The sequence below is a fragment of the Paenalicyclobacillus cellulosilyticus genome, assembly GCF_014647315.1.
GTDB classification, from domain to species: Bacteria; Bacillota; Bacilli; order Alicyclobacillales; family Alicyclobacillaceae; genus Alicyclobacillus_J; species Alicyclobacillus_J cellulosilyticus.
This window is the reverse complement of record NZ_BMOY01000018.1, coordinates 1-55,380: the sequence shown is the minus strand read 5'-3', so window position 1 is coordinate 55,380 and position 55,380 is coordinate 1. Positions and strand designations below refer to the sequence as shown.

The following is a 55,380-nucleotide window of genomic DNA, read 5'->3' as shown; positions in this document are numbered from 1 at the left end:
TGCCAGGCGAGCGAGGAAGGCGAAGGGGAGAGCGAGGCTTGGCAAACGCCAACCGCTCTCCCCTTTCGCATCTCGGCGGCACGACCTGCTTCAACGGCCCGTATCCCCGCGTGCGCTCCGGCCACGCCTTGTGCGTGCGCCGTGCGCCGTGCGCTTGGGGATACGGGGCCCAAGGCGGGTGGCAGCTTACCCGGACCAGTACATATCCAAAGTGTCCCTGTATCCCCGGCCGAGGGACCCGTGCCACCAGGCGCGGGATGGCGCGCGGAGGGAACGGACACACCGGGTGGCAGCTTGCCCGCACACTGATACATACGAAAAGTGTCCTGTATCCCCGGCCGAGGGACCCGTGCCGACAGGCGCGGGATGGCGCGCGGAGGGAACGGACACACCGGGTGGCAGCTTTCCCGCGCACACTTACACATATGAAAAGTGTCCCTGTATCCCCGGCCGAACGACTCGCGCCGTAAGGCGCGGTTGGAGTGAGGCCGGGGATACAGGGACACCCCATCAATACATCATCCGCTCGTCGTGGTAATACTTGAACTCGAGCAGGTTGTTCGATGGGTCGATGAGGAAGAACGTCAGGTGCTCTTCCACCATGCCTTCGAAGCGTACCATGAGGTCTTGGAAGAACGGCAATTCCCGTTGTTTGGCCAGCTTGTACAAATTGTCGAACTGCCGACGCTCGCGGAACGTGATGCCGAAGTGGCGCGGGTACATCTTCGGATTCGGATCGATCTCGTTCGACAAATGGCAGACCAACTGGTCACCGAAGAAGTCGAGCGTGATCCGGTCTGAATAGCGGCGCGCCAGCTTGCAGCCTAAACCCTTGACGTAGAAATTGTACGCTTCGTCGAGATCGCGCGCGGGAATCGCCAGGTGAAACACGTTGTACATGTCGCGCATCCGCATCGTCCCCCTCTTGGTTTGTCACCGTCGGTGGTGGTGTGTTCCCGTGTCTGGCACGGTGCCAAAACTCACTTGGATGCAGCAGGATCGAACAAGGTCAGGGTGTCGGAACGCAGCCCCAACCGCAACGTTTCGAGGGCGATCGCGTCATCGAACGGCACGTTGGCCAGATTGACCTGCGGCCCGACCCGCTTGATGAAATAGGTCTGCAACGTCTTGTTCGGCGCTTCAAACACAATCTGATCCAGCGGAATCCCGGACTCGATGATCTCCTCAATCAATCCGTACCGAACCTCGCCGTCCGCGCGGCAGATGCCACTGGTCCCGCTCTCACGTGCTTCCGTGATCACTTTCGCCGCGCCGGCGGCCAGGTCCTGCCGCATGTATTCAATCCACCGTGCAGGATGCAGGTTGAGGGACCGCTCGCTGTCCTTGTAGCCCACTTCGCTGAACACGGTAAAATGATGGGCCAGGCGGGCGATGTATTCCGCTTTTTGGGTGTTGTCCAGATCGATGGTGCCGTTGGAGACCTCGACGTAGCGGCAGTCGTGCGCGCGGCAGAAGTCGATGTAGGCTTCCACGCGGTCTTGCAACAGAAACTTTTCGAACAGCGTCCCGCCAAAAAAGAACTCGACGCCGTGATCGCGCAAACAGCGGATTTTGTCCGCCAATTGCAGGGTCACGATGGCTGTGCCCCACCCGAACTTGACAAAGTCGATGTACGGATGGTGGCTCTGGATGACATCGGTGAAGTGAGAAGTCGGCACGCCGTTGTCGATGAGGATGGTGATGCCGCGCGTCCTTGGCTTCGCATCGCGCGGCGGCAACTGCAAAGGATGCGTGGGGACAGGTTGCGCAGTCATGCCGCTCGGACCTCCCTGGATGGGATTACCCATTTATTATACCGAAACGCCGGGACAAACATCGGCGCCACACACCGCATCCCGGCGAAAGGCTATAATGAAGGGAGCAGGACGGCAAGGCGCAGCGCCTGTGTGCAGAGGCGAAAGGAGGCGGACTGTGCGGATTGTCGCCGCGGTTTTCCGCCGTGTCGTGGTGCCGTTCCAAGACGTGTTTGCCACTTCTTACGGGCGGCAAGCGCAAAAGGACGTCGCCATCGTCGAACTCATCACGGACGAAGGGGTTTCAGGTTTCGGCGAGTGCGCGGCAGGTCCCGCACCTTTGTATACAGAGGAGACCATCGCGACGGCGTGGCACATGTGGGCAGAACACATGCTGCCCAGGTTGATGCGGGAGGCGTGGCACAGCGCGGCGGATCTCGCACGGGTGCACGAGGTGTTGGCTCCGTTGCGCGGAAACCCGATGGCCAAAGCGGCGCTCGAAACCGCGGTCTGGGATGCGTTCGCGGCGCTCACCGGCCGGCCGCTCGTTCAGTTGCTGGGCGGCGTGCGGACGGAGACCCGCTCCGGCATCAGCATCGGGCTGCAGCCGGATATTCCGACGCTGCTCGGCAAGGTGGAGCAAGCGCTCCAGCAAGGGTACGCGCGGGTCAAGGTCAAGATCCAGCCCGGGTGGGACGTCGAGCCGCTCGCCGCCATCCGGCGGGCGTTTGGCGACATTTCGCTCGCGGCCGACGCCAACGGTGCGTACCGCCTGGCGGACCTCGAACACTTGCGGCGCCTCGACGATCTCGGCCTGGCGATGTTGGAGCAGCCTTTCGCGCCCGGCGACCTGATTCATCATGCGCGCCTGCAGCAGGCTGTCCGCACGCCGGTGTGCCTCGATGAAAGCATTCGCGACGCGCACGACGTCGAGCAGGCGGCCGCCGTGGGGGCGTGCCGGGTGGTCAATGTGAAGATCGGGCGCGTCGGCGGGTTTGCCGAAGCCCGGCGTGTCCACGACGCCTGCCGCGAGCACGGGATCGAGGTGTGGTGCGGCGGCATGATGGAGACAGGCATCGGCCGCCTGCATGCGCTCGCCCTGGCGAGCTTGCCTGGATTCACCATGCCCGGGGACATCGGGCCAAGCGACCGCTATTTTGCCCAGGACGTGATTGACCCACCGGTCGCGTTCGCCCGCCCCGGGGTGTTGCCCATCGAGCCGGTGACGGGGGTGGCCGCACGGGTACGGCGCGATCGGCTGGAGGCGTGGACGGTTGAACGTGCCGCGTTTCCGTGACGGGCGGCTGGGCGTGTGCGCGGGCGGGACAAGGCAGCGCGTAACCAGGTTCCGAGGGGGTTCCCCCGGGAAGGGAGAGGCAGAACATGCCTTGGTGGGTGTGGTTGTTGGCCGCCTTGGCCTTGGGCGGGGCGGAGTTGTTGAGCGGAACGTTCGTGCTGATGTGGATTGGTCTCGCCGCGCTCGTCACCACCGTGGTGGCGTTGGCGACAGATGTCCTGTGGGTGCAGGCGGTGTGCTTTGTGGTCGTGTCGGTCGTGCTGTTGTGGTTCACCCGCGGGCCGTCCCGGCGGCTGCGCCAGCGCCGCACCTACGCCGGGCAGGTGGAGAGCCTGGTCGGCGCCACGGCGACGGTGGTGACGCCGGCCGAGCCGGAAGGGTTGGCCACCGTCCGCGTCCGCGGGCAGGTGTGGAGCGCCCGTTCCCGCCATCCGCTCGTGCCCGGGCAGACGGTCGTGGTCGTCGCCGCGGCAGGCCCGGTGCTTGAGGTGGCGGCCGTCGACGGGCAAGGGCGAACGCCGGGCGACGCCCGCCCAGACGGGCGGCCCGGGGAGAGGGGGAATGAGGCGTGATCACGTCCGTCATCGTCCTGGTCTTGATTCTGTTGGCGATTTTGGTGGTTTTGCGCGGCATTCGCATCATCCCGCAGCAGCGGGTGGCCATCGTGGAGCGGCTCGGCAAGTACCATGCCACGCTGCACCCGGGGGTCAACCTGGTGGTGCCGTTCATCGATCGCGTCGTGCGCGTGCTCGATCTGCGCACGCAGCAGGTGGTGGTGCCGCCGCAGATGGTCATCACGAAGGACAACGTGCAGATCCAAATCGACACGGTGTTCTTCTACACCATCGTCGATCCGAAGATGGCGACCTACAACATCGCCAACGTGGTCCAGGGCATCCAGAACATCACGGCGGCCAACATCCGCCAGGTGGTCGGCAAGATGGAGCTCGACGAGACCCTGGCCGGCCGGGAGAAGATCAGCCTGGCGCTGCGCACCGCGCTGGACGAAGTGACCGAGTCGTGGGGCGTGCGGATCGACCGGGTGGAAATCGTGGACATCCAGCCGCCGAAAGAGATTCAGGAAGCGATGGAGAAGCAGATGAAGGCGGAGCGGGAGAAGCGGGCCAACATCCTGCAGGCGGAGGGTGAGCGCCAGGCGGCCATCCTCCTCGCGGAGGGCGAGAAACAAAGCCTCATCTTGCGCGCGGAAGGTGAGCGGGAGTCGCGGATCCGCCAGGCGGAAGGCCTGCGCCAGGCGCAACAGCTCGAAGCGGAGGGACGCGCTCAGGCCATCCGGATGGTGGCCGAGGCGGAGCGGGCGCGGATTGAGATGTTGAAAGCGGCCGGGCTCGATCCGAACGTGTTGACGTACCAGTCGCTGGAGGCCCTGCAGGGCATCGCCAATGGCCAGGCGACGACCCTGTTCGTGCCGACGGAAGCGCTGGCGGTGCTGGGCGCGCTGGGCGCGATGAAGCTCGGGATCGACCGGGTTGGCGGCGGCCATCGCCATGCGCCGGACGCGGGCACCGGGCTGCATCCGGGCGGCGCAGGCCGTGGGACGCAGGACGGCCATCCGGAAGGGATGCAGGCATGAAGCCAGGCGGTTGGTTGGCCTGGCAGACTTTTTCCGACGGGCTTCAACAGGATTTTGCCGATGGGCGTCGAACCTAGCGAATACGGGCAGGTTTGGCGCTTTTTCATTTTGGCGCTGGTTCCGAAGGGGAGTTTGCTGATGATTGAGATGCAGGACGTGTGGAAGGAGTACCGCAACGGGACCAAGGCCATCAACGGGATTTCCGTGAAAATCGACCAGGGCGAATTCGTGTACGTCGTCGGGCCGAGCGGTGCGGGCAAGTCGACCTTCATCAAGCTGATGTACCGCGAGGAGCGCCCGACGCGCGGGCACATCTTCGTCAACGGGTTCAACATTGGACGGCTGAAAGACCGCAAGGTGCCGCTGTTGCGCCGCAACATCGGCGTGGTGTTTCAGGATTTCAAGCTGTTGCCGAAGCTGACGGCGTACGAGAACGTGGCATTTGCGCTGGAAGTCATCAACACGCCGCGGCGGGTCATTCGCAAACGCGTGATGGACGTGCTGGACTGGGTGGGGTTGGCCGACAAGGCGCACATGTTGCCGAGCCAGCTCTCGGGCGGGGAACAGCAGCGCGTGGCCATCGCCCGCGCCATCGCGAACAACCCGTCGGTCATCATCGCCGATGAGCCGACGGGCAATCTGGACCCGGACACGTCCTGGGGGATTATGAAGCTGTTTCAACGCATCAACGACCGAGGCACCACCATCGTCATGGCGACGCACAACAAGGAGATCGTCAACACGATGCGCAAGCGCGTCATCGCCATCGAGCGCGGCGTCATTGTCCGGGACGAGCCCAAAGGGTTGTACGGGTATGAGGATTAGGACCATGGCGCGCCACGTACGCGAAGGATTCAAGAACCTGTGGCGCAACGGCTGGATGACCTTCGCCTCGGTCAGCGCCGTCGCCATCACGCTGCTCATCCTGGGTGTGTTTCTCACGGTCGCGCTCAACGCGCAGCAGATGGCGAATTATGTCACGCGTCAACTGGAGATTGAGGTGTTCCTCAAGCCGAGCATCAGCGACGCGCAAGGAGAGCAGGTCGCCCAGGCGGTGCGGCAGCTGCCGGGCGTGGCATCGGTCCAGTACTTTTCCAAAGAAGACGGGTTCGCCCAGTTACGCCGCGACATCTCACCTCAGTACCGCGCTTTGATGGACGGCTTGTCTGCCAAGAACACGTTGCCGGTGAAGCTGGTCGTCAAAGCCACGTCACCGGACGAGTTGTTGCCGCTCGGGCAGGAGCTGCGGCGATTGCCGAGCGTGTACCAGGTGAACGACGGGCGGTCGGTCGTCGACAAGCTCCTCCATTTGTTCAACGTGCTGCGCAATCTCGGCCTGGTCTTCGTGGTGGGGCTGACCGTCACCGCGATGTTCCTCATCGCCAACACCATCAAAATCACCATCTTTTCCCGGCGACGGGAGATTGAGATCATGAAGCTCGTCGGGGCGACCAACTGGTTCATCCGTTGGCCGTTCTTGATGGAAGGCATGATGATTGGCGTGTTGGGGGCCGCGCTGCCGTACGCCCTTCTGGTCTGGGGTTACGCCTCCATCTATCAACGGATGAGCGGGACGTTCTTCATCCTGCCGTTCCCGCTCGTCCCGGCGTCCGATTTGGCCATCCGCCTGGCCGAGGTGATGTTCGGCCTCGGCATCGCCATCGGGGTCTGGGGCGGCGCGATGTCCATCCGCCGCTTCTTACGCGTTTGAGAGAAGGGACGGGGCGGACATGGGGACGTGGTGGAGCCTGGTCGGACAGGCGGCATGGCAAGGCCTGATCCGGCTGTTCGCAAACCCGGTCTGGTACGCCGGTTGGTTGCTCGTCATCTGGGAACTCGCCCGCAACGTGCGGCGCGAGCGCCGGCTGTTCGGCGTGCGGGTCACCCGGCCGTGGCGGGCTGTGCGCCAGCGTTTCTTGCAAGCCGCGGTAACCGGGATCATCGTCTCCGTTCTTGCCGCCGCCGCGGGCGTCGTTGTGCCGGCAAGGGTGGCTGTCGCGGTCACGGCGGTGACGGTGGTGCTCGGTTTGCTGCGGTTGCGCTTTGCTGCGACCCTGTACAGCGCCTCCGTGGTCGCCCTGGCGGCAACCGTCGCGTCGGCATTCGCTGCCGGCTTGCCGGCTCCTTGGGCGGGCATGGCGCGGGCGGTCGCCGCGTGCAATCCGGGAACGTGCCTTGCGGTGGCTGCGGCCGCCAGCTTGGCGGAATTCATCCTGTTGGTGTGGAACCGGCGCCACCCGGGAACGCCCGCCATGGTCTGGGGCCGCCGCGGGAAAGGCATCGGTTGCGCCGTCTCCCAGTTGTGCTTCGCCGTGCCCTGGCTTGCCGTCGCTCCGGGCGGCCTGGCTTGGCCTGGCCTGCTGCCGCCCGGATGGCCGTGGTTCGGCGCGGCAAGTCTCGCCGGTGCCGCAGGTGCCGCCGGTACGGCCGGTTTCGGCGCCATGGGCGTGCCTTTACTCGTCGGGCACGCGGGTTTTTGGACCACGCGCCAGCCGGGAGAAGGGATGCGGCCGGTATGGGTGTACGACGCGGTGGCTGTGGTCTGCCTGGCCGCCGCCGCGTGGGCGGTCCGCCACGGTTGGGGGGCCGCCGGTTGGCTGGCGCCCGTCCTCGCCCTCGCCAGCCGCGAGGCGATGCTCTGGTGGATGGCGCGCGCGGAAGCCGTGGGCGATCCGCTGTTCGTCCCGGTTTCTTCCGGCGTGCGCGTCCTCGGCGTCCAGCCGGGGTCGCTGGCGGCGGAGGTGGGCATCCGGCCGGGCGAAATCATCACGCACATCAATCAGGTTCCCGTCCACACCGGGTATGACCTGTATTTCGCGTTCAACCAGAATCCCGCGTATGTCCGGCTCCAGGTCGTCGATCTGCGGGGCGAACCGCGCTGGGCCGGCAAGCCGGTCTATGAAGGCGAACGCCATCGCCTCGGGTTGGTGTTGCCGCCGGATGACGGCGTGGTGCAGGCGTTTTTGCGGCCCCCCGGGCGGGGAGGCCTGTGGCAGACGCTGTACGCGCGTTTCACCGCGCGCCATCCGTCCGCACGGGAGCACGGGCAACCAGCCGCCGCGCCGCCCGGTGCCGTCGGGCCGCACCTGCAGGGCTCTGTGGCGGAACGGGGCTGAACGGTAGAAAGGAGTGACCCGCATGGATTTTGCGACGGCCCTCGGCATCGTCCTCGCCATCGCCAGCCTGGCTGTCGGTTTCACGCTCGACGGCGGAAGCCTGGTGGCGCTGTGGCAACCGAACGCCTTGATCATCATCTTCGGCGGGACCATCGGCGCGACGCTGACGTCGGTGTCCTTTTCCCAATTCGCAGGCATCGGCGCTTACTTGCGCCATGCGTTCTTTCAACGCCCGCACGATCCGCTGGCGCTCATCGATCAGCTGGTGCGCTTGGCGCAGACCGCCCGCCGCGAAGGGATTCTCGCCTTGGAAGAACAACTGGAGGCGTTTGACGACTCGTTTTTGCGCAACGGCATCCAGTGGGTGGTCGACGGTGTCGACCCGGAATTGGTCCGGCAGATGCTGGAGACGGAACTCGCGCACATCGAGGAGCGTCACGAGGCTGCGGCGAGCATTTTTGAGACCGCCGGCGGCTTTGCGCCGACCATGGGCATCATCGGCACGGTGATGGGCTTGGTGCACGTGTTGGGGAACTTGAAAAACGTCGATGCCCTCGGGCCGCAGATTGCGACCGCGTTCACCGCCACCCTGTACGGCGTGGCCAGCGCGAACGTGCTCTGGCTCCCCCTCGCCAACAAGCTGCGCCGGCGCAACGCGGAGGAAGTGCTGCTGCGGCAGATGATGATTGAGGGCGTGCTGTCGATTCAGGCGGGAGAGAACCCGAACATCCTCAGCCAAAAGCTGAAGGCATTCCTGGCACCGTCGCAGCGGACGGCGAAACGCCCGTCGGAAGCCAGGGAGATGGGGCAGACCAATGCGTCGACCGTTTAAAACACCGCACACGCGTAAGCAAAACCATGAACGCTGGTTGATCACGTACGCCGACCTCATCACCCTGTTGATGATCTTCTTCGTCGTCATGTACGCGATGTCCCAGATCAACCAGGTGAAGTTCATCGCGCTCGAACGCTCGTTGGCCGCGGCCCTGCACAAGAGCGACGAGATCCCGCTCGACAACCTGGGCAAGACCGCGCTCATCAACGCGGCCAACCCGTCCGACACGGGCAACAAGGCGCATCCGGGCGTACAGACGCACCCGGCCAAGAGCCCGAACGACAAGGCGCTCGACAATCTGTTCCAGGAAGTGCAAAACTACATCCGCGCCCATCATCTCCAGGGCAACGTGACGGTCTACAACGAGGCGCGCGGGGTGCGGATCACGCTGCGCGACGTGGTCCTCTTCGACACCGGCAAGGCGGACATCCGGCCGCAGGCCCGGGCGCTGCTCGCCGGCCTGGTCCCGTTTTTCAAACAGGTGAACAACCCGATTCTCGTCGAAGGCTTCACCGACAACCGCCCCATCTCGACACCGCAGTTCCCGAGTAACTGGGAATTGTCGGCGGCCCGCGCCATCGGCGTCGTCCGTTTCTTTCAGAGCCAGGGCATCGCCGGCGACCGGTTGGCCGGGGTCGGTTACGGGCAGTACCACCCGGTCGCGCCGAACGACACCGACGCCCACCGCCAGTTGAACCGGCGCGTCAACGTCGTCATCCTCCGTCAACCGTAGGCGCCCGGACGCACCTGCCCGCGCCGCCAAAGCGGAGAGGCCACGGCAGCACGGCAGCCCCTGGGCTGTCGCGCGGGGGCATCCGCCGCGCCGCCCCGGAACGCGTGTTCCGTTTTGTTCGCCTGCGTGATAACATAATCCTTATGCGGTATGCTTCCACGCGTTCCGTCTGCATGGAGCGGCCGCAAGGAGGTTGCAAGGATGTTCCGAGCACGCACGGCGGAAGAGGGTGAGGCGCATGGCGCCGTTGCCGGGGCGGTTTGAACTGGTTTCGGACTACACCCCGAAAGGCGATCAACCGGAAGCCATCGCCCAGCTGGTGGACGGGGTGGAGCGCGGGTTGCGCCATCAGGTGCTGCTCGGCGTGACCGGTTCCGGGAAGACGTTCACCATGGCGAACGTGATTGCACGCTTGAACCGGCCGACGTTGGTGCTGGCGCACAACAAGACCCTGGCGGCCCAACTGGCGGCGGAGTTTAAGGAGTTTTTCCCGCATAATGCGGTTGAATATTTCGTCAGTTACTATGACTACTACCAGCCGGAGGCGTACATCCCGGCCACCGATACGTACATCGAGAAGGACGCGAAGATCAACGACGAGATCGACAAGCTGCGCCATTCGGCCACGGCCGCGCTGTTGGAGCGCAACGACGTGATTGTCGTGGCCAGCGTGTCGGCCATCTACGGCCTCGGCAGCCCGGCGGAGTACAAGGAACACGTTCTGTCGCTGCGGGTCGGGATGGAGAAGAGCCGCGACAGCATCCTGCGCCGGTTGGTCGACATGCAGTATGAGCGCAACGACATCAACTTCACGCGCGGCACGTTCCGCGTGCGCGGCGATGTCATCGAGGTGTTCCCCGCCTCCCGCGGCGAGCAGGCCATCCGCATCGAGTTGTGGGGGGACGAGATTGAGCGGATCACCGAGATCGACGTGCTTACGGGGGAGGTGTTGGGTCGGCGCGATCACGTCGCCATCTTCCCGGCCTCCCACTTCGTGACGTCGCGCGCACGCCTGGAGCGGGCGATTGACCGTATCCGGGAGGAATTGGCGGAGCGCCTGGCGGAGTTGCGCGCGCAAGGAAAGCTGCTCGAGGCACAGCGGCTCGAGCAGCGGACGAACTACGACATCGAGATGATGCTCGAGATGGGGTTCTGCTCGGGCATCGAGAACTACTCGCGCCACCTGGAAGGGCGGGCGGCGGGCGAACCGCCGCACACCCTGCTCGACTACTTCCCGGAAGGGTTTTTGACGTTCATCGACGAGTCGCACGTGACCATTCCGCAGCTCCGCGGTATGTACGGCGGGGATCGGACGCGCAAGCTGACGCTCATCGAACACGGCTTCCGGCTGCCGTCGGCCGCCGACAACCGGCCGTTGACGTTCGAGGAGTTCGAAGCGCGCATCGGCCAGGTGATCTACGTGTCGGCGACGCCGGGGCCGTACGAACTCGAAAAGCAGGAGCGGATTGTGGAACAGATCATCCGCCCGACCGGTCTCGTCGATCCGGAGATCATCGTCCGGCCCGTCCGCGGCCAGATCGACGACTTGGTCGGCGAGATCAAGGCCTGCATCCGCCGCGACGAACGGGTGCTGGTGACGACGCTCACCAAAAAGATGGCGGAAGACCTCACGGATTATTTGAAGGAACTGGGCATCAAAGTCCGCTACCTGCACTCGGACATCAAGACCATCGAGCGCATGGTCATCCTGCGCGACCTGCGCCTCGGCGTGTTCGACGTCCTGGTCGGCATCAATCTCCTGCGGGAGGGGCTCGATTTGCCCGAGGTGTCGCTCGTGGCCATCCTCGACGCCGACAAGGAGGGGTTCCTGCGGGCGGAGCGGTCGCTCATCCAGACCATCGGGCGGGCGGCGCGCAATGCCAACGGACGCGTCATCATGTACGCCGACACCATCACCGAATCGATGCGGATCGCCATCGAGGAGACGGAGCGGCGCCGCCGGAAGCAGATCGCGTACAACGAGGCGCACGGGATCACGCCCCAGACCGTGCAGAAGGCGGTGCGGGACGTGATTGAGGCGACGCGCGCGGCGGAGGAAAAGTCGGATTACGTCTCCGTCGCCGCGCAGGCACAGCAGTTGTCGCCGAAGGAGCGGCGGTCGCTCATCGCCAAGCTGGAGAAGGAGATGAAGGATGCCGCCAAGGCGCTCGAGTTCGAACGCGCGGCGCAACTGCGCGACCTCATCATCGAGCTCTCCGAGCGCGCCGGTTGACCCGGCGGACTCCGTGCATCGACGGCTCATCGCTTGTTCATCGATGCCTGCAAGCCGTCTTCGCAGCGAGTCATGCTACAAAGGACGAGCGTCCGCCCCGGGCCGCGCTGAAGTGTTCGTGTCAGCGCCGGCGCAGCCGCAGGCCGGGGCGGATGCGAGCAAAGGGGTATGACCATGCGTCACGACGCCATCGTGGTGAAAGGCGCGCGCGCCCACAACCTGAAAAACATCGACGTCACCATTCCGCGCGACAAGTTCGTCGTCATCACCGGTTTGAGCGGATCGGGCAAGTCGTCGCTGGCGTTCGATACCATCTACGCGGAGGGGCAGCGGCGGTACGTGGAGTCGCTGTCGGCGTACGCGCGCCAGTTCCTCGGCCAGATGGACAAGCCGGACGTGGACGCCATCGACGGGTTGTCGCCCGCCATCTCCATCGACCAAAAGACGACCAGCCGCAACCCGCGTTCGACGGTGGGCACGGTGACGGAGATCTACGACTACTTGCGGCTCTTGTACGCGCGGGTGGGACGCCCGCACTGCCCCAACTGCGGCATCCCCATCGCCTCGCAGACGGTGGAGCAGATGGTCGACCGGCTGCTCGAATTCGAGCCGGGGACGCGGCTGCAGGTGCTGGCGCCGGTGGTGCGCGGGCGCAAGGGCGAGCACCAGAAGCTGCTCGAAGACATCGCGAAGAACGGGTTCGTGCGGGTGCGCATCGACGGCGAGGTGCGGGACCTGTCGGAGCCCGTCAAGCTGGAGAAGAACCGCAAGCACACCATCGAGGTGGTGGTGGACCGCATCGTCCTCAAGCCGGACGTGGCCTCCCGCCTCGCCGACTCCCTGGAGACGGCGCTGTCGCTCAGCGGCGGCCTGGTCATCGCGGACGTGGTGGGGCGGGAGGAGATCTTGTTCAGCCAAAACCTGGCCTGCCCGGACTGCGGCTTCAGCGTGGAAGAGCTCTCGCCGCGGATGTTTTCCTTCAACAGCCCGTACGGTGCCTGCGAGGCGTGCTCCGGGTTGGGCGTGAACATGGAGATCGACGAGGAACTCATCATCCCCGACTGGTCGAAGAGCATCGTGGACGGGGCCATCGTGCCGTGGGCGGGGTCGACGTCCACGTATTACCCGCAGCTTTTGCTGGCGGCGTGTGAGACGTTCGGGATAGACCCCTGCACGCCGGTGGGACAGCTGCCGCGGGAGCAACTGGATCGCATCCTGTACGGCCGCGGCGAGCGCATCCGCTTCACGTTCGAGAACGACTTCGGCCAGGTGAAGACGGCGGAGGTCCTCTACGAGGGCGTCATTCCCAACCTGGAGCGGCGGTACCGGGAGACGGCGTCGGAGGGCATCCGCGAATTCATCGAGGAGTTCATGAGCAGCAAGCCGTGTCCGGCATGCGGCGGCCGGCGGCTGAAGCCGCAGAGCCTGGCGGTGCGCGTGGGCGGCAAGAACATCGCCGAGCTGACCGATTTGTCGGTCGCGGAGGCGATCCAGTTTTTCGATGCGCTGCAGTTGACACCGAAAGAGGAGGCCATCGCCCGCCTGGTGCTGAAGGAGATCCGGGCCCGTCTGGGCTTCTTGCGCGATGTGGGCCTGGAGTACCTGACCCTCTCGCGTGCCGCCGGCACCCTGTCGGGCGGCGAGGCGCAGCGCATCCGCCTCGCCACCCAACTCGGTTCGAGCCTCGTGGGGGTGCTCTACATCCTGGATGAGCCGAGCATCGGCCTGCACCAGCGGGACAACGAGCGGCTCATCCGCACCCTGGAACAGATGCGGGACAGAGGCAACACGCTCATTGTCGTCGAGCACGACGAGGACACGATGCTCGCCGCCGACTACATCATCGACATGGGACCGGGAGCCGGGGTGCACGGCGGCCAGGTGGTCGCCGCCGGGACGCCGCAGGAGATCATGGCCGATCCGCAATCCCTGACCGGCCAGTACCTGTCGGGGCGGCGCTTCATCCCGGTGCCCGCGGCGCGCCGGGGCTGCGACGGCAGGTTTCTCACGGTGCGCGGCGCGCGCGAGCACAACCTGAAGGACGTCACAGTCCGGATCCCCGTCGGCGTCTTCACCTGCGTCACCGGCGTGTCGGGATCCGGCAAGTCGACGTTGGTGAACGAGATCTTGTACAAGGCGCTGGCGCGCGACCTCAACGGCGCCCGGGTGCGGCCGGGCCAGCATGACGGCATCGACGGCCTCGAGCACTTCGACCGGGTCATCGACATCGACCAGTCGCCCATCGGGCGAACGCCGCGATCGAACCCCGCCACGTACACCGGGGTGTTTGACGACATCCGCGACCTGTTCGCCGCCACGCCGGAGGCGAAGATGCGCGGGTACAAAAAGGGCCGCTTCAGCTTCAACATCCGCGGCGGCCGCTGCGAGGCGTGCCGGGGCGACGGCATCATCAAGATTGAGATGCACTTTTTGCCGGACGTGTACGTGCCGTGCGAGGTGTGCAAGGGCACCCGCTACAACCGGGAGACGCTCGAGGTGCGGTACAAGGGCAAGAACATCGCCGAGGTGCTCGATATGACCATCGAGGACGCGCTCGCGTTCTTCGATGCCATCCCGCGTATCCAACGCAAGCTGCAGACGTTGGTCGACGTCGGCCTCGGCTACATGCGGCTCGGCCAGCCGGCGACGACGCTCTCCGGCGGCGAGGCGCAGCGGGTGAAGCTGGCTTCCGAACTGCACCGGCGCAGCAACGGCCGCACCCTGTACATCCTCGACGAACCGACTACCGGGTTGCACGTGGCCGACATCGAGCGCCTGCTCACCGTGCTGCACCGGCTGGTGGACGCCGGCGACACGGTGGTGGTCATCGAGCACAACCTGGACGTCATCAAGACGGCCGACTACATCATCGACCTCGGCCCGGAGGGCGGCGAGGGCGGCGGCCAGGTGGTCGCCGCCGGGACGCCGGAGGAGGTCTGCGCCGTGCCGGAGTCCCACACCGGCCGCTTCTTGCGGCGCATTCTGGAGCGGGATCGCGCCCGGATGGCCGCGGCGGAACGGCAGGCGGCCGCCGCCGCACAGGAAGCGGCGGCACGGCAGTCCGTTGCGGCACGGCAGACCACTGCGGAACGGCAGGAGACGACCGCATGAACGCATGGTGGCACGATCCGCTCCTGGCTTGGGCGGACATCGCCGAGGCAGCGGTGGCGGTGGAGCGGTACGCCGCTCCGCCGGCCAGGCGCAGGGTGGGGGACTGGTGGCGGCGCGGCCGCGCGTGGTGCGTGCATTTGGATGAGGTCCACTTTGCGGTGGTGGAGCCGCCCGACCTGGACCGCCGCCTGCGCGCAGCGTTGTCGTGGACGCTGCGGGCGCTGGCGGAAGCAGAGGGGCGCGGGTGGCGGGAACGGGTGCGGGCTTGGTTGGCGGAACTGGTGAACCTGCCGGATGAGGCGCTGCTGCGCCGCATCGCAGAAGGCCATGCGCCCACCGAGCCGATGCCCGGGGACGGCCCGGGTCCGGGGCGGTTTGTCGTGCTCCACATCGGGCCGGCGGGTGCGGCGGAACCGGCGTCGCGCGCCGAGTTGGCGGCGGCGGTGCGGGAGGTGGCGTTGGCGCAGCGCAGCCACGCCTGGCTGGGTTGGGTTCCCGGCGGCACGGGCGGACAAGGCCGGCACGCCCGCCGTGGCGGACAGCCGGCGGACGGTGCGCAGGCAGCGCTCTTGTTCTGGCCGCTGGATGATGTGGAGGACGCACGCGTCATGGACGGGCTGACCGCGTTCATCGAGACGTTGGCCGCCGAGGCGTTCGCCGCGTGCGCGGCGTTCGTCGGCGCGCCGGTGCTTCAGCCGCAGGATGCGTATCTCGGGCTCGCGACCGCGGTCGCGGCCTGGCGCAGCCGGTTGTGGACGGAAGGCGCGCGCAAGGTGGTGGTGTGGGGAGAAAACCCTGTGGCCCACCTGCTGCAGGCCATCCCGGCGCCGGTGGTCCGCCTTTTCCTCGACATGGTGCGCGCCCAAGCGCCGGGCGGCGACGTCCGGTTGGCACCGGAACTCGCGGAAGCGCTGCGCGGGCTGATTGCCGCCAACCTGAACGTGAGCGAGGCAGCGCGGCTCCTGTATCTCCACCGCAACACCTTGATGAACCGGATTGAACGCATTCGCGCCCAGACCGGGTATGACATCCGCGACTTCGACGCGGCACTGGCGCTGTGGCTGGCGACGCTGCTCGCGGGCGAGGAGACCGAGGCCGGCGGATTGGGCTCCGGGTCCGGGGCCAGTGCGACCTGCCTACGCCGAATGCGGTGAATTCATGCAGGTTGCCTGTCGGACGCCTGCCGTGGCTTCGGTATACTGAAACCAGACCCGAAGCGTTTTCAAGCGTGTGGATGGGAGGATGAAGCGTGGCACGCGTACTGTTGCAAAACATCTGGAAGCGGTATCCGGGTGACGTGGTGGCGGTCAAAAACTTCAACCTCGACATTCAGGACAAGGAGTTCGTGGTGTTCGTCGGTCCGTCCGGTTGCGGCAAGACGACGACCCTGCGCATGGTGGCCGGGCTGGAGGACATCACGGAAGGCGACCTGTACATCGGGGACCGGCGCGTGAACGACGTGGCGCCGAAAGACCGCGACATCGCCATGGTGTTCCAGAACTACGCGCTGTATCCGCACATGACGGTGTATCAGAACATGGCGTTCGGCCTCAAGCTGCGCAAGTTCCCGAAGGCGGAGATCGACCGGCGGGTAAGGGAAGCGGCGCGCATTCTCGACATCGAGCACCTGCTCGACCGCAAGCCGAAGGCGCTCTCGGGCGGTCAGCGGCAACGCGTGGCGCTCGGCCGTGCCATCGTCCGTGAGCCGCAGGTGTTCCTGATGGACGAGCCGTTGTCGAACCTGGATGCGAAATTGCGCGTGCAGATGCGCGCGGAGATCCGCAAGCTGCACCAACGGATCCAGACGACGACCATCTACGTCACGCACGACCAGACGGAAGCCATGACGATGGGTGACCGGATTGTCGTCATGCGCGACGGCGTCATCCAACAGGTGGCGACGCCGCAGGAGGTGTACAATCACCCGGTGAACATGTTCGTCGCCGGGTTCATCGGATCGCCGGCGATGAATTTCCTGCGCGGCGAACTGGTGGAGGAGGGCGGCAGCATCTACTTCCGGGCACCGGAGATCTCCATCCGCTTGCCGGAGGGCCGCTACCCGGCGTTGCGCCAGGCGGGCGTCATCCGCAAACCGGTCGTGCTCGGGATCCGGCCGGAGGACCTGCACGAGGACGAGGTGTTCCAAGCCACCTATCCCGAGGGGACCATCACCGGGCGCGTCGAGGTCGTGGAACACATGGGGTCCGAGCTGTACTTGCACTTTACCAAGGGTGGCCAGCCCATCGTGGCACGCGTCAGCGCGCGCTTCGATCCGCGGCCCGGCTCGGAAGTCAAGCTGACGATGGACATGAACAAGCTGCACATCTTCGACGCCGAGACGGAACAGGCGGTCGGCGTGGCCGGCACCTCGCCGGCGGCGGCCGGTGTGCGCTGACCGGATGCACGGCAAGGCAAGGCGCGGACGCGAACAAGGTGCCGCACGGTCGTGAAGTGTGGGGCGGTCTGCTCCACACTTCACGCGCATCCGGGGGAAAGCGGGGGATGGCCAGTGGCCCAGGAGAAAGCGGTGACGGTGCGGGAGTTGGTCGATGAGCTGGGCTTGAACATCTTCAATGCTGGCGCGGACCTGACGCGCCGGATCACGACCGTGGACATCAACCGGCCAGGCCTCGCGCTCGCCGGGTACTTCCGGCACCACCCCGCGGAACGGATTCAGCTTTTGGGGCGCACGGAGCTGTCGTTCCTGGCCGTCATGGACCCGCGGGAGCAAGCGCGGCGCCTGTTCGCCCTCTGTTCCTACGAACAGACGCCGTGCATCGTCGTCTCGCGCGGCCAGCAACCGCCCGACGTCCTGTTGGAGGAGGCGACGGCACGCGGGTTGCCGGTCATCGGCACGGCGATGGTGACGACCCGTGCGGCTTCGGTGATCTCCACCTTCCTCGAAGCCCGCTTGGCGCCGGAGACGCTCATCCACGGCGTGCTCGTCGACGTGTACGGCATCGGAATTCTCATCACCGGATCGAGCGGGATTGGCAAAAGCGAGACCGGGCTTGAGCTCATCAAGCGCGGGCACCGGCTGGTGGCGGACGATGCGGTCATCATCCGCCAGGTGGGAGAAGACACCTTGGTGGGCAGCGCGCCGCCGCTGTTGCGCTATTTGCTCGAGATCCGCGGGCTCGGTGTGCTCAACGCGATGACCCTGTTTGGCGCCGGGGCGGTGCGCACCCATAAGAAGGTGTCGATGGTGATCCACCTGGAAGCGTGGCGGGACGACGTGGCGTACGACCGCCTCGGCATCGACGAGCACACGCAGCGCATCCTCGGCGTCGACTTGCCTGCGGTGACCATCCCGGTCCGGCCCGGACGGAACTTGGCGGTCATCGTCGAGGTGGCGGCGATGAACTACCGGCTCAAACGCATGGGGTATCACGCCGCGCTGGAGTTCACAGAGCAATTGCGCCGCGCCATCGATGAACACGACGACCTGTGAACGCCGGTTGATGGCGTGGGGTGCAACGAGAGGAGCGCGACACGGTAAGAGATGGTAATCCGAGTTTGAAGAAGGATTTTCTCCCTGTTTGTCGAATACAGCCGGGGACAAACAGGGAGGGATCGGATGCGCATCGCCGTTCGCATCGTGTTGGCGGCTTGGACAGCCTTGGCGTTCTTCCTCGGCGCCGCAATCTTCCTCGAACACTGCCTCACGCAGCTTCCCGCATGGGAAAAAGTGTATCGCGACGGCCGCTACATCGGGATGGTGCCCGCGCGGGCGAGCGTCGTCACCGCCATGCGCAGCATTGCCGATGGGTACGGTTTGTCGATCGCGTTTGCACCGGTGCATGCGTCGGTGCCGGCCGGCTACGACTGGCGGCGCGTGGCGGAACTCCCGGTACCGGCCGCGGCCATCACGGTCGACGGGCGGCCGGTGGTATACACGCGCAATCTGCAAGCGGCGAACACGGTGCTGCAACAGGTGCGGCGCGCGCTCATCCCCGCCGGGATCCGCGTCACGTCGGTTCACTTTGTCCGCCGCGTCGGCGTGCGGCCTGCGGTCGTCGGCGCGCTGCGCGTCCAGACCGTGCGGCGGGCGGTGCACGCCATTCTCTACCCGGATGCGCGTCCGCTCGCCAGCCGCGCCGAGTTTCTCCGTATCCCCGGCGTGGCAAGGAGCCTCGGTGCGGATGCGGTGCGGCCCGCCGGGCGGCAGGCGGATGTGCACCCACTCCTCGATGTGGTCGCGACGGCGGCAGCGGTGCGCGTGGTCCGCGTGCCGTACCCAGTGCACTACGTCGCCACCGACCGCTTGCCGCGCGGCCAAGTGCGGGTCATCCGCCGCGGCACCCCGGGCCAGGTGCGGCAACGGGTGTTGATCCGCTACATCAATGGCCGGGCGGTGGGGCAGGAGGTGGTCGGCACCGCCACCATCCGCAAGGCGGAACCGGAGGTGGCGCTGCGCGGGACGAACGACGGCATCGCGCAAGGGGAGTGGGTGTGGCCCACCGACAGCCACTTCATCACGTCGCCGTTCGGCCCCCGCATCTTGGGCGGGCGGTATGAGTTCCATCCCGGGGTGGACATCGCCTGTCCTATCGGCAGTCCGGTGTACGCCACCAACGACGGGCAGGTCATCGACGCCGGGTGGAACAGCGGCGGCTACGGCAACTGGGTGTTGATCGACAACGGCCGGGGTGTGGAAACGGTGTTCGGCCATCTCTCGCGGGTGATGGTGCATGCGGGCCAGGTGGTGGCCAAAGGGCAGTTGATTGGTTACTCGGGCGAGACCGGTGAAGCCACCGGGCCGCACCTGCATTACGAGGTGCGGCTCAACGGCCGGCCTGTCTCACCGACGCCGTACATGTGAGGGTGTGCCTGCGGGTGAACGCCTGCGGGCAGGAGGGGGGACGGCCGGCCGCTGTATTGCAGCCAAAGCTGATGCAGCGCGCGGGTGCAGCCCACGAACAAGAGCTTGGCGGACAGCGGATCGGCAGTGTACGACGACTCATCCACGTCCACCATCAGCACGGCGTCGAATTCAAGGCCTTTCGCCAGGTAGACCGGCAGCACCGAGACCCCGCCCTCATAGTGCTCGTCGCCGGCGCCTATCCGGTGCGCCGGGATGCCGGATGCCGCGAGAGCCCGCGCGTATTCGTCGCACGCGGCGTCGCTGCGGCAGATGACGGCAATGGTGGTGTGCTCGGCCTGCAAGCGGGCCACCGCCGCCGCGGCGCGCTCGTAACGCTCCTCTGCGGCGACCGGTTCCACCCGGACCGGTTCCCCGCTGCGGAACACCGGGCGCGCCGGGACGAACCCGGGCGTGCCCGCCGCAATCTGGTTGGCGAATTCGATGATCTCCATGGTCGAACGGTAGCTCACGTCGAGCTTGTGGAACGTCCGGCGTTCGGCAGGGAACAACCGCAAAAATTCCTCCCAATCGTCTATCCCCTGATAGCTGTGGATGCTCTGCGACAGGTCGCCGAGGATGGTGAACGACCCCTGCGGGCAGAACTGCTGCAGCAGGATGATCTGCAGCGGCGAGAAGTCTTGCGCCTCGTCGATGACGACGTGATCGAACGTCTCGTCGCTGCGCACGCCGCGCAGGCGCACGTCCAGGTACAGGATGCCCGCCAGGTCTTCCGCGTCGACGAGCGGCCGCCTTGCCTCGCCGGCGGCGGACAAGGCCGGGCGCGACCTGTCCGCCTTATGCTGGTTCGCGCCGGTTGCGGCCGCTGCCTCCGTGTCTGCGGCGCGGCGAATGCGGCTGCCGCTTGCGCCTTGACCGCGGAGGCTGCGGTGGTATGCGGCGACCCAGTCCGGCACCGCCGCGGCAGCGTTTGGCGTCCACGCACTGTCTTTGCGCAGCAAGGCTTCATACAGCGCCCACGGTGTCACGTCCGGCCAGCGGCTGGCGTACGCGTGGTAGCGGTTGGCCGCTTGCTGCCGCCGCGCCGCCTTCTCCTCGCGGCTCCACTCGGCTTCGGCAATCCGCGTCTCATACCAACGCTTGACCCGGGCGAGCACCCTGTCTCGCCGGCGCAGGGGCGGTTCGTGCCGGTAATCGGCGTAGAACCACTCCCGGATGGTCGCCGCGGGCAGCACTTCCCCCGCCCATGGCGAGAAATCCACGTCCGGCACGGCCGACGCGGTCCACTCTACCACCGCTTGGTCGAGGACCTCGCGCAGCGCGGGCGAACCTTTGTACTTCAACACCCGGTACGCCTCGGCGAGCGCAGGATCCGGCTGCACCGCGAACCAGCGCGCCAGGCGCTCCCGCGGATCGCGGAGGCGCACCTGGTGGCCGAGTTTGGCCAACGCCCAACGGGTGAACGTGGTCTGCTGGATGCCGCCGACGCCGAGCTCGGGCAACACTTCCGAAATGTAGTCGACGAACATGGCGTTCGGCGCGAAGATGATCATCCGCTCGGGGCGCATACGGTCCGCGTACTGGTACAGCAAATAGGCCAAGCGGTGCAGGGCGACGGTCGTCTTGCCGCTCCCGGCAACGCCCTGGATGACGACCGCGAGGTTGCGGTCCGCGCGGATGATTCGGTCCTGCTCCGCCTGGATGGTGGCGACGATGTCCCGCAGCCGGTGGTCCCGGTGTTCGCTCAGGCGGTAGAGCAAAAACTCGTCGGCGACGCCGAGGTTCTCCTCGCCGCGGACGTAGCTGTCGACGACGCGCTGCAGCTTGCCCTGGCGGATCACGATGTTCCGTTTGCGGTCAATCCGGCCCTCCACCCAGCCGTCCGGTGACATGTATCCGGCGCGGTCTTGCCCTTGCTGGCCGGAGAAGGTGTAAAACATGCTCGCCACGGGGGCGCGCCAGTCGATCACGATGGGATCGCCGCTGTCGGGGTCGAGGATGCCGCGCTTGCCGATGTACAGCCGTTCGGGGATGGGTTGATCCCCTTCCGCGAAGTCGAGACGCCCGAAGTACGGCTCCTGCAGCGCGCGCTGGAGGGCGTCCGCCAGCTGGGCGCGGGTCGCCGCCACCACCTGGGCGGCGACAATATCGGCCGTCTCCGCTTCGTCCGGGTCACCGCTTGCCGCAGGCTGCTCCTTTTGGCGCAGCCGATCCAGCTGGGCGGAGATGCGGCCGGTCACCTCGTGCAGGTGCTGCAGTTCTTCTTGGAATGCGGCGTCCACGGTCACATCGCCTCCGGGGCTTCAAGGCCGAGCAGGTACAGCGCGTACGCCACGACCTGCCGCGCGGCGTCCGTGAGGGCGAGCCGCTGCCCCCGCACCGCCGGTTCGCTGGCGAGAATCGGGTGGTCGTGGTAGAAGCGGTTGAAAGCATGGCAGACGTCGAGGGCGAAGCGCGCGATGAGCGACGGATCGAACTCGTCGACCGCGCGCTCAAACACCTCGTTCGCCTGCGCCATCAGGAACACCAGGTGCCATTCGGCGTCGTCGAGCTCGCCGAAGGCGGGGCTGACAGGCACCGAGACGCCCTCCTGCTGCGCCTTGCGCAGGACGCTGCAGGCGCGGGCGTGGGTGTATTGCACGTAGGGACCGGTTTCCCCGTCAAAGTTGAGCACTTCCTCCCAACGGAAGTCGGGATCGTGCATGCGGTAGGTTTTGAGGTCGTTGAACACCACGGCGCCGACCCCGACCGCGCGCGCGACGGCGTCCTTGTCCTCCAGACCCGGGTTCTTTTCCTCGATGATCCGGCGCGCTTCCGCGATGGCCCGGTTGAGCACGTCCTCCAGATAGACCACCTTGCCGCGCCGGGTGGACAAGCGCTCGCCGTTGTATTTCATCATCCCGAACGCGACATGGCGGCAGTGCTGCGCCCAGGGCTTGCCCATCAGCTCCAGCACCTTGAACACCTGTTGGAAGTGCAGCGTCTGCTCGGCGCCGACGACGTAGATGAGGTGGGTGGCACCGAGTTCGTCGTGCCGGTAGATGGCGGCCGCCAGGTCGCGGGTGGCGTAAATGGTGGCGCCGTCCGACTTGCGGATGATGCACGGCGGCATCCCGTATGCGGAGAGGTCGACGACCTCGGCGCCCTCGCTCGCCACGAGCAGCCCGCGCGCCCGCAGCTCCTCCACCACCGCGTCCATCTTGTCGTTGTAGAAGCTCTCGCCCAGGTAATGATCGAACCTGACGCCGAGCAGGTCGTACACCTGCTGGAAGGCCTTCAGGCTTTCTTCGATGAACCAGCGCCAGAGGCTGCGCGCCTGTTCATCGCCGTCCTCGAGGCGCTTGAACCAAGCCCGCGCCTCGTCCTCCAATTCCGGGTGTTCCTTGGCTTCTTCGTGAAAGCGGACGTACAGCTTGAACAGTTCGCGCACCGGATCGGCGCGGACGGCTTCTTCGTCGCCCCACTTGAGATAAGCGACGATGTTCTTGCCAAACTGGGTGCCCCAGTCGCCGAGGTGGTTGATGCCGATGACCCGGTAGCCGTCGGCGCGCAGCAGGCGGACGATGGACTCGCCAATCATGGTCGACCGCAGGTGGCCGACGCCAAACGGTTTGGCGATGTTGGGGGAGGAATAGTCCACCGCAGCCGTCATGCCCACGTTGCGGCGGCGCGAGAACAGCTGCTCGACGCCTTCCTGGATGGTGCGCACCAACTGTTCCGCCACAGCGGAGCGCACCAATCGCACGTTGACGTAGCCGTTCACCGCTTCGGCCGCAGCGAACGCACGGGAGCCGCGCAGGCCTTCCGCCACCTGGATGGCAATCTCCTGCGGGCTCTTGCGCAATGTTTTCGCCAGCCGGAAGCAAGGGAGTGCCAAATCCCCCATCTCCAGGCTGGGCGGATGCACGATGAGCGCTTCCAGTTCGCCGGCCGGAAGAGACAGGATATGGCCGGCCGCTTCCGCAAACGCAGCTTTGATGGCTCTCACGATGCTTCCTCTCCTCGCCGAAGAGATCACGTCCCAGAGATCGAGTAATTATAGCATGAAGCGCAGGCGCACGGAAATTTCCTGCGTCAGAACGGGTGTGTTATACTCGACGCAAACGGCGTGCGGTGATTGGAGCGGCAGTCCGCGTCCCGCTCCGGGCGCGGCGACCGGGGGTGACCACATGGATACGTCTCAGACGAATGCGCCGGCGGCGCGGCAGGACGGACGCGGCCGCCGCGGCAACGTGATCCCGATGCGCCTCGACGCCGCCTTCTTCCACGAGCGCGGCGTGAAGTACTTGCAGCGGCACGACTTCGAGCGGGCGCTCAAGGCGTTCCGCAAGACGGTGGAATACGAGCCGGACAATCCGGTCCATCACTGCAACCTGGCCGGGGTGCTCGCGGAAATGGGCGACTTCGCGGCGTCGAACGAGGTGCTCCTGCGCGTCCTGGAGGAGATTGCCCCCGACATGGCCGAGGTGCAGTTTTACCTGGCCAACAATTACGCCAACATGGGCGAATACGAGATCGCGGAAGAATACGTGCTGCGCTACCTGGACGCGCGTCCGGACGGCGAGTACGCCGAGGACGCCCGGGAGATGCTCAGCATCCTCATGGACGAGTTCGGCGGCGGCAAGGCGTTGGCGCGCTGGCAGGACCGCTGGCGCGAGCAGGAGCGCGAGGCGGCGAAGCGCGACGGCCGCCACCTGCTGGAGGAAGGCCAGTTCGAGGCCGCGGTGGAATGGCTGGAGCAGGTGGTTCGCCGTGAGCCGGACAACCTGGCCGCGCGCAACAACCTGTCCCTGGCTTACTATTATACCGGCCAATACGAGGAGGCGGTCCGCGGCGCGGAAGGGGTGCTGGCGGAACAGCCGCACAACCTCCACGCCCTGTGCAACCTGGCGTTGTTCAGCGCGCACGTGGGACCGAAGGCGCGCCTGGAGGCGTGCGTGCAGAAACTGGCCAAGGTGTTTCCGCTGCACTACGACCTGGCGCTCAAGGTGGGGACGACGCTCGGCCTCGTCGGCCAGCACCAGGCGGCGTTCAGCGTGTTCGAGCGGTTGGCGCGCATCGCCGCGGAACCGGATCCGGCGCTGTACCACTGCGCCGCGGCCGCGGCGGCCAACGCCGGCCGGTTTGCGGCGGCGCGGCGGTATTGGCGCCTGCTCGCCCGCTTCGCGGAGACCGAGGACCTGGCGAACTACTATTTGAAACAGCTGGACGCGGCGGCGGCCGCAGGCCGGCGCTCCCTGCGCGTGAGTTACCAATACGACCTGCCGCTGCACGAGCAGTTCACCGAGATGAAGCGCCGCCTGCAGGCGGGCGACCTCACCGCCTGGCGGCGCGATCCGCTGCTGCGCGCCTCCCTCTACTGGGGGCTGCGCCACGGCGACGACGAGACGCGCCGCGTCGTGCTGCGCACCCTCGCCTGGCTGGCGGACGCGGATGCGGAGAGGGCCATCCGGCTCTTCCTCAAGCGACCGCAGGTTCCGCCGGCGCTGCAGGCGGCCGCGCTGTTCGCCCTCCAGCGCTGCGGGGCGCGCGGGCGGATTGACGTGTGGGTGGACGGCGAGATCGCGCCGGTGCGGATGAGTGCGCTGCCGAAAGACTTGGTGCTCGGCATCGAGCCGGTCTGGCAGGAGGTGTGGCGCCTGGCGGAGGACTGGTTCAAGGCGCACCGCAAGCGGCAGCACCTGGGCCGGGCAAAGCGGTTGTGGGTGGCGTTCGCGGAGCACGCCTTCCTGCACGGGCGGGTGCGGGTGACGCGGCCGCCGGTGTGGGCGGCGGCATTGGTGTACGTGGTGATGAAGCGGTTTGACGCAGGTGTCCGCCGGAAGGACGTGGCGGCCGACTTCGCTGTCGCGGTGCCGGCGGTGTCGCGCGCAGCCGGCCGGTTGCAAGGGTTCGCGGACGGCTGCGCGGAGGACGGCTGACGGCGGATGCGAAGACGGCTGACGTGATGGTCGCGGTTGTCACCGATTCTTCACCACGGTGTAACAAAAATTAAAGTCGCTGTAACACGATTGAAACACAAGCCTTTTATGATGAAGATGCATCACATTTGACCCCCTTTTCATATAGATCCATGGATTGTGGCGTCCGACGACGGGCGCCGTCTTTTTTTGCCCGGCGTCGTTTGTCGGCAGGGGGGCGGCGTGCTATGCTAGCCGTAGCGAGGTGACCAGGGTGCAGATCATCGTGAATTGCCTGGTGCGCTGGCGCGGCGGCATCGTGATGCTGCACAAGCCCCGGCGCGGCCTGTGGTTCCTGCCCGGCGGCAAGGTGGAGCCGGGGGAGTCATGGCCGGACGCCGTCCGCCGCGAGGTGTGGGAGGAAACCGGTCTGCGGCTGGGGCGGGTGACGCTGTGCGGGGTGCACGTCCTCGTGACGGCGCCAGGTCCCGGGCGGGAGGCGGTGTATCGCACGCTCGCCCAGTTTGCCGGCGAGGCGGCGGGCGGTGAGTTGCTCGCCGTGAGCAAAGAGGGCGAGGTCAAGGTCATACGTGAAGAACAGATCGCCCGTCTGCCGATGGATGAGGGCGACCGGATCATGCTGGAGCACACCCTGCGCGCGGCGGCGTCGGGCGGTGTCGTGTGGTTCGGCCGCTTCGAATACGGATGGGATGAACAGCTGGTGCGTTGGCGGGCGGAGATGGGGGCGTAAGGTCCGCTCCGCATCGGGCGTACACGCGGAAGCTGTGTTCCATCGCGCGGACGGTTTCCATCCATCACCGGGGAGGAGAAGCGGATTGAAGCTGTATTTCGGCGTGGACATCGGCGGGACGCAAACCAAAACCGCGCTCGTCTCGGAGCAGGGGGAGATCCTCGACAAACGTTCGTTCGCCACCGCCGCGGAGCGCGGGTTGGACGATTTCAGCCGGCGCGTGCGGGCAGAGCTCGACCTGGCGGTACGGGCGGCGGGCGTCGACCCGGCGGACGTGCAGGCGGTCGGGGTCGGTGTGCCGGGGTTTTTGGATGTCGAACAAGGCGTGCTCGTCGAGGCGGTCAATCTCGGCTGGGTGAACCTGCCGCTCGTCCGGGTGCTGGCGGACGCCACAGGGCGCCCGGTGGCGATGGAAAACGACGCGAACGTGGCGGCGCTCGGTGAGGCGTGGATTGGGGCCGGGCGCGGGGCGAAGAGCGTGCTGTGCGCCACCGTCGGCACCGGGGTCGGGGGCGGCATCGTGATCGGCGGCCGTCTGTACCGGGGCGTCAACGGCATGGCGGGGGAGATAGGGCATTTGACGGTGCGGCGCGAAGGCGGCCACCGCTGCAACTGCGGCAAGCTGGGTTGCCTGGAGACGGAGGCGTCGGCCTCGGCCATCATCCGCGAGGCGCGCCGCCTGCAGGCGGAGGGGAAACTGCCGCAGGATGGTCCCATCGACGGGGCGGAAGACGTGTTCGCCCTGTGGCGTGCGGGCCACGCCGCGGCGGCCGGCGTGGTGCGGGAGGCGGCGCGCTGGCTGGGCTACGGGCTGGCGCTGTGCGCCATCACCTTGAACCCGGACGCCATCGTGATTGGAGGCGGTGTCTCCAAGGCGGGCGAGGCGTGGCTGGCGTTGGTCCGGGAGGCGTTTGTCGAGTACGCGCTCCCGCTCGTGGTGGAGGCGGCGCGCTTCCAGCTGGCGGAGCTCGGCAACGACGCAGGCGTCATCGGCGCGGCCAGGCTGGCGGCGCACCACGTGGAATCGTTGTAAGCTGCGCCGGCATGCCGCAGGATGCCGGTGCGGCGGTTGCTTGCCCCGGCGCTGTCCGCGCGGGAGTCTCCACCAAGGCCGCACGCGTCCGCCGGCGTCCCGCACCGGGTTCGCAGGGGGGAGGACGATGACCATCGAGCTCATCATCATCACGGGCATGTCCGGTGCCGGCAAGTCGGTCGCCATGCAATCCCTGGAGGACATCGGCTACTTCTGCGTCGATAACCTCCTGCCCGCGCTCATTCCGAAGTTTGTGGACATCGTGCGCCAGTCGGGCGGCTCGCTGCACCGGATTGCGCTGGCGTGCGACCTGCGCGGCGGCGAGTGGTTCGAGAAGCTGCTCGACATCGTCCACCAGCTGCGACAGGACGCCGGGGTGGCGCTGCACCTGGTGTTTTTGGACGCGGACGATGAGACCCTGGTGCGCCGGTTCAAGGAGACGCGGCGCCCGCACCCGTACGACAGCGGGCCGCGCTTGCTGGAAGCGATTCAGGCGGAGCGGGCGGCGCTGGCGAAGGTGCGCGCGGAAGCGGACGTGATCCTCGACACCAGCGGGTGGGCGCCGGCACGTCTCAAGCAGGAACTGGTGCAGCGGTTCTCCCGCCGTGAACGGCGGTTGCCGGTGCACGTGATGTCGTTCGGGTTCAAGTATGGCATTCCCATCGACGCCGACATGGTGTTCGACGTCCGGTTTCTTCCCAACCCGCACTACGTGGACGACCTGCGCCCGTATACCGGCGAGGATCAACCGGTGTACGACTACGTCATGCAGTGGCCGGCGACGCAGGAGTTTCTCCGCCGCTTGGAAGGGTTGCTCGATTTCCTCATCCCCGAATTCGTGAAGGAAGGCAAGAGCCACCTGGTCATCGGCATCGGCTGTACCGGCGGCAAACACCGTTCGGTGGCGATTGCGCGCCGCTTGGCGGATCACCTGCGCCAGTACAGCGACGTCCACGTCACGCACCGGGACAGCAGGCGGGAGGGCTGACCGTGAGGCAGTGGTGGTTGATAGCCTGGACCGCCGGTTGCTTCGGATGCGGTATCTTGGCTGCGAGCGTCGGTTGGCACCGCCGGCCGGACGACTACGCCGTCTTGGGCGGCGTGGTGTTGCTGCTGGCGTTGCTGTTGTTGGCGCACGGGTGGTGGCGCGAGACGGTGGAGACGCGGCGCCGCACCCGGGAGATGGCGCGGCGGCCGCGGATTGTGGCCATCGGGGGAGGGACCGGCTTGTCGGTCATCCTGCGCGGGCTCAAGGAGTTCCCCGTCGACTTGACGGCCGTGGTGACGGTGGCGGACGACGGCGGAAGTTCGGGTCGTCTGCGCAGTGACCTGGCGATGCCTCCTCCGGGCGACATCCGCAACTGCCTGGTCGCGCTCGCCGACACCGAACCTTTGCTCGAACGGTTGTTGCAGTTTCGGTTCCCGGCGGGTGAAGGTCTGGCCGGACACAGCTTCGGTAATCTGTTCCTCGCCGCGATGACGCACATCATGGGTGATTTTGAATCGGCCATCCGCGAGACCAGCCGCGTCCTCGCGGTGCGCGGGCGGGTGCTGCCAGCGGTGCGGGAGGACGTGAAGCTGCGCGCAATTCTGGAGGACGGCAGCGTGGTGGAAGGGGAGTCGAACATCCCCAAGGCCGGGAAGCGGATTGAACGCGTCGAGCTGGTGCCTGCCGATGCCCGGCCGCTGCCCGAGGTGCTGCAGGCGATTCAGGAGGCGGACGCCATCGTCGTCGGCCCGGGCAGCCTCTACACCAGCGTGTTGCCCAATCTCCTCGTGCCGGGGTTGGCCGACGCCATCGCGGCGAGCCAGGCGAAGAAGATCTATGTGTGCAACGTCATGACGCAGCCGGGGGAGACGGACCATTTCACCGCCTCCCAGCACGTCGAGGTCATCTACCGGCATGTCGGGCGGCGGCTGTTCGACTACATCCTGGTCAACGCCGCCTCGCTGCCGGAGGAGGCGCTGGCCAAATACCGGGCGCAGAACGCGCACCCGGTGTTCGTGGACATCGAGGCCCTCGCGCGGCTCGGCCTGCGGGTCATCGCCCGCAACTTCGTCCACTACGCCACGTATGCCCGGCATGACAGCCGGCTCATCGCCGAGCAGGTGGTGAGCCTCATCGGGTACGAGCGACGTAAGGAGGAACGCTCGTGGCTGCGTCAAGCGTGAGGGGGTGGGGTCGCTGTGTCGTACGCGGCGCTGACCAAGAAGGAACTGACGATGATTGAGGAGCCCGACTGCTGCCAGCGGGCGGAGCTGCAGGGCATGGTGATGCTGATGGGCTCCGCCGGCGGGCGGGAGGACGGGGAAGACCTGGCGCTGGTGACGGAAAACGTGGCCACCGCCCGCAGGGTGTACACGCTGCTCAAGCGCCGGTGCGGCGTACACCCCGAGGTGGTGGTGCGCAAGAAGATGCGCCTGAAGAAGAACAACGTCTACACGGTGCGCGTGGCGCCGGCGGACGCCGCGAAGGTGCTCCGGGAGCTCGGTTGGTCGCCGACGGGCGGCGCGTGGTTACCGGATCGCCTGGTGCGCAAGGCCTGCTGCCGGCGCGCCTTTTTGCGCGGCGCGTTTTTGGCCGCGGGCAGCGTGAACGACCCTGGCGGCCATTCCTATCATCTGGAGATCACCTGCGCCACCCAGGCGCAGGCGGATGCGCTCATCCGGATGATGAACACGTTCGACCTGCAACCCCGGCTCATCCAGCGCAAGCGCGGCTACGTGGTGTACCTGAAGGAAGGCGAGCGGATTGTCGATTTCATGCGCGTCATCGGCGCGCATCAAGCGTTGCTCAAGTTTGAGGACGTGCGGATCCTGAAAGGGATGCGCAACCAGGTCAACCGCCTGGTCAATTGCGAGACCGCCAACCTGAACAAGACCATCCTGGCCGCGGTGCGGCAGCTGGAGGTCATCAAGTTCATCGACGAGACCATCGGACTGGGACAGCTTCCGCCGCATTTGCGGGAGGTGGCGGAGATGCGCCTGCGCCATCCCGAGGTGAATCTGCAGGAATTGAGCGCGCGCATGCCGCATAAGGTAAGCAAGTCAGGCCTCAACCATCGGTTGCGGAAACTGGAGGAGATCGCACGGTCGCTGCGCGAGCGCGGGTTGCCCCGCCGGACGTGAGGCGGAAGCCGTCAAGGACAGGCGGGGCAGGGTGTCCGTGCCGGCGCGGCGGAACGTGTGCGAGATGCACATGTTGTGCAGGATCGAGGCATGGTATAATTTTCACAATCCCAGGCGCGGCGCCGCCTGGGGCATACCTTGCCTGGCGAGGAGGGGATGACATGGTAGAACAAAAGGTGGTCGTTCGCCTGCGGTCCGGTTTGTTGGCCCGCCCGGCGGCGCTGTTCGTCCAAGAAGCCAACCGCTACACGGCGGAGACGTTTGTCGAAAAAGACGGCAAGTCGGTGAACGCCAAGAGCATCATGGGCATCATGTCCCTGGCGATTGGTCCCGGACAGGAGATCACGATCCGTGCGGAAGGCTCGGACGCGGAGCAAGCGGTGAAGAAGCTCGTGGAGATGGTATCGAAAGAGGAGTGATCCCGCGCGCCCCGGGACGGGGCTGTACGCATACGGAAGAAAGCGCATTCATCCCTGCGGGTCAGGCATCCGGTTCTCCGGCGGACATCCAGGGCATAAAGTGATCCTCGAACTTGGAGTCCGCCGGGCACAGGGGTCCGCAGAGTCCGGCTGGGCCTGGCTGCAGGAGGCGGTAGGGATGGCCGGCAGGCGGTTCCGCAGGCGCGCCGTTCACCCGCTGCACCCTTGGCGCCTGGCACTCGGGGGCGGGATGGCGGCGGCAACCCTCGCCTTGATGATCCACGTGCTGTACCCCTTTCAGAACGTCAACCCCTTTTACCACGAGGCGACCATCGGGGAACCGGTGATTGACGACTGGAAGTACGGCGGTGAGGACGAGGAGGGGTATCTGCGCTTTTACAACGACAAAGCGGGCGAGACCGTGGTGGAGCCGCCGTCGGCGCACACGTTCGACGCCGACGGCCGCTTTGTCGTGATTGAAGGCCATACGGCGGGAACACTCACCTTCGCCGAGCCGTATGGTGCCATACCGCTTCCGTACCTGCTTTCCACCCTGGCGGCGCTGGCGCTGGGCGTGGGCTTGCTGGCCCGCCGGCGCCAACGCCTGCAAAAGCGGCGGTTTGGGGCGCGAGGATGGCCGATCCAGCCGCCGCGGCGCGTCCGTTTCCGCAGCGCGCCGGGGCCGCAGCCGCATGTGCCCGCGGGTTCTTCACCCTCCCTCACGCTGGCCTCCGGCACGGCGTCCGCCCGCCTGCGCTTCCCCTTCCGCCGGCCAAAACGGTTTCGGCCGCACCGGGGCGGCGTGTGGCGTCCGCGCCGGCGTTGAGCCAATCCCCTTTGTCCCCCCCTTTGTTGTTCGCACGGCTTGAACATGGTACTTTATAAGGTAGACAGGATTTTCCGCAGGGGGGATATGGCGACGGATGGCGCTGCGGACAGGTCGGGTTCAGCAGATTCACAAACGGGAAGAACGGGGCATCGACCGAACGAATGAACCGTTCGTGATTGAGAAACTGTCGCGCAGACCAGGGCTCATCACCATCCAGCGGCCGTCCTTCGAGAGCGGATACACGCACCACCTGCGTGAGATCTACCCTCACTGGGGAATCGGTGTCAGCACGTGCATCAACGACGGGGTGCCGGTGAAACACCCGCGCCTGCGCTTCGACCACTATGTGGACCTCGTCAAGGTGTGGGAAGACCAGGATTTCATCTACATCGAGGACATGTATGTGGACGTGCTGATCTACGAGCGCTCGTATTACCACATCATCGACCTGGAGGAGTTTGGTGAGGCGGTGTTCTCGCGCCAGGTCAGTCCGATGGAAGCCAAGCGCGTGCTCGAAAACACCCAGCGGTTCGTCGATGCGTTCAAACGCAGCCGTTTGTCCTACGCGGTGTGGAAGCAAAAGTACGGGGTGCATCGGCGGACGTTGTGAGGACGGCACCCGTGCGGCCGCCCGGCGCGGAGCCAGCCGCGGCTGGCTCCATCCTTGGGCGGCGCGGGAGGCGGGCAAAGGCGTGCCCACCGGCTGACTGCGGAACCGTGATGGTCGGGATCATTCCTCCAGCGAATCCATGACCTCTTCCGCGATTCGCTGCGCTTGTGCGTCCGCGCTGTTGCGGCCCCACAACTGGGCGCGCCGCAGCGTCTCCCAGGCGGCGATGCCGACGCTCGCGCCGACGAGTGCGGCGGCGGTCATCGCGGCGACGTTTGGCCGTCTGGCGGGCACGAACCGATGGCGTACGCGATCCGTCATCCCGTTCACGACTTCCCACATGGCCAGCACCTCCCGCGCGTATTGTAACCACTCGGAGGAATTGTACGCATGCCACATCCTGCGCAAGTGCTCGTCGCTTGGTACCGTGCGCACCACCGCCGCCTCCCGTGGCGGCAGACGCGCGATCCATACGCCATCTTGGTCAGTGAGACGATGCTGCAACAGACCCGCGTCGAAACGGTCGTCCCGTATTACGAACGGTTTTTGCGGCGGTTCCCCACCGTCCGCGATTTGGCGGCCGCCGCGGAGGACGAGGTGTTGAAGCTGTGGCAGGGCCTCGGCTACTACCGGCGGGCGCGCCACCTCCACCGGGCGGCCCAGGCTGTCGTCGCCGACTACGGAGGCGCGTTTCCGCCATCGCCCGCGGCCATCGCCCGTTTGCCGGGCGTCGGCCCGTACACCGTGGGCGCCGTGTGCAGCATCGCCTGGGATTTGCCGGTGCCGGCCGTCGACGGCAACGTCCTGCGGGTGATGGCCCGCTACCTCGCCTTGGCCGAGCCGGTCGATCGCGCCCCGGTCAAGCGGCGGATCGCGGACGAGGTGCGCGTCTGGCTGGCGTGTGCGCGTCCGTCCGAGCTGACGCAGGCGTTGATGGAGTTGGGTGCCGTCGTCTGTACGCCGCGCAGTCCACGGTGCGGCGAGTGCCCGCTCGCGCCCACGTGCGCGGCCCGGGTGCAGGGCCGGGCGGAGGAGTTGCCGGTGCGGGCGGAAAAGCGCCCGCGGCGCCGGGTGGAGGTCGCGGCCTTGTGGTTGGAGCACGACAGGCGTATATTGGTGGAAAGGCGCCCAGCACAAGGGCTGTTGGCCGGGATGTGGCAGTTGCCGCAGGTGGAGCGGGAGGCCGGCGCAAGGGACCGGCAGCGGCTGGCCCGCGACACGGCGGATTTGGCGCGGCTGTATGCGGAACTTACCGGGGATCCCGGCGTCCTGCGGGACGGCGGGTTCGTGCCCGTGGCAGAGGCGCGCCACGTATTCACCCATCTCGAGTGGGACGTGGTGGTCTACCGGCCGGCGGATCCGGTACGAGAACCGCTCTCTGCGGTGCGGGAAGGAACGTGGGCGCGCGGCGCAGACGGCGGTTTTGCGGACATCCCGGCGGCGGGGCCAAGGCGGCAGTGGATCGCGTTCGCGGATGTGCCCAGGTTGGCCTGGCCGCGCGTGTATGAACGGCTGTTGGCGCGGCTCGTGCCGTGATCCCATAGAAGGCGTGACCTAGAGACGATGGAGGAATTCGCGGATGGCTGACGGAGTCCAACTAGAGTACAGACCTCAGGACATCGAGCGCAAATGGCGAAAGCGCTGGCAGGAGACCGGGGCGCACCGGGTGCGCGAGGATAGCGGCAAGCCGAAGTACTACTGCCTCGACATGTTCCCGTACCCGTCCGGCAGCGGGTTGCACGTCGGACACTGGCGAGGGTACACCATCTCCGACGTATGGGCCCGCTACAAGAAATTGCAAGGCTACGAAGTCCTGCACCCCATGGGCTGGGACGCGTTCGGCCTGCCGGCGGAAAACGACGCCATCAAAAAGGGCATCCATCCCGCCGTGTCGACGGCGCGCAACATCGCCAACTTCAAGCGGCAGCTGGAAGAGATCGCTGCGATGTACGACTGGGACCGCGAGATCAACACGAGCGATCCGTCGTACTACAAATGGACGCAATGGCTGTTCACGAAGATGTTTGAGATGGGCCTGGCCTACCGCAAAAAGATGCCCATCAACTGGTGCCCCAGCTGTAAGACCGGACTCGCCAACGAAGAAGTGATTGACGGCGAGTGTGAGCGGTGCGGCACGCCGGTCACCAAACGCGAGATGGAACAGTGGATGCTCAAGATCACGGCGTACGCCGACCGCCTGCTGCGGGATTTGGACAAGCTGGACTGGCCGGACAAGGTCAAGCGGATGCAGGCGGCGTGGATTGGCCGCAGCGAGGGGGCCAAGATCCGCTTCGCTGTGGCCGGCGTGGCCGGCGCGGAGATTGAGGTGTTCACCACCCGCCCGGACACGTTGTACGGCGCAACCTACATGGTGCTGGCGCCGGAGCACCCGCTGGTGGCGCGCATCACGACGGACGCCCAGCGCCCGGCCGTCGAGGCGTACGTGGCGGAGACGTTGCGCAAGTCGGCGGTGGCGCGCCAGATTGTCGACAAGACGAAGACCGGCGTGTTCACCGGGGCGTACGCGGTGCATCCCCTGACCGGGGCGCGCATTCCCATCTGGATTGCCGATTACGTGCTGATGGATTACGGGACCGGCGCCATCATGGCGGTGCCGGCGCACGACGAGCGGGATTTCGACTTCGCCAAAGCGTTTGACCTGCCCATCGTCCAGGTCATCGTACCCGCAGGCGAGGATGGGGCGCAGGCGGGCGAGACGGGCGTCGGCGGCGGGGCGGCCGCGGCCCTTACCGCTGCGTACACCGGCCCGGGCCGGCTGGTCAACTCCGGGCCGTTTGACGGCATGGACAACGAGGCGGCCAAAAAGGCCATCATCGAGGAGTTGGCGCGGCGCGGCTGCGGTGAGGCGGCGGTCACCTACCGGATGCGCGACTGGGTATTCGCCCGCCAGCGCTACTGGGGCGAACCCATCCCCATCATCTACTGCGACCGCTGCGGCACCCTGCCGGTGCCGGAAGACCAGTTGCCGGTCCGGCTGCCGGATGTCGAGCGTTACGAGCCCACCGGCACCGGAGCGTCGCCGCTGGCGGCCATCGAGTCGTTCGTGCGCACCACCTGCCCCCGCTGCGGCGGGCCGGCGCGGCGGGAGACGGACACCATGCCGCAGTGGGCGGGATCGAGCTGGTATTTCCTGCGCTACGCAGACCCGCACAACGACAAGGAGCCGTTCGGCCGCGAGGCGGTCCGCAAGTGGCTGCCGGTGGACATGTACATCGGCGGCGTCGAGCATGCGGTGCTGCACCTTCTGTACGCCCGCTTTTTCACCAAGGTGATCTACGACCTGGGGCTCATCGACTTCGACGAGCCGTTCCAGCACCTGTTCAACCAGGGGATGATCACGCTCAACGGCGCCAAGATGAGCAAGTCGAAGGGCAACGTGGTCAGCCCGGACGACCTCATCGCGCGCTTCGGCGTCGATGCGCTCCGCATGTACGAGTTGTTCGTCGGCCCGCCGGAGGAGGACGCGGAGTGGAACACCAACGGCCTCGAAGGGGTCAGCCGCTTCTTGCACCGGTTTTACCGCCTGGTGGCGGCGCACGCCAAGTCGCCGGCGCCGGCGCGGCCGGCGCTGCAGAAGCTGCGCCACCGCTTCCTGCACACCTTGCACGAGCGCATGGAGAGCTTCCGGCTGAACACGGCGGTCAGCGCGTTCATGGAGTACATCAACGCTCTGTACGACGAGGCGGAGCAGGGCGGGCTGGATCGCGACACGCTCGAGACGCTGGCCGTCACCGTGGCTCCCTTCGCGCCGCACCTGGGTGAGGAGCTGTGGGAGATGCTCGGCCACGAGACTTCCGTGTTCGAAGCGCGTTGGCCGGCGTACGACGAGCGCTGGCTGGCCGATGAGGAGGTCGAGATCGCCATCCAGGTCAACGGGCGCCTGCGGGCGCGCATGGTGGTGCCGGCCGACGCGCCGGAAGCGGACGTCGTGGCCCGCGCCAAGGCGCACCCGGACATGGGGGTGTGGCTCGACGGCAAGGATGTGGTGAAAGCCATCTACGTGCCGGGCCGCCTGTTGAATCTGGTGGTCCGCTGAACCGGCGCTTCCGGCCGCGCACCGCGTCATCGCCGGCCAAGGGTTCCGGCGGAGCCTGCGTGTGCGCGCCGCCTTGCGCACGCCGCCGTCCCGGGAGGTGGTTGCGTTGGCAGGTGGCTCGCGCTGCCGGCAGCCGTTGTACGCGCAGGTGGCAGAAGAGATGCGCGCCCTGATTGAGGCAGGGGTGTACGGCCCTGGCGACCGCCTGCCGCCGTTGCCGGAGTTGGCGGTGCGGTTCGGGTGCAGCCGGGCGACCGTGCGCGAGGCGCTCGGCACCCTGCGCGGCCAGGGGCTGGTCGAATTTCGCCCCGGGGACGGCACGTACGTCAAGCGGGTGGTGGTCGAGTCGTGGATGAAGCCCCTCGAGGCGGCGATTTTGCTCGGCCAGAACCACGTCGAACAACTGCTCGGCTTGGCGATCGCCGTTTTGGCCGGTGTGGCGTGGACGGCCGCGCGCAACCACCGGCGGTTGGACACCGGCTTGCTGGCGGCGCGCTTGTTTGACTTGGAATGCGCCGATCCGCTCGACGAAACGGCGATCTCGGCGGAATTGGCGTTTTACTTGGCGTTGGCGGAAGCCATCGCCCAGCCGGTGTTCGAGAACACCGTCCGCGTCCTGCAGGAGGTGTTGCGCAGCAGCCTGCGCGCCGGCAAGGACGCCCGTCGCCGTTTCCTCGGCGTCGATGCCTGCCGTGCGGTCTACGACGCGGTCGTCCGGGGCGATCCCGCCGCGGCCCGCGACGCGGTGTACGCGTACGGGGAAGCGCTCATGCGCCATCTGGCAAATGAGCGCGTCCGCGCCGCGCGGCGCCCGCTCGTGCATCACCGGCATGAGCCGGCAGGCCCCCTGTGAGTTTTCCCCGCGGGTGTGTATAATGAAGATGTAAGCGCTATCAGGGCGTTCGCTCAGATCGTCTGCTGCGTTCGGTGAATGGAACGGCAAGGGAGAGAAGCGGCATGACCCATCTGCTCATCGCGGCATTTGGCCGGGAAGGTCTCACCTATGCGCGCGAAGCGGAGCGCTTAGGTTGGCAGTACCGGGTCCTCGCTTGCTTTGAGGATGTCCACAGCCAGTTGTCGCGTTGGCACGGCGACAAGGTCTTGCACGTGCAGGGGCGGCGCGCGGACGTGATGCGTGCGGTGGCCGAGTGCAGATTCGACGCGGCCATCGTCCAGGACGACGAGCATTTCATCCGTACCGCGCTCATCACCCAGTCCCTGCATGACGCAGGCGTGCCGCTCATCATCGTCGTCACGCGCGATCCCGCCCGGCGCGCGATGTACCGGCGCTGCGGCGCGCACCGCATGGTCGTCGCGGCGGACGCGGCCGCCGCATGGCCAGCCGTCTTGCGTTGGTTGCCCCAGGTGCAGACCGCGTAGCCGGGTGGGTTCGTCTGGTACAATAGGGACGATGTGATGAAAGGAGCGTCGTCCCATGTCCGTGTGGTGGAAGTTGACGTTCATGAGCCTGGCGCTGTGCACCATGGCCAGCCTCGCGGCCGCCAGCGTCATGATGGCGGAGGGACGCGGCGTGGCCGCGGTGTCTTTGTTTCTCTTGGGAGCCTGCCTGATGGGCGGAGGATTCGCGCTGCGCGGCCGCGCCCTCGGCAACCGGTGAAGACGGGTGGTGCAAGCCCGGTGCGATTCGTCGTCTCGGCGCGCATGCGCCGGTACTTGCGGCGTGTGTTGGAAGTCGTCTTGTTGCTTTTGCTCCTCGCCCTGCTGGCATTCTTGTTTGTCCGCGTCCTGCCGTACATCGAGCCGTTCGTCATCGGGTGGCTGATCGCCATCATCCTGCTGCCTGTGGTGCGCTGGGTGGAGAGCCGCGGTGTGCCGCGCGTGCCCGCGGTGCTGACGGTGCTCGGCGGCGCGGTCGCGCTGTTTCTCCTCATCGCCGTCTACGCGGTCATCGCGATTGCCCGTGAAGCCACCCAGCTCAGCCTCACCATCGCCCGCAACTTCGACGCGCTGCAGCAGTGGCTGAAGGATGAGATGCAGCGCGGACAGACGGTCTTCGGCCAACTGCCGCCCAAGGTGGCGGCGGGGATGGAGACCACCGCAGGGCAGGTGCTGACCTCCGTCGAGTCCGGGTTCCGCAGTGTGGTGCACGCCCTGCTCTCCAGCCTCACGCATTTGCCCGAGACGTTTTTGGTCCTCGTCATCTCGCTCGTCGCGGCGTTTTTCATGCTGGCCCGGCGGGAGCGGATGTACCGCCGCTTTTTGCGGGCATTGCCGCCGGGATGGTCGGCGAAGGTCGACGCGGCCATCGCCGACATGATGCGGGCGTTTGTCGGCACCCTGCGGGTGCAGGTCATCCTCATGCTGCTGACGGCGGCCATGGGTGTCGTCGGCATGGCGTTGTTGCGCCTGCCCTACGCGGTCATCCTCGGGCTGTTGCTCGGGGTGTGCGGCAGCATTCCGGTCGTCGGTTCGGCGCTCTTGACCGTCCCGTGGGCGGCGGGCGCATTCATCGTCGGCGATGTGCCGATGGCGCTCAAGGTCTTGCTGCTGCAAGCGGTCATCTCCCTCGTCCGGCATGTCGTCGAGCCGAAGATCCTCGCGGACAACGTGGGCTTGGACATGCTCAGCACCTTGTTCGCGCTTTACGTCGGCATGAAATGGCTGGGCGTCATCGGGCTGTTTTTCGGGCCCATCATCCTGATTGGGATCCTCTCGCTGTTCCGGGCGCACATGTTCGTCGAATTTTTCGCCGCGGACGCGGATCAGGAGCAGGGTGCGGGTGATGCCGCGGCCAGCCGGGACGGCGATGGCGGATGAAGTTGTGCAGTTTGCGCGCGGACGGCAGACCGCACCGGACGTGGACGAATGTGGAGGCGACGGATGAGCCGTGGTCGTTCTACATCCCGGCGGGATCGCCCGTCGTGGAAGCGGACGGCCGTGTCTGGTCGAGCCCGTATCCGGTCGTCGCGCACTTTTTTGCGGGGTGCTTCTATCAGGTGTTCCGGTTGCTCAAAGCGTCCGGGGAGGAGTACTATTGCAACGTGATCACGCCGCCCGTGTGGGACGCATCGCACACCGCCGTCGTCTTTCACGACCTCGATCTCGACGTCTACGTGGCACCGGACGGGGTCAGGGTGTTGGACGAAGAGGAGTTTGCGGCGCAGCAAGCGAACTATCCGGCGGAGTGGGTGACGGAGGCGCGGCGCGCGGCGGCGGAACTGGTGCGCATGGCGAACGCCGGGGAAGGTGTGTTTTCCAAAGCCGCCGCGCGGCGGTGGCGAGCCTGGGTCGAGGCGCGCCCAAGCTGAACCCGGTCGGCGGCCTTGCGTGTCGGCGGCCTTGCGTTGCCGCGGCCGCGAGCTTCATTCGTTCGGCAGCCGCGGCCCCTCGGCTTCCAGCAGCTTGCGCGCGCGCTCCATGATGGCGAAGAGGGCCTTGGAATCTTCCTCCAATTGTTCCGGCGTGATGGCGGGCACCGCTTCCTGCGCCTTGGCCAACTGGGCCGTGAGCTCTTCGACGCGCTGTTGGAGCTTTGCATTTTCGGCGGCGAGCGCCTCGACCTGTTGGAGCAGGTTCTGGTATTGCTCGCTGAATGTCTGCAAGAATTTGATGACGTCTTTCATCGAGTCGGCCGTCGTCACGGTCACCGCATGGGTCTCCTGTCCGGCGGCCGCCGTCTGGTTCGCCCGCCGCTGGCCTGCCTTTCGTTCCCGTTTCGCGGCTTCGATTTCATCCCGGTAGCGTTTGCGCACCACACCGTTCCAGCGGTAACCGCAGGCTGCCGCGGTGCGCCCGAGTTGGCTGGCCGCCTCTTCAAACGCCCGCAGCTGGGTGCTGCCGCTGCGGATGTGTTGCAAGACCAAGGAAGCCAGGCGCGCATCGTCTTCCGGTGTCCAGGCGTCGGAGCGCGTGACCCAACGTTGTACGGATGGCACGGTCATTCCTCCCTCTGGTTCGTACTATACTTTATCTCCACGGTGTACGAGATTCATACAATCTCGCGTGTTTGCCTTCTTTACCATGCTATGTCGCCTGGTTGCTTTCGTGACTGGCGGACGGGGGCGTCTCGTAGAGAATGTGAGGGCGGGTGGATGAGATGGAACTCTCGATGTTGCTCGACGAATGGCGACGGACGCCGGAGTTCATGGCGCAGGTGGCTGCGTGGCACGTGGAGCCGGCGCGGCCGGCCGTCTGGCGCCCGCTGCCCGGTTGGCTGCATCCCGAGTTGGCCGCCGCGCTCTTGGCGCGCGGCATCCAAGCCCTCTACAGCCACCAGGAGGAAGCGGCCGCGCGGGTCCACGCCGGACAGGATGTGATGGTGGTCACGCCGACGGCGAGCGGCAAGACGTTGTGTTACAACCTGCCGGTGCTGGACGCCATCTGCAAAGACCCGTCGGTGCGTGCCCTGTACTTGTTTCCCACCAAAGCGCTGTCGCAGGACCAGGTGGCGGAGCTCGGCGATCTCGCCGGCCACCTGCGCACGCGGGTGCATACGTTCACCTACGACGGCGACACGCCGCTCCACGCCCGCCAGAAGATCCGGGAAGCCGGCCACATCGTGGTCACCAACCCGGATATGCTCCACGCGGCCATCCTGCCGCACCACACGAAGTGGCTGCGGCTGTTCGAGGGCCTGCGGTACATCGTGATCGACGAAGCCCACCTGTACCGCGGGGTGTTCGGGAGCCATGTCGCCAACGTCATCCGACGGCTGCTGCGCGTGTGTGCCCATTACGGCGCGCGGCCGCAGTTCATTCTCAGTTCCGCCACGGTCGCCAATCCGGAGGACTTGGCGCGGTCGCTTACCGGGCGCGGGGCGGCGGTCATCGCCGAGTCGGGCGCACCGCGCGGGGAGCGGCACGTCGTGCTCTACAATCCGCCGGTGGTGCACCCGCAGCTGGGCGTGCGCCGCTCCGCGCTCCAGGAAGCGCGCCGCCTCGGCGGCAGGCTGTTGCGGGAACGGATCGCGACCATCGCGTTTGTGAAGACGCGGAACCAGGTGGAGCTGTTGGCCCGCTACTGGCAGCAGGACGCGCCGGAAGCGCTGCGCGGCCGCATCACGGGCTACCGGGGCGGCTATCTGCCCGGGGAGCGGCGCCAGATTGAGCGTGCGCTGCGCGACGGCCGCATCCTCGGCGTGGTCAGCACCAACGCCCTCGAGCTCGGGGTGGACATCGGATCGCTCGACGCCGCCATCGCCGTCGGTTTCCCGGGCAGCATCGCCTCTCTCCGCCAGCAGTTCGGCCGCGCCGGCCGCCGGCACGGGTTGGCGTTGGCGCTGTTCATCGCCAATGCCTCCGCGGTCGACCAGTACCTCGCCAACCACCCGGACAGCCTGTTGTCCGCGTCGCCGGAGGCGGCCCGCCTGCATCCGGACAACCTGCTCATCCTCATGGACCACCTCAAGTGTGCCGCGTACGAGCTGCCGTTTGCGGCCGAGGAAACGTTCGGGGTGGAGACGACCGCCGAGCTGCTCGAGTACCTGGCCAGTCAGCGGGTGCTGCACCGGGGCGGCGACGGGCGCTACCATTGGATGGCCGACGCGCTGCCGAGCCACGCGGTGTCGCTGCGCAGCGCGGCGCAGGACAACGTGGTGATTGTGGATGTGCACGGGGCGCGGCCGCAGGTCATCGGGGAGATGGACCGTTTCAGCGCCTTGACCATGCTGCATGAGGAGGCCATCTACCTCCACCAGGGACGTTCCTATCAGGTGGAGAAGCTCGATTGGGAAAACGGCAAGGCGTTCGTCACCCCGGTGGAGGCCGACTACTACACGGATGCGGAACTGGCGGTGCGCCTGGCGGTGCTCGACGTGTTGGCGGAGGAGCCGGGCGGCGGGGCGGCGCCGGATCGGCGATACGGTGAAGTGATGGTCAACGCGGTGCCGACCTTGTTCAAAAAGATCAAATTCGATACGCACGAAAACCTGGGCTGGGGCAAGATCCACCTGCCCGAGGTGGAACTGCACACCATGGGGTTCTGGTGCTCCTGGCCGCTCTCTTTGCGGCCGTGGTCGCGGACAGAGTGGGAGAGCGCGCTGCTCGGCGCGGCGCACGTGTTGCGCCAGGCCGCGAGCCTGTACTGCATGTGCGCACCGACGGACCTGCACACCGCCATCGAGGTCCGCGACGTCTTGTACGGGTTGCCGACGGTGTACCTGTACGACGCCTATCCGGGCGGCGTCGGCCTGGCCGAGCGCGTCTACCGTGCGAGCCGGGAGGTGTTCGCCACCGCGCGCGACATGGTGGCCGGATGCCCGTGCCATGCGGGTTGCCCCTCGTGCATCGGTCCGCACGTGGCGGGCGAAGGCGCCAAGGCGTGGGTGGCGGAGTTGCTCGCGACGGTGGCGGATGCAGGGACGACGGTGGAGGTGTGAGGGATGGCGAGATCGCTCTGGGAGCGGCTGCAGCGGCTGGAGGCGTCGGTGCGCCGCGCGGGCGGGTCCGGCGCACCGGATCATCCAGCTCATCCTGCCGGGACCGCGGCGGGCCCGGCGGGCGGCGCGGGCACAACCCACGTGCCGGATGCGGCCGCTGCCGCCCTTGCGGATGCCGCCCACGGCAAGGACGCAAAGCCCGGTGCGCCGGATGCCGCGGCGGTGCTGCGTGCCCTCGGCTTCGTGCGTGAACAGGGCGCGGCGGGATGGTACTGGGTGCGCCGCCTGCGCTGCGACCGGCTCACTGCCCACGGCTGTGTCCGCCTCGGCGAGGTGGACCACCCGGGGCTGGTGAAAGTGGTGCAGGCGGCCGCGCGGGTGGGCGCGTGGTCCGGCCGGCCGGAGGACGTGTTCTTTTACGACACGGAGTCCACCGGCCTCGGGACGGGCGCGGGCACGTTCCCGTTTTTGCACGGTGTGGGGTACCTGGCGGAAGATGAGTGGGTGATGGAGCAGTGGCTGGTCGCCGATTACGCGGAGGAGCCGGCGGTGCTCCAGGCGGTGCGGGAACGGCTCTGTGCGCCCGGCGCGGTGGTGATGACGTTCAACGGCAAAGCGTTCGACTGGCCGCTCCTGCAGAGCCGCCTGCGCCTGTACCGCATGGATTTCGCCGGAGAACCCTTGCAGGCTGACTTGATGCACCCTTGCCGGCGGCTGTGGCGGAAGCAACTGGAGAAGGTGTCGCTCGGCCGGCTCGAGACGCACGTGCTCGGGCTCACGCGCCAGGGTGATCTCCCCGGGCGGGAGGCGCCTGCCCGCTACTTTGCGTTCCTCACCGCGCCGCGGGCGGAAGACCTGGAACCGGTGTTGGCCCACAACGCGGCAGATCTGTGCGCCCTCGCCGGGCTTGCGGCCGTGCTGGCCCGTCTGTACACCGGCGAGCAGCCGCCGGACGGGGCGCACGGATACGCCGCCTTGGGCGCATGGCATGCCGAGTGGCGGGAGCACGAGGTTGCGGACCGTTGTTACCGTGCGGCCGTCCATGCGCCGGATGCGGATTGGCGCGTGCGCTGGCTGGCCAGCCTGTACTTCAAACGGCAAGGGCAGTGGTCCGCCGCGTGTGCCGTGTGGGCGGAGATGGCGGATCGCCACCCGTGGACGGTGGCGCCGCTGGTGGAGTTGGCCAAGTTCGCGGAGCACCACGCCCGCGATCTCGCCGCCGCCCGCCGCTGGACCGCCCTGGCGCTGGAACGGGCGGCGGCCCGCCACGACCGCTCCGCGGTGGACGAGTTGCGCCACCGCTTGGCGCGCATCGAGCGCAAACTGGCGGCTGCGCCGGACATGCTCCATTCAGTTCCATCCGTGAGGTGAGGCTGTGCTCATCCACCTCTTGCACGTGAACGACGTGCACAGCGCACTCGAGAACCACATGCGCCTCGGCGCGTCTTTGCGCCGGTTGCGCAGCGCATTGACGGCAGGCGGGGAGCCGGTGTTGACGTTCGACGTCGGCGACGTGCTGGATCGCGTCCGCCCTGAGACGGAAGGCACGCTCGGGATGGTGAACGCCGCGCTCTTGGCCGCGCTCGGCGTCGACGGTTGGGTGTTCGGCAACAACGAAGGGCTGACCGTGCCGGCGCCCGTATGGCCCCGTTTGGCTGCACGGGCCCGGACGGTGGTGTTTGGCACCAACCTGCGCTGGCGAGGCCGCCGGGTGCCTGGGTTCAGGGATCATCAGGTGTTCCGGCGGGCGGGGCTCCGGATAGGGGTTTTCGGGGTGACTTCCAACTTCGAGCTGCCGTACCGCGTCCTCGGCATCGAGGTGTCCGATCCGGTCGCCGCCGCGCAGGCCGCTGTCCGCCGCCTGCGCGAGCACGGCTGCGACCTGGTGGTGGCGCTGTCCCACCTCGGCCTGCGGGCGGACCGGCAATTGGCGGCCGAGGTGGCGGGGATCGACGTGATTGTCGGCGCCCACTCGCACCATTTTCTTGAAGCGCCCGAGTGGGTGGGCACGACCGCCATCGTCCAGGCCGGTAAGCACGCCCTCGCGTACGGGCATACCGTCCTCGTGTTCAACCAGGCGTGCGGCAAAGTGGAAGAGGTACGCACGCGCCTCATCCCGACGCCGCTGGACGGTCCGTTCGACGCGGAGATGTTGGCGGCGTACCAAGGCTGCGTGCGTGAGGCCGAGGCCCGCCTCGCAGAGGAGGTGCTCACGCTGCATCGTCCTCTGCCCGTCCGCTATGATGCGGAGTCGCCGTTCGCCAATGCGCTGGCCGAGATCCTCGCGCGGGTGTATCCGTGCGACGTGGCGCTGGTGCACAGCGGAGCCTTGACGGCGAGCCTGTTGCCGGGGCGGATCACCCTGCGCCACATCCACGGCGCCTGCACCACGCCGACGCGGCCGGTGCGGTTGACGATGACGGGCGAGCAGCTCTGGCAGACCGTGGAACTGTCGCTGCAACCTGCGTATTACCACCGCCCGGGCATCGGCTATGGCTTTCGCGGCGCGATTGTCGGCACGCTGGCGGTGGCGAACGCAGAGGCCGAGGTGAGGCGGACGGCGGACGGACAAACCGTGCTGGCGTCGCTGTCCGTCGGGGGCAGGCCGGTGGAGGCGCATCGCCGCTACCGGGTGGTCGCTCCGGAGTACCTGTGGCTGGCGGGATTGTTCCCAGCGTTCCGCGCTGCGGATGCAGTTGAATTCGAGGCGCCGCTCATGCGAGAATTACTCGTGAGACACCTCGCGGACCCGGACGTCCTTTGCAAGGCGTTCTGGCCGCGGTTCAAAATGCGCTCGCCATCTGAAACCGGACAGGCAGCGACCGAGTGAGAGGGAGAAAGTTCATGGCGCTCATGTCGCGCGCCAATGCGCGCCGGATGTTGGTCAAGCTGGCCGAGGCGTATCCGGACGCCAAGTGCGCGCTTCACTTCAGCAACCCGTTTGAGCTGCTCGTCGCGACGATGCTGTCCGCGCAGAGCACCGATGCCCGCGTCAACCAGGTGACCGCTCGCTTGTTCCAAAAATACAAGGGACCGGAGGACTACGCGCGGCTGCGCCCGGAAGACCTGCACGACGACATCAAGGAGCTCGGGCTCTGGCGCGCCAAATCGGAGAACATCATCGCGGCGAGCCGGATGATCCTCGAACGGTTTGGCGGCGAGGTGCCGCGCACCCAGGAGGAACTGGTGCAGTTGCCGGGCGTGGGCCGCAAGACGGCCAACGTGGTCGTGTCGAACGCGTTCGGCGTGCCGGCGCTGGCAGTCGACACGCACGTGCAGCGGGTGGCGAACCGGCTCGGCCTCGCCAACAGCATGAATCCGGAGATCACCGAGCGGCAAATCTGCCAGCGCATCCCGCAGCGGCTGTGGTCCCAGGCCCATCACTGGCTGATCCACCACGGCCGGCAGGTGTGCAGTGCGCGCAATCCGAAGTGCCACATCTGCCCGGTGCAGTCGTTCTGTCAGTTCTATCAGGTCTTGCAGCAGGACGGCAAATTACGCGAGAAGGTCTTCCCGGAAACCGCGGCGCAAACAGCGTCCGCACAGACCGGACCGCAAAGAGGCAAGCGCGGCGAGGCCCGCCGCGCGGCGCAAGATCACAAACCGTCTCGCAAACCGTCTCGCCGCGCGCAAGCCAAGGGGCCGTCATGACCCTTGCCCGGCCCGGCGCGCGCAGGCGCGGCCCAGTGCCACGGACGCACGGGTTTCATCCTTCGCGCGGCGAGCCCTGCGGTGCATCCGGTGGCACATGCGGCTCGTACGTCCCCGCCGCCGTCCGGTACAATGCGAGGCGGCAGTGCGGGCAGGCGTCCCGTTCGCCCGCCAGGCGTATGCGCTCGCCGCAGCGCGGGCAGTCCATCGTCCGCAGCCGGGGGTTGACCGGTCCGAACCGAAAGTAGATGAGGATGCCGGCCAAGACGCCGAGGCTGCCGAGGACGAGCAGAAACGGCATCCACTGGAGTTTGTAGACGCCGCCGTACATCGTGAAGAAACCTGCGAACATCAACACCAGCGCCCCGTTGCGCCAGCGGTTGGCGTTCATCCTGTCGCATCCCACCTGTCGTCTCTGTCGCCCGCGGTGTGCACGTGGTTGCAGGCCGGGTTCATGCATGTTGTGTTCATGCATTTATGGTAATTCAACGCCAGGCGCCCGTCCAGACGAGCCGGGGACGGCCGCCCGAAAGGAGCACCGTGCCGTGTGGAAGCGCGCCTTCCTCGGGCTGTTGTCCATCAACCTCCTCATCGTGGCGGCCATCGGGCTGTGGCTTGACTTGTTGCCGCCGCAGTCCGCCCCGCCGCCCGGGCGCCCGGTCCCGGCAGGGGCGGCCGCCGTCCAGGTGGCGGTGGGCGACGACGCCATCAACGCCTATTTGGAGTACGCCCTCGCGCAGCAACCGGACATGCGCAAGGTGCTCTCCTACGCCCGGGTGCACTTTGCCTCCAACTGGGATGTGTCCCTCGGCGTGAAGCTGGCGGATCGCGTCGTGCCGTTTGACCTCACCTTCTCACCCCGCATCGCCGGCGGCGACCTGGTTCTCCAGGTCCAGGGGGCGGAGATGGGGCACGTCCCCATTCCCACGTCCCTCCTCATGGTCATCTTCCGGCATCTTCCCTGGCCGGATTGGATCCGCGTGGACGATCCGGGCAGCCAACTCGTCCTGCGCTTCTCCGCGCGGCCGCAGCGGCCGTACGGGGTGCGCATGGTCAGCTATTCCGCGGCCGACAAGCGTCTGACCGCGAACATCTACATCCTCCCCAAGTCCATCGCGTCCATGGCGCATTCCGCCCGCTAGACTGGCCATCCATCGATTTCATGCGCATAAAACTTTCCCCTTCCACCCACCCTGAGCCGTAGGGATGAACAGGATGCCGGAACCTGCGACGTTCATCCGGGACGGGGAGGGGAAACGGGTGCGCATTCCCGACTGGTTGCAGCGCCTCTTTTCATACGACGACACGGCGTCGCGTCACCCGTTCACGCTGGCAGGCGCCCACGCGGAGACGGCTCAGAAAGAAGAGGCACAAGGTCCGCAAGCCCCAGATTCGCGAGCCTCAGCATCGCAAACGTCAGCATCGCGCGCGTCGGATTCCCGAGCCTCGGCATCGCAAGCCGCTGGGGAGCGGCCGGCGGATGGCCAGGCGGAGGAAACCACTCCGGTGGTGCGGCCGGTGCCATTACGGGATTGGATGGCGCAGCAGGAATCGTCACAGAGCGCACCGGCATCGCCGATGGACGCCTCAGAATCGCCGACGGCGGGGAGTGCAGCCCACGCGTGGCCGGAGAAAGTCCCGGCGGATCTCGCCTCCTGCAAGGCGGCCATCGAACGGACGTTCCACCTGCCCGAGAACAAAGACATCGTGTTGCGGTCGTTTCGCGTCGGGGTTGAACCAGGATGGGACGCGCTCGCCGTGTTCGTGGACGGGTTGGTCGATAAAAGCGTGATCAACACCCACATCCTGCAGCCGTTGATGCTGTTGTCTCATCTGGACGAAGCGCTCGGGGAGCGGCGGGAACGCATCGATGTCGTCCGGGAGGCGCTCCTGCCCGGCAACCAGATCACCCAACTCGACCAGTGGCGCGACCTGGTGCAAGGGATCCTCGCCGGCAACACGGCGGTCTTGGTCGACGGCTCCCCGGCGGCGCTGGCGGTCGAGACCCGCGGCTGGGAGCATCGCCAAGTCGGCTTGCCGCAGACGGAAACGGTGGTGCGCGGCGAACACGACGCGTTCACCGAGAGCTTCCGCGCCAATACAGGCCTCGTGCGCAGCAAGCTGCGCAGTCCCGATCTCGTCACCGAGATGATGACGGTCGGCACAGCCGCCAGCACCGACGTCGCCGTGATGTATGTCAAAGGCGTCGTGAATCCGGCGTTGGTCGCCGAGGTGAAGCGCCGGATCCAAAGCATCGAGGTCGATTACCTGCCGAGCAGCGGCGTGCTGGAACAGTTCATCGAGGACCAGCCGCGATCGCTCATCCCGCAGGTGCTCGCCACCGAACGTCCGGACCGCATCGCCCACATGCTGATGGAAGGCCATGTGGCCATCTTCGTCGGCCACAGCCCGTTTGTCCTGGCGGTGCCGGCGGTGTTCTTCTCGTTGCTGCACACCGCGGAAGACGCGTATGTCCGGGCGCCGTTCGGCACGTTCCTGCGCATCATCCGCTGGTTGGCGTTGTTCGCCGCGTTGCTGTTGCCTGCGTTCTACATCTCGGTCGCGAACTTCCACCCGGAGATGATCCCGACCGACCTGATGCTCGCCATCGCGGCCAGCCGCGAGCAGGTGCCGTTTCCGGTCATCTTTGAGGTGTTGCTGATGGAGTTTTCCATCGAGCTCATCCGCGAGGCAGGTATTCGCATTCCATCGGTCATCGGTCCCACTATCGGTATTGTGGGCGCGCTCATCATCGGTCAGGCGGCGGTGCAGGCCGGGATTGTGAGCCCGATTTTGGTCATCGTGATTGCGGTGACGGCGTTGGCGTCGTTCGCCATCCCCAACTACGCGCTCGGCTTCGGGGTGCGGGTGATGCGGTTCGCCTTCCTCCTCGCCGCCAGCCTGTTCGGGTTTTACGGCATCGCCCTCCTGTTTTGCGCCATGGTCGCCAAGCTCTCGGTGCAGAAGTCGTTCGGCGTACCCATCCTCGCCCCGGTGGCGCCGAAGATGGACAGCGCGCCCGACGTGTTCTTCCGCGGGGCGGCATACCGGATGAATCAGCGGCCGAGTTACCTGCAGCCGCAGAACGACTGGCGGCAGGCGCCGGTGACGCGCCCGTGGAGCGATGAGACAAAACCGCGCTCCCGGCAAGGGAGGTCACGCCGGCCATGACCCAACACGTGGAGGAAAAGGCGAGCGTCGGTGCAAAAGAGTTGACCGCGGTGTTCACGGTGTACACGGCCAGCCACGCCTTTCTCGGTTTTCCGCGCTACGCCGGGGAGACGGCGTATGAAGCCGGATGGATGTTGCCGCTCATCGCCGGGGCCATCAGCATCGCGGCGTTCCTGGCGGTCGATGCGGTCATCGCGCGCCGCTTCCCGGGGATGGACATCATCGAGATTGCGACGACGTGCTTCGGCAAGGTCAGCGGGACGCTGGTGTCCTTGTGCATTGTGGCGTTTTTGCTGGCCACCAACGCCATGGTGTTCCGCGAGTTCAGCGAAAACGTGGTCTCGACGGTGTTGCCGTTCACGCCCATCTTTCTCGTCGGCGGGCTCGCGATGTTGACGGCGCTCTACATCGCCTGGATGGGGTTGGAGGGCATCGCCCGCACCGCGTACATCTTATTCCCGGTGCTTTTGGTCGGCATCGTCAGCCTGTGCGTCCTGACCGTCAATTGGTGGCACCCCGCGTGGCTGTTTCCCGTCTTCGGCCGCGGGTTGCCCGCGGTGTTGCAGGGCGGGTTGCACGCCTGCTCCCTGGTGCTCAACGTGGTGCTTTTGACCATCGTCTACCCGCACGCCCATAATCCGAAAGACCTGCGGCGGGTCGGTGTCGTCAGCATCGCCCTGTCGTCCGTCCTCGTCAGCATGTTCATCATGGCGTACCAAATGGTGTTTCCTGCTCCTGGATCGCCGTCGTCTCCGTTCCCGCTCTATCAACTGGCGCGGATGATTTACGTTGGGCGGTACATGCAGCGCTTGGAGAGCGTCTATGTGTTCCTGTGGGTGACGGCCGCATTGGCGAAACTGGCGGTCAGCCTGTGGGCGATGGGCTACATCCTCGCCAGCGCCTGCGAGTGGCCGTCGTTCCGCCCCGCCCTGCCGGCGATGGCCATGCTGTGTTTCGCCTTGGGGATGTGGCCGCCCAACGTCGGCCTCGTCCTCCACGTTTACGACGTGTACTACATGCCGTGGGGATGGCTGCTCAACCTGGGGATGCCGTTGGCGGTTGCCGGCCTGGCATTCGCCATCCGCGGCCGGAAGCGGGGGATACACCATGCTTAAGTTCCTTGCCGCCATGGTGATCCCGTTGTACGTCCTGGTGTACACCGCGCTGTACGGGCGCTGGTTGACGAAGCGGCGGGCGCCCGCCAAAGCGGCTGCGGCAGCTTACGCATTGGCGGGGTTGTCGTTCGCCGTGTCGGCGGTCATCTTCTGGCGTCTGTTCACCAGATAGGGGGTTCCGGACGGGCGTCCGGCCAGGGTGGCTCGCCCGCCTTGGCCAGGCACTCCGCCAGCCGGTCGATGCCTTTCACCACGTTCTCGTACGCCGTCGTCAGCGAGATGCGGACGTGGTGCTTGCCCGTTCGGCCGAAGGCGCTGCCCGGGGCGACGACGACGCGGTACGTTTCGAGCAACCGCTCGGCGAACGTCTCGCCGTCCGTGCCTGCCGGCACCGGCAACCAGAGGTAGACCGCGCCCTGCGGCGGATCGACATGCCAGCCAATCCGGCGCAGGGATTGCACGGCATAGTCGCGCCGGCGTTGGTACTCGGCGCGCAGCGCCGCCGCGAACGGGCTCGGCCACACCTCGTCGAGGGCGGTGGCGCCCGCGAACTGGATCGGCGCGAAGATGCCGGAGTTGATGTGGCTCTGCACCACGAGCAAGCTCTCGATGGCCTCCGCGCACCCCACCGCGGCGCCGAGCCGCCATCCGGCCATGTTGAACGTCTTGGAGAAGGTCATGAATTCCACCGCCACGTCCTTGGCGCCCGGCACCTCGAGGATGCTGGGAGACACGCGGCCGTCGTACGTGATCTCGCTGTACGCGTGGTCATAACAGATGAGGAATGCGTAGCGGCGGGCGAGATCGACCACGCGTTCGAGGAACGAACGCGGCGCCAACACGCCGGTCGGGTTGTTCGGGTAGTTGAGGAACAGGAGCTTCGTCCGCCGCCAGATGTCCGCCGGGACGGCGTCGAGGTCCGGCAACCAGCCGAGATGCCGCCGCAGCGGCACGCGCACGGCACGGCCGCCGGCAAACCACACCCCGTCGTCGTAGGCGGGAAATGCCGGGTCCGGGATGACGGCCAGGTCGCCGGCGTCAAGGTACGCCAGCGAAATGTGGAACAACCCCTCTTTCGATCCGATGAGCGCAAGGACCTCCCGCTCGGGATCAAGCATCACGCCGAAGCGCCGCCGGTAGAACCGTGCCACCGCTTCCCGGAAAAACAAGGACCCGCGGAACGCCGGGTAGTGGTGGTTTTCCGGGTCGGCAGCCGTCTCCTGCAGGCGGCGCACGACGGCGGCCGGCGTCGCTTGGTCCGGGTCGGCCTTGCCGAGATCGACGATGTCCGCCGCGCCTTGCTCCCGCAGTCGGTACACCCGTTCATCGAGTTGCGCGAACACGTACGGCGCGAGGCCCGCCAGTTTCTGCGCCTTGCGGGCGGCGGGCCGCGTGATGGTGACCTCCGCCATGTGCCATCACCTCGCCCTCCAGTATGCGCCCCGGCTGGGCAAGCATGCGCGTATCCATGCATGTATAATCGAGGCGAAGGGAGGAACGCCCGTGTCCGCTGCAGGGCAAGAGGCTCCAGGCGCAACGAGGGCTTTGGTGGAGATCTATACCGACGGTGCGTGTTCCGGCAATCCCGGACCTGGCGGTTGGGCGGCGGTGCTGCGCCACGGGGACAAGGTGAAGGAGATTTCCGGCGGCGCGGCGCACACGACGAACCAGCGCATGGAGCTGACGGCTGTCGTCGAAGCGTTGCGCTGCCTGCGCACGCCATGCCGGGTGGTGATCTACAGCGATTCGGCGTACCTGGTCAACTGCTTCCGCCAAAAGTGGTACGTGACATGGCGGCGCAACGGGTGGCGCAACAGCAAGGGCGAACCGGTGCAGAACCGCGACTTGTGGGAGCAGATTCTCGCGGAGATGGAAAAGCACGACGTCCGTTTTGAAAAGGTGCGGGGCCACGCGGGTGTAAAGTGGAACGAGCGCTGCGACGAATTGGCTCGCCGCGCGGTGCCGCGCCCGGGCGAGGGCGGTTCGGCGTGTACGAGGTGAACCGGTTGGCGCTTTGGCAGATGGGGCAGGAACTGGGTTTTGACGCCATCGGCGCCACCACAGCCGATCCGTTTCCCGAACTCGTTCCGCGCCTCGCCGCGTATGCGGCGCGCGGGCGCACCGGTTTCGAGTGGGAGGACATCGCCGAGCGCATCGACCCGAAGCGTTGGCTGCCGGAAGCGAGATCGCTCATTGCGGTGGCGTTGGCGTATCTGACGCCGGCGGGACGCCGGTTGGCCCGCCGCCACCCGGCCAAGGGGCTGCATGGCCGCTTGACCGTGTACGCGTACGGGGAGGACTACCACCAGGTGTTGGCGCGCCGCCTCCACCTCCTCCACCGGGCGTTGGAGGCGTATCTGGGGCGGCCGGTCAAGGCGCGTATCGCCGTCGATACCGCGCCGTTGGTGGACCGGGCCGTGGCGGAACGGTCAGGCATCGGTTGGATTGGAAAGAATTGCATGTTCTACACGGACAAGCACGGTTCCTATGTGTTCTTGGGGACGCTGCTCACGGACGTCGAGGTGGAACCGGGATCGCCGCAGCCTGACCGCTGCGGGACGTGCGACCTGTGCCTGCGCGCCTGCCCGACCGGCGCGCTGCTCGCACCCGGTGTCATCGACGCGAAACGGTGCCTGTCGTACATCACGCAGATGAAGGGCATCATCCCGCCGGAATTCCGCGTGGCGCTGGGGCGGCGGGTGTGGGGGTGCGACACCTGCCAGTGGGCGTGCCCGCACAACGCAGCGGCCGCCGCGGCGGTCCATCCGGAGTTCTTGCCGCAGGGGGAATTGGCGTATCCGGATTTGATTGCCATCCTCTCCTGGAGCAATCGTGAATTTCTTCGCCGCTACGGTCGGACAGCCGCTGCGTGGCGGGGGCTCGCCACCTGGAAGCGCAACGCCCTCATCGCGCTGGGCAACTGCCGGGACCCGCGCGCCGTGCCCCACGTTGTGCCGTTTCTTTCGCACCCGCGGCCGGAGCTGCGGGCGAGTGCGGCGTGGGCGCTATGGCGGATTGGCGATCCGGCGGGCACCGCGGCGGTGCGGGCGGCGTACGTGCGGGAAGAAGACCCAGCGGTCAAGGCGGAGATGGCGTGGGCGGTGGAGGAGGGATAAGCGTGCGCCAAGGGCAGTGTCAGGAGGCGTTTGCGCCGGCGGACACCCGCGTGCCCTGGGTGGAGCTGCCGGCACCGCGTGCGCCGCTGGTGTGGGCGGTGTGCCCGGGGACACCCGTCGGCGACGTGTGGGTCGGTGCCAGCGCGTGCGGCGTGGTGGCGGTCGCGTGGGCGGAGAAACGGGTGGCGGCGCCCGGCACGAGCCCGGACCCTGCCGCCACGCCGGAGGAGGTTCGCGCGGCGGCGGACTGGGCCGGGCAGGCGGTTGCGGAGCTTTCCGACTACTTTCGCGGGGCGCGCCGGCGCTTCACCGTCCCTGTGGCGGTGTGGGGGACTCCGTTTCAATTGGCCGTCTGGCGTGTCCTGTGCACCATCCCTTACGGGGCGACCTGGTCGTACGCCGACGTCGCGGCCGCGCTCGGCCGGCCGCAGGCGGTCCGCGCGGTGGGACAGGCGAACCGAGCCAACCGCGTGCCCATCCTCGTCCCTTGCCACCGCGTCATCGGCAAGGACGGCAGCCTCGTCGGCTACGCCGGGCGCGATCTCGACCGCAAGGCGGTTCTGCTCGCCCACGAGCGCGCCGGGGCGTCCGGCGCGGGGCGGGCGCAGGGTTGAGGGCGGCGCAGGGTTGTGGATGGTGCGGGGTTGTGGATGGTGCAGGGTTGGGGGCGGTTGCGGGCCAGTCACGCATCCCGCTGCAAGCGGGCAATCTGTTCGCGGTACGCGTCGAGGAACGCTTGGCGCCGCGGCTCCTCCCGCCAGGCGTCCGCCAGTTCCGTCACCTGTGCCGGTTCGGCGAACACGGTGTAGCGGGTGCTCGCCAGGCGCCAGGCGCGGTACGGGAAGCGGAGCAGCGCTTCGACCAAGCGGTACTCCGCCGCCGACATCGCGCGCGCTTCGTTGTAGGCCACGAAGCAGGCGTACGCCACGTCGGCGGACCAAGCCGACGCCTGCAGGCCGCGGCGGATGAGGTGCGCGGCGTCGAGCGCCCGCGGGGCGTAGGCGGCGAGATCGAAATCGAGCGCGTACGCGCCGTCGGCCGCGAGGATGAAGTTGGCAGGCGTCACATCGAGGTGGCACAGGCCGGGCGCGGCCATCTCGCTGCGCAGGAACGCCGCGACGTCGGCTTCCGCCAACAGGCTGAGGCTCTTCTCCGCGTCTTTCCGCAATGCGGGGTACCACTCGAGGAACAGCTCATCGAACGCGTCTTGTTCTGCTTTGCGCTCCGCATGGTCCGCGAACCGGCGCAGGTCATCGGCACGGCGGCGCAGCAGCGCCTCCATGCCGACCGGCGCGGGGGCGCCGGCGTGCCGGAAGCCGCGCGTCGCCTCGTACCATGCGGCAAGGGTGTGCGCAATTTGGCGGACATGGTACGCGGACGCAAAGTTGGCTGCCGCACCCGCGATGAACGGGGTGGCGTAGAACGTCCGGCGATCCGCCACAGCGTACGGCTGGCCGTCCCGCGCCGGGACCATGGCCGCGGTGCGCAGGCAGCCGCGTGCCTGGGCATGAAGGATGGCGGCTGCCAGGAACGCCACCCGCGCCGGGGGCAGATGGGTCTCCTTGACGACAAACGTCCCCGTATCCGTTTCCACCTTGATCACCGTTCCGAGGTGACGGACCTCCGATATCTCCCACGCGTAGCGGCGCAGGACGGATGGCGGGATGCCTGCGCGGGCGCAGGCCGCCTGCCAACTGCGCGGCAAGGCGAGCGGGCGCGCCGGGGCCGCGGGCGCGGCGGAAGCACCGTGCACAGACGCGGGCGTGC

The 55,380-nt window shown here is 67.0% G+C and carries 50 protein-coding genes; 41 read left to right on the top strand and 9 right to left on the bottom strand.

All coding sequences use genetic code 11. The features are described 5' to 3' along the window. Positions 1-510: 510 nt before the first annotated feature. Entirely contained in the window at positions 511-909 is a 399-nt protein-coding gene (locus tag IEX97_RS07120; RefSeq protein WP_188882000.1) for a VOC family protein, read from the bottom strand. Positions 910-980: 71 nt separating this feature from the next. Then, a complete protein-coding gene (locus IEX97_RS07115) occupies positions 981-1,775 on the bottom strand; it encodes a phosphosulfolactate synthase (RefSeq protein ID WP_188881999.1) in 795 nt (264 codons plus the stop codon). 157 nt (positions 1,776-1,932) lie between these two features. Between IEX97_RS07115 and menC the strand changes: the two genes are divergently transcribed. From menC to IEX97_RS13560, 14 genes are all read left to right on the top strand, one after another. After that, on the top strand, positions 1,933-3,051 hold the full coding sequence (gene menC, locus IEX97_RS07110; RefSeq protein WP_188881997.1) for an o-succinylbenzoate synthase: 1,119 nt from the start codon (positions 1,933-1,935) through the stop codon (positions 3,049-3,051). Positions 3,052-3,137: 86 nt separating this feature from the next. Then, on the top strand, positions 3,138-3,623 hold the full coding sequence (locus tag IEX97_RS07105; RefSeq protein ID WP_188881995.1) for an NfeD family protein: 486 nt from the start codon (positions 3,138-3,140) through the stop codon (positions 3,621-3,623). After that, positions 3,620-4,645 (top strand): SPFH domain-containing protein, encoded by a 1,026-nt coding sequence (locus IEX97_RS07100; RefSeq protein WP_373289418.1) that lies wholly within the window; start codon positions 3,620-3,622, stop codon positions 4,643-4,645. Before IEX97_RS07105 ends, IEX97_RS07100 begins: the two co-directional genes overlap by 4 nt. A 138-nt stretch (positions 4,646-4,783) precedes the next feature. Then, a complete protein-coding gene (gene ftsE / locus IEX97_RS07095; protein ID WP_188882016.1) occupies positions 4,784-5,470 on the top strand; it encodes a cell division ATP-binding protein FtsE in 687 nt (228 codons plus the stop codon). Between the two features lie 4 nt (positions 5,471-5,474). Then, positions 5,475-6,356 (top strand): permease-like cell division protein FtsX, encoded by an 882-nt coding sequence (ftsX, locus tag IEX97_RS07090; protein WP_229776577.1) that lies wholly within the window; start codon positions 5,475-5,477, stop codon positions 6,354-6,356. Positions 6,357-6,375: 19 nt separating this feature from the next. Further along, positions 6,376-7,761: a PDZ domain-containing protein gene (locus IEX97_RS07085; RefSeq protein ID WP_188881992.1), complete on the top strand. Its 1,386-nt coding sequence runs from the start codon at positions 6,376-6,378 to the stop codon at positions 7,759-7,761. A gap of 22 nt (positions 7,762-7,783) precedes the next feature. Then, on the top strand, positions 7,784-8,593 hold the full coding sequence (locus IEX97_RS07080) for a flagellar motor protein (RefSeq protein WP_188881991.1): 810 nt from the start codon (positions 7,784-7,786) through the stop codon (positions 8,591-8,593). Then, complete coding sequence (locus IEX97_RS07075) at positions 8,577-9,329, top strand: flagellar motor protein MotB (RefSeq protein WP_188881990.1); 753 nt, start codon at positions 8,577-8,579, stop codon at positions 9,327-9,329. Before IEX97_RS07080 ends, IEX97_RS07075 begins: the two co-directional genes overlap by 17 nt. Positions 9,330-9,567: 238 nt before the next feature. After that, positions 9,568-11,562 carry an excinuclease ABC subunit UvrB gene (gene uvrB, locus IEX97_RS07070; protein WP_308426193.1) on the top strand — a complete coding sequence of 665 codons (1,995 nt, stop codon included), beginning with the start codon at positions 9,568-9,570 and terminating at the stop codon, positions 11,560-11,562. Positions 11,563-11,736: 174 nt separating this feature from the next. Next, a complete protein-coding gene (uvrA, locus tag IEX97_RS07065) occupies positions 11,737-14,673 on the top strand; it encodes an excinuclease ABC subunit UvrA (RefSeq protein WP_188882014.1) in 2,937 nt (978 codons plus the stop codon). Continuing rightward, the gene (locus IEX97_RS07060) at positions 14,670-15,827 is read left to right on the top strand and encodes a helix-turn-helix domain-containing protein (RefSeq protein ID WP_188881989.1); all 1,158 of its coding nucleotides are present in this window, start codon (positions 14,670-14,672) and stop codon (positions 15,825-15,827) included. The genes uvrA and IEX97_RS07060 overlap by 4 nt, the downstream gene beginning before the upstream one ends. Before the next feature lie 95 nt (positions 15,828-15,922). After that, positions 15,923-17,068: an ABC transporter ATP-binding protein gene (locus tag IEX97_RS07055; RefSeq protein WP_188881988.1), complete on the top strand. Its 1,146-nt coding sequence runs from the start codon at positions 15,923-15,925 to the stop codon at positions 17,066-17,068. Positions 17,069-17,182: 114 nt separating this feature from the next. Beyond that, positions 17,183-18,124 (top strand): HPr(Ser) kinase/phosphatase, encoded by a 942-nt coding sequence (gene hprK, locus IEX97_RS07050; protein ID WP_188881987.1) that lies wholly within the window; start codon positions 17,183-17,185, stop codon positions 18,122-18,124. 126 nt (positions 18,125-18,250) lie between these two features. Next, the gene (locus IEX97_RS13560) at positions 18,251-19,495 is read left to right on the top strand and encodes a M23 family metallopeptidase (RefSeq protein WP_229776575.1); all 1,245 of its coding nucleotides are present in this window, start codon (positions 18,251-18,253) and stop codon (positions 19,493-19,495) included. Here the strand turns inward: IEX97_RS13560 and IEX97_RS07040 are convergent. Both IEX97_RS07040 and argS read right to left on the bottom strand, forming a co-directional pair. Next, the gene (locus IEX97_RS07040) at positions 19,444-21,777 is read right to left on the bottom strand and encodes a HelD family protein (protein WP_188881986.1); all 2,334 of its coding nucleotides are present in this window, start codon (positions 21,775-21,777) and stop codon (positions 19,444-19,446) included. The two genes, IEX97_RS13560 and IEX97_RS07040, sit on opposite strands and share 52 nt — an antisense overlap. Positions 21,778-21,779: 2 nt before the next feature. After that, a complete protein-coding gene (gene argS, locus IEX97_RS07035; RefSeq protein ID WP_188881985.1) occupies positions 21,780-23,483 on the bottom strand; it encodes an arginine--tRNA ligase in 1,704 nt (567 codons plus the stop codon). A gap of 181 nt (positions 23,484-23,664) precedes the next feature. On the opposite strand from argS, the gene IEX97_RS07030 reads away from it, so the two are divergent. The 9 genes from IEX97_RS07030 to IEX97_RS06990 all read left to right on the top strand — a co-directional run bounded on the left by IEX97_RS07030 (position 23,665) and on the right by IEX97_RS06990 (position 32,166). After that, positions 23,665-25,416: a tetratricopeptide repeat protein gene (locus IEX97_RS07030; RefSeq protein WP_188881983.1), complete on the top strand. Its 1,752-nt coding sequence runs from the start codon at positions 23,665-23,667 to the stop codon at positions 25,414-25,416. Positions 25,417-25,669: 253 nt separating this feature from the next. After that, the gene (locus IEX97_RS07025) at positions 25,670-26,146 is read left to right on the top strand and encodes an NUDIX domain-containing protein (protein ID WP_188881982.1); all 477 of its coding nucleotides are present in this window, start codon (positions 25,670-25,672) and stop codon (positions 26,144-26,146) included. A gap of 85 nt (positions 26,147-26,231) precedes the next feature. Beyond that, positions 26,232-27,179 (top strand): ROK family glucokinase, encoded by a 948-nt coding sequence (locus IEX97_RS07020; protein WP_229776573.1) that lies wholly within the window; start codon positions 26,232-26,234, stop codon positions 27,177-27,179. A gap of 127 nt (positions 27,180-27,306) precedes the next feature. Then, a complete protein-coding gene (gene rapZ / locus IEX97_RS07015) occupies positions 27,307-28,167 on the top strand; it encodes an RNase adapter RapZ (RefSeq protein ID WP_188881980.1) in 861 nt (286 codons plus the stop codon). Between the two features lie 194 nt (positions 28,168-28,361). After that, complete coding sequence (locus IEX97_RS07010) at positions 28,362-29,351, top strand: gluconeogenesis factor YvcK family protein (RefSeq protein WP_188882012.1); 990 nt, start codon at positions 28,362-28,364, stop codon at positions 29,349-29,351. Positions 29,352-29,366: 15 nt separating this feature from the next. Then, the gene (gene whiA, locus IEX97_RS07005; RefSeq protein WP_188881978.1) at positions 29,367-30,308 is read left to right on the top strand and encodes a DNA-binding protein WhiA; all 942 of its coding nucleotides are present in this window, start codon (positions 29,367-29,369) and stop codon (positions 30,306-30,308) included. A gap of 161 nt (positions 30,309-30,469) precedes the next feature. Beyond that, the gene (locus tag IEX97_RS07000) at positions 30,470-30,727 is read left to right on the top strand and encodes an HPr family phosphocarrier protein (protein WP_188881976.1); all 258 of its coding nucleotides are present in this window, start codon (positions 30,470-30,472) and stop codon (positions 30,725-30,727) included. A 178-nt stretch (positions 30,728-30,905) separates the two neighbouring features. Next, a complete protein-coding gene (locus tag IEX97_RS06995) occupies positions 30,906-31,553 on the top strand; it encodes a hypothetical protein (RefSeq protein ID WP_188881975.1) in 648 nt (215 codons plus the stop codon). Between the two features lie 97 nt (positions 31,554-31,650). Beyond that, the gene (locus IEX97_RS06990; RefSeq protein WP_188881973.1) at positions 31,651-32,166 is read left to right on the top strand and encodes a DUF402 domain-containing protein; all 516 of its coding nucleotides are present in this window, start codon (positions 31,651-31,653) and stop codon (positions 32,164-32,166) included. Positions 32,167-32,286: 120 nt separating this feature from the next. Here IEX97_RS06990 and IEX97_RS06985 read toward each other — a convergent pair whose 3' ends face one another. After that, the gene (locus IEX97_RS06985) at positions 32,287-32,508 is read right to left on the bottom strand and encodes a hypothetical protein (RefSeq protein ID WP_229776571.1); all 222 of its coding nucleotides are present in this window, start codon (positions 32,506-32,508) and stop codon (positions 32,287-32,289) included. A gap of 48 nt (positions 32,509-32,556) precedes the next feature. Between IEX97_RS06985 and mutY the strand changes: the two genes are divergently transcribed. From mutY to IEX97_RS06950, 7 genes are all read left to right on the top strand, one after another. After that, positions 32,557-33,702, top strand: coding sequence for an A/G-specific adenine glycosylase (gene mutY / locus IEX97_RS06980; RefSeq protein WP_188881972.1), 1,146 nt, complete (start codon positions 32,557-32,559; stop codon positions 33,700-33,702). 43 nt (positions 33,703-33,745) lie between these two features. Beyond that, positions 33,746-36,223: a leucine--tRNA ligase gene (gene leuS / locus IEX97_RS06975; RefSeq protein WP_188881971.1), complete on the top strand. Its 2,478-nt coding sequence runs from the start codon at positions 33,746-33,748 to the stop codon at positions 36,221-36,223. A 106-nt stretch (positions 36,224-36,329) separates the two neighbouring features. Further along, positions 36,330-37,076, top strand: coding sequence for a FadR/GntR family transcriptional regulator (locus tag IEX97_RS06970; RefSeq protein WP_229776569.1), 747 nt, complete (start codon positions 36,330-36,332; stop codon positions 37,074-37,076). A 104-nt stretch (positions 37,077-37,180) separates the two neighbouring features. Then, positions 37,181-37,603, top strand: coding sequence for an NAD-binding protein (locus IEX97_RS06965; RefSeq protein WP_188881970.1), 423 nt, complete (start codon positions 37,181-37,183; stop codon positions 37,601-37,603). A 55-nt stretch (positions 37,604-37,658) separates the two neighbouring features. Further along, positions 37,659-37,841: a hypothetical protein gene (locus IEX97_RS06960; RefSeq protein WP_188881969.1), complete on the top strand. Its 183-nt coding sequence runs from the start codon at positions 37,659-37,661 to the stop codon at positions 37,839-37,841. A gap of 20 nt (positions 37,842-37,861) precedes the next feature. Further along, positions 37,862-39,001, top strand: coding sequence for a sporulation integral membrane protein YtvI (gene ytvI / locus IEX97_RS06955; RefSeq protein WP_229776567.1), 1,140 nt, complete (start codon positions 37,862-37,864; stop codon positions 38,999-39,001). Next, positions 38,998-39,492, top strand: a complete 495-nt coding sequence (locus IEX97_RS06950; protein ID WP_188881968.1) for a DUF402 domain-containing protein — start codon at positions 38,998-39,000, stop codon at positions 39,490-39,492. Before ytvI ends, IEX97_RS06950 begins: the two co-directional genes overlap by 4 nt. Positions 39,493-39,546: 54 nt before the next feature. Here IEX97_RS06950 and IEX97_RS06945 read toward each other — a convergent pair whose 3' ends face one another. Further along, a complete protein-coding gene (locus tag IEX97_RS06945) occupies positions 39,547-40,119 on the bottom strand; it encodes an RsfA family transcriptional regulator (protein WP_188881967.1) in 573 nt (190 codons plus the stop codon). Positions 40,120-40,280: 161 nt separating this feature from the next. On the opposite strand from IEX97_RS06945, the gene IEX97_RS06940 reads away from it, so the two are divergent. The 4 genes from IEX97_RS06940 to nth are packed head-to-tail and all read left to right on the top strand — an operon-like array spanning position 40,281 to position 46,211. Continuing rightward, positions 40,281-42,560 (top strand): DEAD/DEAH box helicase, encoded by a 2,280-nt coding sequence (locus IEX97_RS06940; protein ID WP_188881966.1) that lies wholly within the window; start codon positions 40,281-40,283, stop codon positions 42,558-42,560. A gap of 3 nt (positions 42,561-42,563) precedes the next feature. After that, positions 42,564-43,931 (top strand): ribonuclease H-like domain-containing protein, encoded by a 1,368-nt coding sequence (locus IEX97_RS06935; protein ID WP_188881965.1) that lies wholly within the window; start codon positions 42,564-42,566, stop codon positions 43,929-43,931. Between the two features lie 4 nt (positions 43,932-43,935). Then, positions 43,936-45,390: a bifunctional metallophosphatase/5'-nucleotidase gene (locus IEX97_RS06930; protein ID WP_188881964.1), complete on the top strand. Its 1,455-nt coding sequence runs from the start codon at positions 43,936-43,938 to the stop codon at positions 45,388-45,390. A 14-nt stretch (positions 45,391-45,404) separates the two neighbouring features. After that, on the top strand, positions 45,405-46,211 hold the full coding sequence (gene nth, locus IEX97_RS06925) for an endonuclease III (RefSeq protein WP_188881963.1): 807 nt from the start codon (positions 45,405-45,407) through the stop codon (positions 46,209-46,211). Between the two features lie 55 nt (positions 46,212-46,266). Here the strand turns inward: nth and IEX97_RS06920 are convergent, their stop codons facing one another. Continuing rightward, positions 46,267-46,671 (bottom strand): DUF2614 family zinc ribbon-containing protein, encoded by a 405-nt coding sequence (locus tag IEX97_RS06920; RefSeq protein WP_479684761.1) that lies wholly within the window; start codon positions 46,669-46,671, stop codon positions 46,267-46,269. Positions 46,672-46,756: 85 nt separating this feature from the next. On the opposite strand from IEX97_RS06920, the gene IEX97_RS06915 reads away from it, so the two are divergent. The 4 genes from IEX97_RS06915 to IEX97_RS06900 all read left to right on the top strand — a co-directional run bounded on the left by IEX97_RS06915 (position 46,757) and on the right by IEX97_RS06900 (position 50,669). Continuing rightward, positions 46,757-47,353, top strand: coding sequence for a DUF2140 family protein (locus IEX97_RS06915; protein ID WP_188881961.1), 597 nt, complete (start codon positions 46,757-46,759; stop codon positions 47,351-47,353). 73 nt (positions 47,354-47,426) lie between these two features. After that, positions 47,427-49,382 carry a spore germination protein gene (locus tag IEX97_RS06910; RefSeq protein WP_229776565.1) on the top strand — a complete coding sequence of 652 codons (1,956 nt, stop codon included), beginning with the start codon at positions 47,427-47,429 and terminating at the stop codon, positions 49,380-49,382. Further along, a complete protein-coding gene (locus tag IEX97_RS06905) occupies positions 49,379-50,497 on the top strand; it encodes a GerAB/ArcD/ProY family transporter (RefSeq protein WP_188881960.1) in 1,119 nt (372 codons plus the stop codon). The genes IEX97_RS06910 and IEX97_RS06905 overlap by 4 nt, the downstream gene beginning before the upstream one ends. Beyond that, the gene (locus tag IEX97_RS06900) at positions 50,490-50,669 is read left to right on the top strand and encodes a hypothetical protein (protein ID WP_188881959.1); all 180 of its coding nucleotides are present in this window, start codon (positions 50,490-50,492) and stop codon (positions 50,667-50,669) included. The genes IEX97_RS06905 and IEX97_RS06900 overlap by 8 nt, the downstream gene beginning before the upstream one ends. On the opposite strand, the gene IEX97_RS06895 is transcribed toward IEX97_RS06900, so the two are convergent. Next, positions 50,659-51,909: an aminotransferase class I/II-fold pyridoxal phosphate-dependent enzyme gene (locus IEX97_RS06895; RefSeq protein WP_188881958.1), complete on the bottom strand. Its 1,251-nt coding sequence runs from the start codon at positions 51,907-51,909 to the stop codon at positions 50,659-50,661. The genes IEX97_RS06900 and IEX97_RS06895 overlap by 11 nt on opposite strands. A gap of 136 nt (positions 51,910-52,045) precedes the next feature. Here IEX97_RS06895 and rnhA point away from each other — a divergent pair, with 136 nt between their 5' ends. The 3 genes from rnhA to IEX97_RS06880 are packed head-to-tail and all read left to right on the top strand — an operon-like array spanning position 52,046 to position 54,227. Beyond that, positions 52,046-52,498 carry a ribonuclease HI gene (gene rnhA / locus IEX97_RS06890; protein WP_229776563.1) on the top strand — a complete coding sequence of 151 codons (453 nt, stop codon included), beginning with the start codon at positions 52,046-52,048 and terminating at the stop codon, positions 52,496-52,498. Continuing rightward, positions 52,486-53,613 carry a tRNA epoxyqueuosine(34) reductase QueG gene (queG, locus tag IEX97_RS06885; protein ID WP_229776561.1) on the top strand — a complete coding sequence of 376 codons (1,128 nt, stop codon included), beginning with the start codon at positions 52,486-52,488 and terminating at the stop codon, positions 53,611-53,613. The genes rnhA and queG overlap by 13 nt, the downstream gene beginning before the upstream one ends. 2 nt (positions 53,614-53,615) lie before the next feature. Then, positions 53,616-54,227 (top strand): methylated-DNA--[protein]-cysteine S-methyltransferase, encoded by a 612-nt coding sequence (locus IEX97_RS06880; RefSeq protein ID WP_308426191.1) that lies wholly within the window; start codon positions 53,616-53,618, stop codon positions 54,225-54,227. Between the two features lie 68 nt (positions 54,228-54,295). On the opposite strand, the gene IEX97_RS06875 is transcribed toward IEX97_RS06880, so the two are convergent. Continuing rightward, positions 54,296-55,380 (bottom strand): protein kinase family protein (locus tag IEX97_RS06875; protein WP_188881956.1); only part of this gene is annotated, 1,085 nt, incomplete at its 5' end.

Bases quoted from the DNA above. Each gene is read 5' to 3' on its own strand.
- IEX97_RS06895 (WP_188881958.1), bottom strand. From the start codon at position 51,909: ATGGCGGAGGTCACCATCACGCGGCCCGCCGCCCGCAAGGCGCAGAAA.
- IEX97_RS07060 (WP_188881989.1), top strand. From the start codon at position 14,670: ATGAACGCATGGTGGCACGATCCGCTCCTGGCTTGGGCGGACATCGCC.
- IEX97_RS06935 (WP_188881965.1), top strand. From the start codon at position 42,564: ATGGCGAGATCGCTCTGGGAGCGGCTGCAGCGGCTGGAGGCGTCGGTG.
- IEX97_RS06960 (WP_188881969.1), top strand. From the start codon at position 37,659: ATGTCCGTGTGGTGGAAGTTGACGTTCATGAGCCTGGCGCTGTGCACC.
- IEX97_RS06965 (WP_188881970.1), top strand. From the start codon at position 37,181: ATGACCCATCTGCTCATCGCGGCATTTGGCCGGGAAGGTCTCACCTAT.
- IEX97_RS13560 (WP_229776575.1), top strand. From the start codon at position 18,251: ATGCGCATCGCCGTTCGCATCGTGTTGGCGGCTTGGACAGCCTTGGCG.
- IEX97_RS06905 (WP_188881960.1), top strand. From the start codon at position 49,379: ATGACCCAACACGTGGAGGAAAAGGCGAGCGTCGGTGCAAAAGAGTTG.
- IEX97_RS07030 (WP_188881983.1), top strand. From the start codon at position 23,665: ATGGATACGTCTCAGACGAATGCGCCGGCGGCGCGGCAGGACGGACGC.
- ftsE (WP_188882016.1), top strand. From the start codon at position 4,784: ATGATTGAGATGCAGGACGTGTGGAAGGAGTACCGCAACGGGACCAAG.
- IEX97_RS06910 (WP_229776565.1), top strand. From the start codon at position 47,427: ATGCCGGAACCTGCGACGTTCATCCGGGACGGGGAGGGGAAACGGGTG.
- IEX97_RS07080 (WP_188881991.1), top strand. From the start codon at position 7,784: ATGGATTTTGCGACGGCCCTCGGCATCGTCCTCGCCATCGCCAGCCTG.
- IEX97_RS06990 (WP_188881973.1), top strand. From the start codon at position 31,651: ATGGCGCTGCGGACAGGTCGGGTTCAGCAGATTCACAAACGGGAAGAA.
- IEX97_RS06995 (WP_188881975.1), top strand. From the start codon at position 30,906: ATGGCCGGCAGGCGGTTCCGCAGGCGCGCCGTTCACCCGCTGCACCCT.
- mutY (WP_188881972.1), top strand. From the start codon at position 32,557: ATGCCACATCCTGCGCAAGTGCTCGTCGCTTGGTACCGTGCGCACCAC.
- nth (WP_188881963.1), top strand. From the start codon at position 45,405: ATGGCGCTCATGTCGCGCGCCAATGCGCGCCGGATGTTGGTCAAGCTG.
- IEX97_RS06920 (WP_479684761.1), bottom strand. From the start codon at position 46,671: ATGCATGAACCCGGCCTGCAACCACGTGCACACCGCGGGCGACAGAGA.
- rapZ (WP_188881980.1), top strand. From the start codon at position 27,307: ATGACCATCGAGCTCATCATCATCACGGGCATGTCCGGTGCCGGCAAG.
- uvrA (WP_188882014.1), top strand. From the start codon at position 11,737: ATGCGTCACGACGCCATCGTGGTGAAAGGCGCGCGCGCCCACAACCTG.
- IEX97_RS06985 (WP_229776571.1), bottom strand. From the start codon at position 32,508: ATGTGGGAAGTCGTGAACGGGATGACGGATCGCGTACGCCATCGGTTC.
- IEX97_RS06900 (WP_188881959.1), top strand. From the start codon at position 50,490: ATGCTTAAGTTCCTTGCCGCCATGGTGATCCCGTTGTACGTCCTGGTG.
- IEX97_RS07105 (WP_188881995.1), top strand. From the start codon at position 3,138: ATGCCTTGGTGGGTGTGGTTGTTGGCCGCCTTGGCCTTGGGCGGGGCG.
- IEX97_RS07000 (WP_188881976.1), top strand. From the start codon at position 30,470: ATGGTAGAACAAAAGGTGGTCGTTCGCCTGCGGTCCGGTTTGTTGGCC.
- ftsX (WP_229776577.1), top strand. From the start codon at position 5,475: ATGGCGCGCCACGTACGCGAAGGATTCAAGAACCTGTGGCGCAACGGC.
- IEX97_RS06940 (WP_188881966.1), top strand. From the start codon at position 40,281: ATGGAACTCTCGATGTTGCTCGACGAATGGCGACGGACGCCGGAGTTC.
- IEX97_RS06950 (WP_188881968.1), top strand. From the start codon at position 38,998: ATGAAGTTGTGCAGTTTGCGCGCGGACGGCAGACCGCACCGGACGTGG.
- IEX97_RS07120 (WP_188882000.1), bottom strand. From the start codon at position 909: ATGCGCGACATGTACAACGTGTTTCACCTGGCGATTCCCGCGCGCGAT.
- leuS (WP_188881971.1), top strand. From the start codon at position 33,746: ATGGCTGACGGAGTCCAACTAGAGTACAGACCTCAGGACATCGAGCGC.
- uvrB (WP_308426193.1), top strand. From the start codon at position 9,568: ATGGCGCCGTTGCCGGGGCGGTTTGAACTGGTTTCGGACTACACCCCG.
- IEX97_RS07010 (WP_188882012.1), top strand. From the start codon at position 28,362: ATGGCGCGGCGGCCGCGGATTGTGGCCATCGGGGGAGGGACCGGCTTG.
- IEX97_RS07075 (WP_188881990.1), top strand. From the start codon at position 8,577: ATGCGTCGACCGTTTAAAACACCGCACACGCGTAAGCAAAACCATGAA.
- IEX97_RS07115 (WP_188881999.1), bottom strand. From the start codon at position 1,775: ATGACTGCGCAACCTGTCCCCACGCATCCTTTGCAGTTGCCGCCGCGC.
- IEX97_RS07085 (WP_188881992.1), top strand. From the start codon at position 6,376: ATGGGGACGTGGTGGAGCCTGGTCGGACAGGCGGCATGGCAAGGCCTG.